Genomic DNA, 57,671 nt, shown 5'->3' on the forward strand with positions numbered 1-57,671 from the left:
AGTCGAAAGTAAAAAGCTATTAAACTACGGCTTCAGATTTTTTGAAACAATCACTCCTTACAAAGCCGGTGACAGCTTTGCAGACCAGCGAATCTGGATGGGTAATAAAGAGACTGTCTCTTTGGGTATCACACAAGATACTCCAATCACTATTCCACGCGGCCAGCGCAAAAACTTAAAAGCACACTTTGAGTTAGACCAAACACTAACTGCTCCTCTTGCGAAAGGCAGTACTGTAGGTACGCTATTCTTGCAACTAGACGGTGAAGATATTGCTGAATATCCACTCGTCACCCTTGAAGAAATTGAAGAAGGTAGTTTCTTCAGCCGCATTTACGACTACTTACGTTTACAGATCATGCAATAACCCTGTACCAAGTACGTATATAAAGCAACAGCGCCTCTATTTGAGGCGTTTTTTTTTGCCATAAAAATGATAGAATGCCGCCATTATTGAGGTAATGATGCCTAAGTGAAAACAATTCACATTACACAATCATTGCTTAGTATCTGTAGTGAGGAAACCGTCGTGGTAACACCTGTAAAAAACACTAAGTTTGATGAGTACTTAGAATTTCCCTGCCCGTTTACTTTTAAGGTCATGGGCTTGGCTAATGTTGATCTAACCGATCAGATTCTTACCAAAATGCAAGCCATTGCGCCTGGTGATTATGCGCCAAAAGTTAAGCCAAGTAGCAAAGGCACATATGAATCTGTCACTTTGGTTGCAACAGTGACGTCAAAAGAGCACATTGAGCAGATATACACTGAGCTAGGTAGTATCGAAGCTGTTCGTTACGTACTGTAGTGAAGGAAGTCCATGAGCAACCATAACGTCATCATTCGCCACCTTGGGCGACAAAGTTACGAGCCTATTTGGCAAAAAATGCAGCACTTTACTGATCAGCGTGATGACTCAGCGGCCGACGAAATTTGGTTAGTTGAACATAGCCCTGTCTTTACTCAAGGTCAAGCAGGTAAAGCTGAGCACGTACTTGCACCAGGTGATATTCCTGTTGTTAAAGTTGACAGAGGCGGTCAGGTGACTTATCACGGACCCGGCCAACAAATGATGTATGTTTTGTTCAATTTGCGCCGATTGAAAATTGGCGTAAGAGAACTGGTTACTTGGCTTGAAGAAACCATTATTGAATCATTGCAAGAGTACAATATCGATGCCTATGCTAAAGCTGATGCGCCAGGTGTTTATGTCAACAATTGCAAAATTGCTTCTTTAGGCTTAAGAGTTAGACGAGGCTGCTCATTCCACGGACTTGCGCTCAATGTCAACATGGACCTTAGTCCATTTTTGCGTATTAACCCATGCGGCTATGCAGGCATGGAGATGATACAAACTAGCGATTTAAATGGGCCTGCTACGCTTGAAGAAGCAGGTAACGGGCTTATTAAGCATATGCTTAAGCGCATTAACGCTGAGCATGTTGTTCACACTGAAGGGTTTGAGAACGAATGAGTAAACCAGTCAAAATGGAGCCGGGTGTAAAATTACGCGATGCCGAAAAAATGGCATTAATTCCGGTCAAAGTACTACCAACTGAGCGAGAGCAAATGCTCCGCAAGCCTGAGTGGCTTAAAATCCGCTTACCAAAATCAAGTGAGCGAATTGAAGGCATTAAAAGCGCAATGCGTAAGCATGGCTTACACTCAGTTTGTGAAGAGGCATCTTGTCCTAATTTATCTGAGTGCTTTAACCACGGTACAGCGACATTCATGATTTTAGGCGCTATTTGTACTCGTCGTTGCCCATTCTGTGATGTCGCACACGGTCGCCCGTTAAAGCCTGATGCAGCTGAGCCAGAAAAGCTTGCACTGACAATTAAAGACATGAAACTTAAGTACGTGGTGATTACCTCAGTAGACCGCGACGACTTACGTGATGGCGGCGCACAGCATTTTGCAGACTGTATCAGAGAGATCCGCAAGCATAATCCGGGGATCACCATTGAAATCCTAGTCCCTGATTTTCGTGGCCGTATGGATAGAGCACTTGAGATCCTAACCGAAACGCCACCTGATGTATTTAATCACAACTTGGAAACTGCGCCTAGACTATACAAATTAGCGCGTCCAGGTGCTGATTATAAATGGTCTCTAGAGTTACTTCGCCGCTTCAAAGAAGCACACCCAGAAGTTAAGACCAAATCAGGTTTGATGGTAGGATTAGGTGAAGAGATCTCTGAAATTGAAGAAGTCTTAAGAGACCTACGTGAACATAACGTAGACATGTTAACAGTTGGACAGTACTTGGCGCCTTCGAAGCACCACTTGCCCGTTAAGCGCTACGTGCCACCAGCAGAGTTTGACGCTCTGAAAGACTACGCTGATGAAATTGGCTTTTCACATGCAGCATGTGGCCCGTTTGTTCGTTCAAGTTACCACGCAGACCAACAAGCGGCAGGTAAAGAAGTAAAATAACTTTACGTAACGCATAAAAAAGCAAGCTCCTGAGCTTGCTTTTTTTGTGGCTATTCTTCTATTTTACAATCACTTGGTCTTCCCATAGGTGAATGATATTAGGGTTTGTTAGGTTAAATACTTTAACAACCATGGTTTTACCCGCCGCATTTTCACATTCAATAATTTGATACAAAACCTGATGCGCAGGATTTGTTAACACGTCATTTTTAATAAACACATCTGAGTGAAATGGCCCTTTGCGATCTTCCCCATGGAACAGACCTAATGATACGCCTCGATTCGCTACTGTTGAGCAATAAGATTGTGTGTTTTGATTATTCACACTTAAGCTGCTGCGAATACGATATGCGGAATGGTAGCCGTATGAATATGGCTGATAAATAAACTTACCTTCGGGCTCTAGTGTTACCTGCCAATCCACAATTGGAGCACCCGGTACATTAACCAACACATTGTAATCGATGCCATCGCCATCAAGGCAGTTTATATGAACCGTTTTGGAAGCCTGCAATGCATTTTCATCATTCAAATCTGCCTCTAATGTCAAACTCTGCGTAGAATCCACATCCACAGATAGACTCAAATTAGCGAGGTTATTATGGGTTTCGTTAGAATAAACATTGGCGTTGTAACAGCGGCTGAACTCATCTCTAAGCTGCACATTGAGCGTTAATTTATGGGCATGTTCACTGGTGATCAGAACATGGCTCACAGGCCCATCAATATAGTGTGTTAAACGTTCAAAGCCATCTTCGTCAGCAATATTTTGCGCAAGTGCAGCCGCATTCAAGCTTGTCAATAACGTACAAAATACAATCGAAAGTTTAGATAAAGACATGACAATTTCCTTTTCATTGAGAGAAACCCGCATAGTCTGTACTACATACTCAGCTACCTGATGACTAAAAGCTATCAGTCAATTTATTCCAATACAAATAGCACAATGGTCATTACAAGAATCATAAAAACTGAAAATTTATCTAAATTTTTTAACCTATTAAGTGAGTACCCTTTTAAGATAATTAGTTAATAAAAAGCATCTCATAATCACACACAAGCATTCCTATGTAATCCACAAGTAATCATCATCAATATTTTAAAAATCACCAATGCATCCGTTTCATTTAACTGCAAAGTACAACCCTGTTTATAACTTATTATTACGCACTTCCCTTGAGTGCGTAATAAATGAAGAGATTGAAATTCGTTTTTGAACGCGTCATATCTTACGCAGTTAACTCAGGGTCGTTTCGTACCCCTTCAATTACTTGAGTAATGTCCATCAGATAAACATCTTCAATCAATGAAATCACATCATTCCATCGAGGATTATATTCATTGTTTTCCCATCGCCTTAAAGTTCGTTCTTCAATACCGTAGCAGGCCGCGGATTCAGCCTGCGTATATCCCCTGCACTTTCTTGCATACTTTAACAGTTGCGCACCTTTTGGGGTACGAATTAACTTAGTTGCTTGAGGGCTCATATCAGCACTAGTTTGAGCAGATACTAAGTGTTGAGATAAGCGAGTTTTCATTTGAGTATTGAATGTAAGGTGTTTGGCCATGTTCACTTTCCTTATTTTTTTACGCAAGTGAGTACGTCTGCACCCGCAGGTGCCCTACTAACTGTTATAACTTACCGTAATTAATGCATACTGAACCTGTAAAAAGCTCGAATGCGTAATTTTTTAATAAGTATAATTCAAAATATTACGCACCACAACCACTAATGAATTTATTCCTGCGTAAAAAATTGCATTGAGTTTATTTTTAAAGCTCCTTATAATGCCTGACATGACGCTTAAACAGATGTGATATAGGAAATATAACCCATTATGGACGGAGTAAATTACCTCAATACCTTAGCTGACAGAGTCGAGGAAGCGATTAAACCACATAGTATCAGGGCGTTTGCGTCAAAAATTGATGTTTCTGAAGGCACATTGCGTCGCATTTTAAAAGGCGAAGACCCAAAACTGAGCATCATTGAACGAATAGCTAATGAAGCACAAGTAAATCTATTGTGGCTTATCACTGGCACAGAAAGTAATGTCGATGATGTGGAGTCATTACACCCAGTCGTAAAATTAGATGAATTTAATGATGCATTTGTTTTGGTTCCCGGCTACCACGTATCTGTAAGCACAGGGTACGGTGCATTTAATGACCAAACTCAAGTTTCAAGACATCTCGCATTTCGAAAAAAATGGCTTGAATACAAAAACCTTGAAAAGAGTAAATTAGCCGTTGTTTTTGCTAAAGGCGATTCTATGGAACCGACCATTCATAATAACAATACGATTTTAGTCGATTTAAGTGACAAAAAGCTCAGTGAAGGCTTAATTTATGTGGTTAGACTCGGAGAAGAGCTATACGCGAAACGTCTGCAACAATACCTAGATGGCTCTGTAAGGCTCATCAGTGACAATAAAGAATATGTTGAGCAGGTCGTAAAGCCTGATGAGATGGAGCAACTTGAGATCATTGGAAAGGTAGTATGGATAGGAAAAGATCTCACTTAAATCTTTTCCTATGGGTCAGAGTGTGGACAGTCAGCCCACACAAAATTCAATTAGAGTTTTTGCCACGCACTGCTTTTACCTGGTTCATCACCTTTGGTCCACCACAATGCTTTATAACGTGCACATAGGTTAGCGGCATCACAATGATTCACTTCTGAACCTGCATTGTAAGCAACATCAACATGCCATGGAAATTCAGCTTGACTAATCAAGGTCCATGCATCAGCAAAACGCGTTGGCTCAACACCAGAAACCCAATATTTAGCTTCCCAAACAAGTGTTTGTTGCACTTCTTGATCAAAATGACTAACTCGATCGCCGGTGTTGTAAACCGCTTGAGCATCATAAGCTGGATGACCACCGGCGCCTTTTGGTGTAACTGTAACGATTACTGTATCAGTATAGTTATCAACACCATTGTCAGATACACTTAACTGGAATACTAATTGCTCTGCTTGCGATACTTGAGGCGCTGCAAAACTAGCTTGATTAGTATCTGCACCAGCCAACACAACTGCGGTGCCAGAAACCTGAGACCATGTATATGTTAAAACATCACCATCAGCATCTGATGTTGCGCTACCATCTAACACTACACTCGCTGTTTCTGATTCAACTTGTTGGTCTGCGCCTGCATTTACCACCGGAGGCGTGTTTACAATACTGTCTCGGACCGTGATCACAACTTCGTCACTAGTATTTCCGCCTTTGCCATCGTTAGCACTAAAGCGCAAAGTTACTGTTGCTTCGCCTACAACATCAGGCGCGACAAATTCTAGGTTCAATGCACTAGTGACACCTAAAGTAACCGCAGGACCAGATACTTGCTGCCATTGATAAGAAAGTGCATCGTTATCTGCGTCACTCGCCGTCGCTGCCAGTTTAACCACAGACCCTGATAACACACTTTGATCCGCGCCAGCATTGACCACAGGGGCACGGTTAGAACCATCTACAAGTGGGTGACCAAGCGACTCGTGCATCCAGTTTAAAATGTCGCCATTGTCTGTGTCGATCTCCCAACCAAACATACCTGCTAAACCTTCTTGGAATACAAGTTCACCTTTTGCCTTAATCGACTTTTGATCATCGTAAGAAATCAGATCGCCCGTACTAGGTCGATAGATGTAAGGTGCTTGTGCAACCGTATCATAGTGATACTCCCAGTCAGGGTGTTTCGCCCACTGTGCAATGTTGGCATACATCAAGGTACCAGGCTCTAGCTTAAATGCATCAGCCGGTGCTGAAGGGCCGGTCGCTTTACCTTGCATATGGTGTGTACCAGGCGTATGTTCAACACCAGTCCAACCACGACCATACATAGCAATACCTGCGATCAATTTATTGCCCGGTACGCCTTGCGCTTTGAGTAAATCAATACCCGTCTTCAGGTTATATTGTGTGGTACGCACATCTGAAGGTTTGAAATCTGAAGGATATACTGCAGTTTGGTGACCTAGGCCTTCTAAATCCCATGCGCCGAAATAGTCGTAGGACATCATTAAGATATAGTCCATATACTTAATCGCTTCACCGTAATTTACTTTCTCAAGCTTATCAAAGCCGACATTAATCGCCGAAGTAAGTTCATATTTCCGACCAGTGCGCGCTTCCTCTTCATCAAGCATCGCTCGAAGCTCTTTCATCAACTTAATGTATGTCGCACCATCACTTGGAGAACCTAAGTTCGGATTTGCTGCTGCGACGCCTGGGAATTCCCAATCGATATCAATACCATCCCAAAACTGCCATGTTCTTAAATACTGACGGCAAGACTCAACAAATGTTTTACGCTTAGCGTCGTCTGCCATGAAATAAAATGGATCAGATAGCGTCCAACCACCGATAGATGGGATAATTTTGAGATCAGGATAACGCTGCTTGAGTGCCATCATCTGACCATAATTGCCTTTGATTGCATCTTGATTTACTTGATCACCAACAGGCTTCATGTAAGCCGCCCAAGGATCAGGTGGCGCAAGCTCAAAATCACTCAGACCGGCTGTAACGCGTTGAAAGGTGTCATAGCCTGTCGGATTTTCCTTTTTGAACGACTCGTTAGGGCCAGCAATCGCAACAAATCCATAAAAAATATGGGTCAGGTTTTCCGCAGGAATATTATCAATGTAGTAATCCATCCCTTCAACACGATAAACAGACCACTCTGCAGCGTATGCCGCTACGACTTTACCCGTTGTATTAACGTAAGATCGGTTAGTCATCTCGATTGGAAAACGCGGGTCGTTCACTTTCATTGGCAAAGGATCTAAATGGCTACCCGCAGTGTCTGCAACTACAAGAACTTTACTATTAGTGCTGTCACTACAGCCATCAATATTACACAGTTGTACCGTTAAGTTGAATTTACCACCTTTGGTAAATGTTAACGTTTCTACACCCGATTGCGAGCTGCCTACTTCTGTTAACACACGACTGTGGACTACCTGCCCATCAAGTAATACTTTAACTGTTTCACCAGCTTCCCCAGTCCACTTTGACCAAGGCACAGAAACATCAACACTTGGCGCAACTAAAACGTCTTTATATGCAAGTGAATCTGTGATTGTAACTAAACTATGTTTTTCAACCATCCATTCTACTTTTGGCGCACCTGGAGCTGCTGCAAGTGTAGAAAGAGAGGTGAAAAAACCTGAGAGAAGCAACGCCTGCTTAACCCGGTTTAATGCCCTTTTGTTTGATGTTTTCATTTTATATCCTTCAACATGTTTTTATTGCTACGCAGGTTTATCTACCTGCTTTTTTAAACTTCAGCGGACCCTTACTTCCCCCTGAAGCATATTCCCCTATCAAATACTGTCCGTCCTCGGACAGCGTCAACGTATGGACACCTTCAGTTGTCCATCCCGGAATTTGTTGCGTTACCTGAACCTTCACCGTGATAGTGTCTTTTTCACGTACACCATTGCCATGCTCTACAAACGGCGCCCCTTTAAACTCCAAATAATGTGCAGTAAACACCTCATTCCCTTGCTGTGACACTATTAAATGACCATTCGCGAAATTGCTGTTGTTAACGTCATGCCACAGACCTGCAATACGTCGCTCAGTCACCTGTTCACTAAGGCTTGCTTGTGAAGAGACAGCGCTGTCATCAGCGTGAGAAAAAAAAGCGCAATTTATTGTCAAAAGCACGCATATTGAACGAAAAGCTTTGTACATTGCTATAGGCCCTCAAATAAGTTAACAAAATCAAAAATGTTATTAACACCAATGTACCTAATATAAAGTAAAACACAACCCGCTTTAGGAACTAGAAAATACTAACTACGCACAATTAAAGGTATAACCCACCCAACTTTCTCTTTTTATAAGCGCTATTAGTCTGAATTTATTACTTTTAAAAAAATCACATGAATTACACTCAATGTAATGAAATAGTAAAAATAATGGACTAAAGCATTTTAGCTATCTGTATTATCTTCAAAATACCTGCCGGATGAGCGATTAACTGGCTCCATAAACATAACAAAGTCAACTAAAGTTATTGTGTTCTGTGCATGTGACTCAACACTAATATTGAGCAACTGAATTAAAAACGCGCTGACCACGGTCCACATTAGAAGATTAAAACCAACGAATAAAAGGAAAGGTGATGACAAAAACTACTTATACACCAGAACGAGTTTGGCAATGGCAAGAAGGTAACGGCGGAAAATTTGCCAATATAAATCGCCCAACAGCAGGACACAGATTCGAAACAACTTTGCCCACTGGCAAGCACCCGCTCCAACTTTATTCTTTAGCGACCCCTAATGGCGTTAAGGTCACCATTTTACTCGAAGAGCTACTCGAGAAAGGTATCGCAGGAGCAGAATACGATGCCTTTTTAATTGATATTATGGAAGGAGATCAGTTCTCCTCTGGGTTTTGCGACATTAATCCCAATTCAAAAATCCCTGCGCTAATTGATAACAGTCAAACGCCATCTATTCGAGTATTTGAATCTGGCGCAATCTTGCTATATCTGGCAGAAAAATTCTCTGAGTTTCTTCCTAAATCTCTCGCGCTTCGCACCGAGTGTCTTAACTGGTTATTCTGGCAAATGGGAGCAGCACCCATTTTAGGTGGTGGATTTGGACACTTTTATGCTTATGCACCGGAAAAATACCAATACCCCATCGACCGATACACCATGGAAGTAAAAAGACAACTAGATGTGTTAAATAATCACCTACAAAACAATGCCTATATGTGTGGCGATGAATACACCATCGCTGACATAGCTATTTGGCCTTGGTATGGGGTACTCGTTGAAGGCGGGCTGTATGAGGCGGCAGAGTTTTTAAATGTACAAGAATACACTCACGTTCAACGCTGGGCTAAATCAATTTCAAAACGCCCTGCAGTCAAGCGTGGGCGCATGGTCAATCGCACATGGGGTGAACCAAGCGAACAGCTTCACCAAAGACATGACAGTAGCGATTTCGAATTAAACACCCAAGACAAGATTAACCTCTAACACAGGCACTGTTAGCCCTCTTGTGGGGCTTAATTTAAGGGCATCACTGCGTTTGCTGTTTAGACATAAACTCGCTCATCCTTTCTTGCAACTCTGCTTCGGTTAACTCTTCGATATGAGTTGCAATTGTCCAAACATGTCCGAACGGGTCTTCTAATGTACCTGCTCTATCACCATAAAATTGATCTTCAACAGCTCTGAGCTCTTTTGCCCCCATTGCCAAAGCTTGTGAGAAAACAAAGTCGACATCCTCTACATAATGCATCAAAGAAACCGAAGTTCCCCCCAACTCCTTTGGTCCCTTGAAATGCATATCCGGGCATTCATCACTGATCATGATATGCGAGTCGCCAATTTTCAGTTCAGCATGCGCGATTAATCCATCTGGCATGTTGAGCTGCATAACCAATGACGCATTAAATACTTTTTGATAAAAATGAATGGCGTCAGCGCCGCCTTGTACAATTAAATAAGGCGTGATCGCATGATACCCTTGAGGAATTCCCTTAACCGCCATTATTGTTGCTCCAAAGCGATGTGTATGAAACTAAAACTAGCCTAATATTGGCAAAGCACAACTTTGCCCTAAACTTTCCCGAGACACGGATTGAAATATGACGCTTTTCTTCCGTCAAAAAAACGCTAAACTATGCGTTTTTATCGCATTTCGGGGTCATTATGCAGCGCAAAAAATTAGTTAACCAACTCACAGAATTACTCAAACCTTTTCAAATAAGTGACTTTTGCCCCAATGGTTTGCAGGTTGAAGGTAAGTCAGAGATCAAAAAGATAATTACCGGTGTCACTGCCAGCCAAGCGCTAATAGATGTTGCGATAGAAAAGCAAGCCGATGCAATCTTAGTGCACCATGGCTACTTTTGGAAAGGTGAAGACCAGCCAATTACTGGCATGAAAAAGCGTCGCATTCAAAGTTTACTTGCACATGATATTAATTTACTGGCTTATCACCTACCGCTTGATGTACACCCAGAGCTTGGCAACAATGCACAACTTGGTCAGCTCCTAGACCTGATTGTAGAGCGTCCACTGGAGCCGTGGAATAAGAGCAGTGTCGCTGTTAAAGGAAAACTAAAAACCCCGATGACAACCGATGAATTTGCGCAGCTAATAGAAAATAAATTAGATAGAGCACCACTAATGAATCAAGCTGGTGAGCACAAGATTGAAACGATTGCGTGGTGCACAGGCGGCGGTCAAAGCTTTATTGATCTAGCGGCTAGCCAAGGCATTGATGCCTACCTAACAGGTGAAGCATCCGAGCAAACCATCCATAGTTCTAATGAACAAGGCATTCACTTTTTTGCAGCTGGACACCATGCAACTGAGCGTTACGGTGTTAAAGCCTTAGGGGAATACTTGGCTGACAAATACGACCTTGATGTTGAGTTTGTCGATATTAATAACCCGGTTTAAGCCATCATGGCAAAAAAGCAACATAAACCTAGTCCTCAAGATCGTCACTTTTGTGATATTGCAGGTAAGTTTAAAAATAATATCTACGGTACAACCAAGGGCAAAATTCGTGAAGCCGTGCTCAAACGTGATTTAGACGAGCTATTGAGCCATCACTTTACAGACAAAGCGCTCAGAATACTTGATGTTGGTGGAGGCCAAGGCCAACTTGCGCTCTACCTTGCTAAGCGAGGCCATCACGTGACTTTACTAGATGTATCTGAGCCTATGTTAGATCTCGCCAAAGAACGTGCTCAAAGTGAAAACCTTATCAATAAGATGAGCTTCATTCATGCTCAGTTACAAGATATCCCAGCACTTGACCTTGGGCAGTTTGATTTAGTGCTCTGTCATGCAGTTTTAGAGTGGATAGTTGAGCAGCAACACGCATTAACCATATTAAAAAATTGCTTAAAGCCTAATAGCGTATTATCTCTTATGTACTTTAATAAAGCTGCGCAGCGTTTGGCAAACATGGTCTATGGTAACTTCGACTACGTAGCGAGCGGATTGAAAGTTAAACAAAAAGTGGGACTTAGTCCAAATCAGCCACTGGAAAGTGAGCAGGTTGAACTTTGGTTAGCCGAGCTATCTCTCAAAACGATTAGTAAAACGGGCGTGCGTTGTTTTCACGATTATTTACGCGAGCTGCAAAAAGCAGAAGACCAATTTGAGGCGCTTTTAGCCCTTGAACTGCAGTACAACAGAGCAGAGCCCTATGCATCAATAGGAAGATATACGCACTTGTTGTTGCAATCATAAAAGAAAACGGCCTTAACATCTACAGCACCCACCACGGTACTAATGTTAAGGCCAAGACATTTGCTGTAAGAGAGCAGCAATTAAACGTTGACATAGTTGCATGAATTTGTCCCTTGAATCGCTTTGAAATAAATTGAAAAGCAAACAAATCAATCAGTTAATGTTTTTCACTACATTTTTTCATCACTAAAATGCAGCAATACATAATTATAAAGCTCACGCTTTTTAGTCGCGACACCTTGACCACCTGCTGATAAAATCACTTCTGTTTGCTGATCTGAATCAACCCAAGTATATACATAAAATGGCGTATTATTTCCGACAGCACGCATCGCTCGGAGAAGCTTTAGCCCTGCTAAAGGCTCACCTTCACGGCCCATATCTGAAATAACGACCGTATATTCATACATACTCAACAGCAATAGCGCCTCTTGTGTTGATGTTGTGTTATAAACACCTATCTTTTTTTTAAGAAAATATCCCTGCTCCTTTGCATTGTTTTTAGGGTTATCATCAACCCACAGTATTCTCCCTTTGGCATCAACGGGTTCACTGGCCTTAAAGCTCATATTTTGCTCATGATCAAACCCATGGTTAACTACTAGCCATATGCATACACAGCACATCAGCAGAGTCACACCAATCCAAAATTTTAAATGCGCACCATCAGATCTTTGCTCTGCTCGCAGTATTGCTAACTCAAGCTGAGCAGTATCATTTGCACTGAGAATTGTGACTTCAGGATTAAACTTGTAACCCTGTCCACGCACAGTAAAAATAACATCTTGTTTTACACCTAATCGCCTTAATAGACTTCGTGTATCAGAGATCAAACGAGGTAGTGACCATGGGGAAACAACTGAATCAGGCCATAAGTAGGCTACCAGCTCTTCTTGAGAACAAACTTTAGGGTGGGTATCAATTAAATAAGCAAGTAGCTTAAAAGTGCGATCTTCAAGTACCGCCTTTTTCCCATCTACTTCGAAGCTTTGACTTCGAGTGTTTAACACTGCATTAGAAAACTGATATTCCATATCTTCATGATTTCCAATTAATTAACTAATAATCACAAGAATTCATAGACTATACCAAAGTCTTCAACAGAGCTAGTCTTTCAAGCTAGTAATAATGTCTAATGGAATGTACCTAAATACACACTTTCTTTCTCTGACTATCTGAACGTATTTAGCATTATTATCAAATATATACAGTGCATACAGAGGCTTCAAATACGGCTGTTAACGGCAAACATCACGTAATAATTGGTTAGCTAGAGTCGCAATTACATCAGCATCTTTTTGAGCTTGGGAAAATGTCCTAAGTCCATAAATACCAACTATTAAACTTTGTGCTCGCTGCTCAGGCAAGCGCTCTCCCTTTATCGCGCCTTCTTTTTCAGCTTGTATAAATATGTCTTTCATAAAACTTTGCCACATGATGCACTGTTGGCTTAAAACTGCCTGTGCCTGCTCATCTGTTTGAGCAATTTCATTAATGGCTTTTTGACTTAAACATGATTGGGTAGGGTCGCCACTGACACACTCAGCAACAATACTGTCTAAGTACGCTTGTAATCCACTTAATGCATCACTCTGATCACGAAAAATAGCGCGTAGCTCGTCGCTTCTGTCCAAGTTGTACTGTTCTAATGACGCAAGCAATAAACCTTTTTTATTCTCAAATGCACAGTAGATAGAACCTGGATGAAGCCCTGTAGCGCGCTTTAAATCTTGCATACTGGTTTTATTGTAGCCTTTTTCCATAAATGCATTCATAGCGGCTCTTAGAACAGCTTCTCTATCAAACTCTGCGCTTCTCATTAATAACTCCATGAGGGGATTTATAGGTATCTTAAACAATTTTGAACAAATGTTCAAAAACTCTCTTGAATGATCGTTCAAATAAAGCTATCTTGAATAAACATTCAAAATAAAGAGAACGACAACCCATGACAGACATCTTATTTCAACCCTATAAATTAAACGACATTATCTCATTAAAAAACCGCGTATTAATGGCGCCTCTTACACGCTGTATGGCAGACGATGCACTCGTCCCTACAGATGATATGGCCGCATATTATGCAAGACGAGCTGAAGCTGGATTAATTATTTCTGAAGCGACTATTATCCGACCTGATGGCCAGGGGTACCCAAATACTCCAGGGTTATTTACTCCTGAGCAAATCAATGGATGGCGAAAGGTCACTGATGCTGTGCACAATAACGGTGGTAAGATTTTTGCGCAGCTATGGCATACAGGCCGCACGGCACACCCCTACTTTTATGATGGAGACACTGTCATAGCGCCAAGTGCACGAGGACTTGAAGGAACAGTTCCGCGTATGAGAGAGCTCAGTTATCAAGTGCCAACTCCTGCTACCGTTGAGCAAATCAAGCAATTGGTTGAAGACTACGCTCAGGCAGCTGCCAATGCGATAGATGCTGGCTTTGACGGTGTTGAGATCCATGGCGCTAATGGATATCTCATCGACCAATTTTTGCATTATGACAGCAATACCCGAACCGACCAATACGGCGAGACTCCCGAAAATATGAGCCGATTTGCTTTGGAAGTCGTCGATGCCATTGCGACGCGTATCGGCCATGAAAAAACAGCCTTACGTCTATCTCCGGGTGCGTATTTCAACATGGCTGCGGATGTGCGAGACAAAGCCGTGTTTGACTACTTATTACCTGAACTGGAAAAACGCAACTTGGCCTTTTTACATATCGGGATATTCGACGACGAAATGACGTTCGAACACCTCGGTGGCAGAGCTTCTGACTATGTTAGAGCAAGATATCAAAAAACATTGGTTGGTGTCGGTGGGTTTACACCACAAACAGGGGCAACAGCAATAGAGTCCGACCGCTTTGATTTACTCGCAATTGGTAGACCATTTATTGCCAATCCAGATTACATTGCCAAAGTCAAAAATCAGCAACCTTTAACCGAATATAGTGAAGAGATGCTAGCATCTCTCATATAATGTATTGACTATCAGGGTTACTACTTTACCAGTGGTAGCCCTTGCGACTTCCAACCCAAAATATCTCCCTCTAAGTGGAGCAAATTAAACCCGCGTTTAAATAAAGCGGTTTCAAAAATTTGTGCCCGCCTTCCAGAGCGGCAATACACCACTAATGTTTGATCTTTTAATTCATTGAGTAGAAATGATTGCGCTTCAATTTGATCATAAGGAATATTTATCGCGCCTTTAATATGACCATCAGCGTACTCTTCCACAGTACGCACATCGATAATCGTATATGGAGCATCTGACATTTGATTAATTAACAACTCTTTTGCTTTAACAGCTTGAATATTTGCACTGACTACAGCACTAAAGCAAAGCGATGTGACCAAAATTACTTTTAAGAGAAATACCTCAAAAAACCGCCCAGAACTGAACATCAGCAAACTCCTAACTAAAACTATTGAAAAAACGCATTACCAAAATAGCCTATCTTAAAAATCATTAAAAGACGATATATCTGCAAATGAAGAAATCCTTTTTAAAAAAATCACCAACCTAATAAAACAATAAGCACTTAATTTTTAATAGAAAATAAAACCATGATTGAAATAATTAGCGTCTACTATCCTTTAGTCTAATACCGAAAATGCCAATACCTACTATTACTTACTGCACGCGAGATTGGACAATTGGTTAGACAACTCACCTTGTTAAATTTTGAGTTTTTAGTCTAATCTAAAATTGAATATTGAGCAGTATGGCAGCGGTTTAGGTAATACGTGCCTAAAACAAATACAAAATCATTAGTATTTGTCTTTTATATTAAACAAATTAGTTATTAATTCGTCACATTAGACATGAACAATAACGTTAGTTTTAACCCGTCGCTGAATACAACCACTTCAGCGATACGTGGCTTAGTTGTGCAGTTGTTTTGCCACTTAATGTTCGGAACAGCACATTATGGAAAATAAAAAAATAGCAGTAGTAACAGGCGCTTTAGGTGGTATCGGTACAGCCATTACCCAAAAGCTCGTAGAAAATAATTACTTTGTTATTGCAGTTGCAAGCCCTAGACGTAACGAAGCAGACTTTGATACTTGGTGCAATGAATCAAATATCAACCCGAAATATGTTTCACCATTATTTTTAGATGTGACTGACGCACAAGCGTGCACTGATAGCCTTGAGTCAGTTATTGATAATCACGGTAAAATTGACGTTTTGGTTAATAATGCTGGTATTACTCGTGATGCTTCATTTAAAAAAATGAATGCGCAGCAATGGCACGATGTCATTGATACAAATTTAAATTCTATGTTCAATATGACTCAACCTCTGTTTGCACACATGTGTAGCAATAAGTCAGGTCGTGTTATCAACATCTCTAGCGTTAATGGTCAAAAAGGACAGTTTGGCCAAGCAAACTACGCGGCAGCCAAAGCTGGTATGATTGGCTTTAGTAAATCCCTTGCCTATGAAGGCGCACGAGCAGGTGTAACAGTGAATGTTGTTGCACCTGGATATACAGAAACCCCTATGGTTGCAAAAATGCGTGAAGACGTATTAGAAAGCATCAAGGCACAAGTGCCGATGCAACGACTAGCGACACCATTAGAAGTTGCTGAAACAGTGAGCTTTTTAGCATCTGATGGCGCTGCATATATTACAGGTGAAACGCTTGCCTTAAACGGCGGCCTGTATATGAACTAAAAAACTCAACGATACCATTTAGAAAAGGCAACTTTTCTGTAGTAGATGGGTATTGCATTTTTAAACGGATTATCTCTCAATAGGAAGCAAGCCATGTACAACGACTTTTTTAAATCAATCACTGATCAAAGCGAAAAATTCTTTTCACCTGCAATTCAGTTCAACCAACTAGTTGCAAAAAATATCGAGCAACTAGCGAAAATTCAGCTAGATGCAGCGCATTCATTCACAGAGACATCTGTAGAACAACTAAAAACTGCCGCTGAAGTAAAAGACGTAAAGTCTTTCATTGACTTCAATGCAAGCCAGCTCAGTGCAGTTAATAAACTAAGCCAGCAGCTTATCGAAGACGGTCAAAAGTTAACTCAATTAGGTCAAGAGTTTAAAGACAACCTAGAGACCATCTCTAACGAGACTGTTAAAGCGGCAAAAGTATAATGCGTTAATATCAGCCTAGTGAAATCCAATTTTGCTAGGCTGATCTACCTAATTCAAATGCAATACCACTGACAAGCTTATATATGGTCATCGCGATCTGTGAGTATGAGTATTAGAGAATATATGTGCCAATAAACAACGTCGACTCACGCTCTCGTTAAAAAGTTTGTACAGCACATGCAGCGCATCTTTTAAAGCAATAACTCGTCTGTCACACCTCCGATTAGGAAGCATAAAATGGATACCGACAATAAAGATTTTACTCAGACCATGACCGCTTGGTGGCAGTATAATCAAGATCTCTACAGTATTTTTTCACAAAACCTTTTTAATAACAGTCCAGTTCAAAAAGCACTTAATGAACAAAGCGCTGAGGACTTTGGTCAATGGGCAAAAGAAATTACTAAGCAACCAGAGCTATTCGCAAAACAACAAATTAACTGGTGGCAAGAACAACTAAAAATTGTTCAACAAACATGGGAACAAAGTCTCAATGCATCAAGCGAAGAAGTCATTTCGACAGAACGCGGTGATAAAAGGTTTCTTGCCGATGAATGGCAAGATAACCCTTGGTTTAGTTATATAAAGCAAAGTTATTTACTATTTGGCCAGTCATTACTTGACTCAATTCGCCAAACGCCTGGCTTAGATGAAAAATTAAAAGAAAGACTCGAATTCTTTGCAAGGCAAGTTATAAACTCTATTTCTCCTAGTAATTTTATTACAACTAACCCAGAGCTTTTAAAGTTAACCATCGAGTCCGAAGGCCAAAACCTCATTAATGGACTTGAATTATTTAAAAAAGACATGGCAAAAAGTGGCGATATGCTGAGGATCAGCATGACCAATGAAAACGCCTATGAGCTGGGTAAAGACCTAGCTACAACACCTGGAAGAGTCATTTTTCAAAACCACTTGTTTGAATTAATTCAATATACTGCGACGACTAAGCAAGTACACAAAACGCCACTACTTTTTGTACCGCCGTACGTCAATAAATATTACATTCTAGATTTAAAAGAAGAAAACTCATACGTTAAATGGGCTGTCGATAACGGTCACACTGTATTTATGATTTCTTGGAAAAATCCAGACCCGAGTATGGCAGAAGTTGGCTTTGAAGATTATGTCGTCGATGGTGTGATTGCTGCTCTGGACGAAATAGAAAAGCAAACTGGTGAAGCGTATGTTAATGCCATAGGGTATTGCATCGCCGGTACGCTGGTGGCCACGGCCATGGCATACTTTACATCAAAGCGCATGAAGCAAAAAATTAAAAGCGCAACCTTACTCACGACACTTCTAGACTTTTCTCAACCAGGTGAGCTTGGTGTATTTGTCAACGAAGGAACTATATCTGCACTAGAAGCCTATAACTTACAAAATGGCGTCATGCACGGTCATCTTTTGGGCGTCTCTTTTAGCATGCTAAGAGAAAACAGCCTGTATTGGAATTATTATGTTAATAATTACCTCAAAGGCCAACCGCCAATGGACTTAGATCTCTTATATTGGAATGGAGACAGCACCAACCTCACGGCTAAATGTCACAACTTTATGCTCCGTGACCTTTACCTAGAAAATCGCTTAATCGCCACAAAAGAAGTTGAGGTCCGAGGAACGAAAATCGATTTAGCCAAGGTAAAGCAACCTATCTATGCGTTATCGACTAGAGATGATCACATCGCACTTTGGCAAGCAACATTTAAAGGCTTTCAATACACCAGTGCAAAAACAACTTTTGTACTGGGTGAGTCTGGCCACATCGCAGGTGTTATTAACCCACCAAAAGCCAACAAATACGGTTTTTGGTCAGGTCCAGCACCACAAGGTGACGCCAATACTTGGCTTGAAAAAGCAGACCATACTAAAGGTTCATGGTGGAATCATTGGGGTAAATGGATAACCCAGTTTACTGATGAAAAAGTCCCAGCACGTGCTGTTAAAACTAAGGCAAACCCTGGTATTTATGATGCCCCGGGTGAATATGTAAAAGCTAGGCTTTAGCCATATTAGTAGGTAAAGACGCATGTCTTTACCTGCTCCATTTCTCTCTACTTTGCATACCGCATCAATATCATGTTGATATGGCTTTTCGAAATAAAAGGGAAGTCTCGTCTCGCTTTATAGCGCTTATAAAGCGTCTCAAACAACTTACTCTCAATTAATTTATCAAAAGATGACAAGAATACAGTAGCATTTTGACTGGTATTTAATGTTAAATTGTCTCGGCAACAGAGCTGATAATGTGCTAGCAATTTTGCGATATTGCAATCAGCACACTCTGATTGCAATTTAAGTTCTGCTTCGATAAAAAAAGCAACACCACTCCAATATACACGCTGGTGTGCTTTTAACTGCCACATTTGACTGGATATTTGAGATAATTGACCGGAAAACTGCCGAGTCGCACGCTCACCGCGACTAAGCCCAGCCTGTATTCTCGCGACAAATTCGCTCTGTGAAATAATTCCTCCTTGAAGCATGATTACATTCTGAAAGTAAGTTGCAAGCCCCTCGGCCAACCAGCTATCTTGATTATCAAGAAACGGGTGATATAAATGCGCTAACTCATGATATAACGTCCAATCAGCTATCAAAGAGTCCAACGAAGCACCTTTGTCAATATACAGCTTAATACCATCAAGTTTTCCACGGGCAATTTCCCCCCAAGGAACTGGCTCCTTCGCATGCTTCATATAATAGAGAGATACAGGAATTAAATTGTTGGGAAGTTCCCCAAGCGCTGATACTGTCTTATTAATACCATGACGGATCCACTGCGGAACTTCTTCTTTATGAGCCGTTGTAGGCGTAGCATTATGCCATTCGATTTCAGCCGAATTACCCAAAGCAAAAAGGCTTGAACTAAAAAAGCATGCTAACCACGCAATAAAGTGTCTCATACAGACTCATTGGAAATATTGAAATTTAGGCTCCAATTATAGTGCGAGTTGTAATCCTGCGTAAGATGCCTCAGTGTGTGAACCTTTTTTAATCGTAAAATGCTTTCCACCAAAACGTACTCGACCGCGTTTGCGTTCAATGATCTGCTCAGCAAGGCTTTTATCATTTACTAGATCTACAAACTGCTTGCGTGCACGGTGGATTTGAATATTAATATGGCTTTCACTGATCCCCAAATCCTTTGACAACTGTGAAACACTGACCCAGCCGCGTTGATTTTCTTCTTCGACAGCAGCTTCATCTCCTGCTTTGTAACGGGCTAATAAGGCGGTTAAATAGTGATGAGTTCTGACATCAAAATCTAGTAATGTCCCATTATGATTGACTTTCAGCTCTGTAATTTCTTCATCTAAGCTGATATCAAATACAAACTCTAAGCTAGACTGATGCGCCTTATCAATTGGCATAGTCGCTTCTTGAGAAGCAGCTTCAACTTGGAATAGATACCAAAGCTCATTGGCAACACACAGATTATCACTGTCAGTCAAAGGCACAATTTTACCTGTAGCCAACTGCTCGTAACACCAACATAACTTTTCATTGTCATAAAAAACAACCAGCTCAGGGTCAGTTTCTGATGGCAAGAAATGGTATTTCTCCAGCGGGATCACTTCATCTGGTTGCTCATTACATGATGGAATTAACAAATCTTTTGGTGGTGCAATAGAGTCAACAATAAAAGTTTGAGGATGCATCTCAGAAAACGTAATTTCATCATCCACTTTAAGGTGTATCGCTTGGTTGTAGGCAATCCGCTGGCCATTTAACCAAACACCATTTTTGCTCAGATCTCTAAGCTCCCAAGCTTCCCCGTTATGCTCTATCACAGCATGTATACGAGAGATTTCTACACCACTAACATGAGTATCCACAGAATAAGTCAACCTACCAAAGCGATGGAACGCCTTTAAGTAGATCACATCCGAACAATCCTTTACTTTAAGCTTAGCCATGGGGTCACCTATTCCTCTCTTAATACTCAATTTTCTAAGGACAAGTAAGCGCTATATCACAGCGCTTTTCCTTGCCTATAGTGTAACCCTAAAGCACATACAAATAAATTACGCTTCATTACAGCGTTGTAGCTGTGTGTAAAATCAGGCTTTTCCTTATAATCAGCCAACTATTCCCACTGGTAATATCGAACATAGTTGCCTAAAGTTATCAATGACAGCCTTCAATTTAATTATTACACTATTTATGATGCGTCCCATGCTTTTCTTGCTTGTTGTTATGCTTTTGGCCTATGGTGCGCTTTGGCCCTTAGATGCAGGTGCCGATATAAAACCGCGCGTAACAATCTTAGTTGATGATAGCTACCCACCCTATTCTTATGAAAGCAACGGTTATTTATATGGCATTTATATTGAGCAGGTGAGACTTGCGGCGAGGCGATTATCCAACCATTATCAGGTGATATTAGAGCCTATTCCTTGGAAGCGTGGTGTTGCGGCTATGGAAAATGGTGAAGCTTTTGCACTCTTACCGCCCTATATTCACAAAGATAAGAGACCTTATATATGGCCCTACTCAGTACCTCTTGGTGAGGAAGCTGTTGTTGCTTTTTGCAACCCTGGAGTAACACTCAATAATATACTGAACAGATCCACTCAAAAAGCCCCCATCAATATTGGCATCAATGCAGGCTTTTTGATTCTAGATAAAGAGCTCGCCTTAGCAAGAGAAAAAGGGGTAATTAAAATATGGGAAAACAAAGACACTCTCACTAATATAAAAAAGTTATCTAAGTTTCGTTTAGATTGCTATGTCAATGACAGGCTATCAACATTAATGGGATTCGAATCAGTCAAAAAAGAACGAGACGACATTAATGTACGGCAGTTTCGCGAGGACAGAGTCGTTTTAAGCAGAACGGCACATATTGGTTATACCAAAGACAATGGTGATAAGTACCCATTTAAATATGACTTTATAAAAAAGATGGATAAAGCGCTGCTCCATGTCCAGAAACAAATGCGAGAATGAAAAAAGATGAGTGCCAAGAGTTACACTTGTTCAGCTTGGCACTATTCATTTTTGCTTGATAACTTTAGCGCATCCACACTTTAATTTCAGCTAAGCCATTAGATTGAAGTAATTGTAACTGAGATTCTACATTCTGACTTTGCTCAAATTCAAACGCATCCAACTCGTCATCAAAAGCTACTGTTCCTGCGCCGTCACCACCGCTGCGCTTAACTTGATGCAACGCGATATCAGCAAGATTGACCGATGCTTCCCATCCAATAACGTGCCCACCTAACATTTGTAGTGGGTAGAACGACCAACCGACAGACACAGTCATTTTTGTCGATTTGCCATTGGGCAAAGTAAAATCAAATTCACCAATTGCCTTGCACAGGTCTTTAACATACTGATCCACATCAGAACATTGAAAATCACGCAGTAAAAGTAGAAACTCATCACCACTCCAGCGTGCAACATAATCAGAGCCTTGAGTACGAGTGTTTAATAAAGTAGCCAATTGCTGTAAGCAACTATCCCCACCTATCGGCCCATTAGCGTCGTTAATTTTACTGAACTTATCAATGTTTAAAATCATTAATACGAGACTTTTTCCCTGCTCTTTTAATGAATGCGCATTGCGCTGATAGTGTTCAATATCTTTAGGCAACTGATCAAATAAAAACCGTCTACTTTTCAAGCCTGTAAGTTCATCAGAATGACTCACTAACTTTAATTGTGTATTCACTTTATTGAGCTTTTCATTGGCTTTTCTGAGCTCTGTAGTACGCTCTGTGACCAGTTCCTCTAACGCAGCTTGTTTGCGCCTTTCCTGTGCTCTAAACACCCAAAACACAAGATAGAATAAAAAGATAAATCCACAAGTGATAATAAGCCTAAAAAAGACGGTTTCATCAAAGCGACGTGGCAGTGTCAATTTGACAGCTTTAGAGTGTGCTTCTTGCCAATCTTCTCCCCGACGTTTTACTTCTAACTTAAATGTGAACTCACCCGGTGGTAAATTCGTGTAAATGGCTTCACGTCTCGCAAGCGCATCTCGCCATTGATCATCATGGCCTTCGAGCTTATATCTAAATTCAATACTTTGTGGAGCATAAAAATCAATTGCGGTATAGCGAATTGTTAAGTCTCGCTCATTGGTATCCAAAACAATACTTTCTACAATTTTGTTTGGTGTCAGCTCCCTAACCGGTGTCGTGATCCCTTCGAAACGAGGTTCAAGCTCACTATCACTAAAAAGCTTAACACTTTTTGGAATTCTGACTACTCCCTGCAAGCTTGGATACAATAATACATCATCTACCTCAACCACTGAGTCATGGCCAAGACCAGTACAACATTGACTCGGCATTCCGTCTAACTGTCTATCAAACGGGTTGATGACCTGTTCAACTTTCAGGTTTTCAATCTCTTGTGTAAATTGCTCTATGGACATACGGTAAACACCTTTCATAGAGCTTACCCAGATAAAGTTTTGCTCTTTATCATAGTGTAAAGACAGAATAGGACCGTAAGGCAAACCGTGAGAGGCATCTAACTGAAACCAGTCTCCTGACTCAGTACGATAATATAAACCATCATAAAATGACCCCACCAGAGTTGTATAGTTTTCAACATGTAAAATGCTGGTCACGTAAGCTGTTTCTAGTGAAGTTTGGCCACCTATTTTTTCAATGCCACGTTCATTATATTTATACGCACCTTTATCAGTACCTATGAAACCATAGCGTGGAAAATCAACGATATAAGTGACGAATTGGCTTCCTAAGAATGCATTATAAGTAAACGGCGTTAGACCATTGTAATCAAGTCGGTATAAACCACGCCCTGTACCTATCCATAGACCGCCTTGATTGGAAGGGCTTATAGTAAAAACTTGAGTTTGGCGAAATTCACGATTTGGAATGGCTAGTAATTGGCCATTGTCATATATCACAACACCACGACCAGTCCCTAAATACAAACGTCCATCCAAGAACTCCATATCATGTACTTCTACACCCTTTAACTGGGCTGGTGTAATTATAGGCTGGTAGTTATCATCCTGATCCAGCATGCCAACGCCTTCTCGAGTAGCTACCCAAACGTTTCCTCTTGGCCCCATAGTCATAGCTGAAATGGCCTGCTTGCCTCGAAGCCCAGCTTGAAAACGCTCAACTCGTCCAGAATGAGCAAGCCACAAGCCTTCATTGATGCTCGCAAGCCAAACGTTATTACTCTTATCTATAAATAGATCAGTAAACCATATACCCTGATCAAGTTGCACTAAATCAACGGATTGCCATTCGCCGCCACTTTCTTTATATAACAAACGGCCATAGGTAGAGACCCACATCCCTCCTTGTTCATCACTTAAAAACTTATAAACGGCACTATTCCCAATTTCATCAAAACGTCTTAAAACTTCATCAAAATCTAAGAAAAATGCACCTAGTTGCGATGCAAGAAAGAGCTTGCCATCAACCCAAGCTAAATCATGAATATTAGTCTGAGCCAGCTGACGGGGCAAAGAGATTTTGCTCGACAATTCTAATCTCATGCCGCTAGAGCCAACAAACTGTGCTTCACCTATACGTAGTAGATGACGTTCATTGACGACCCAAATACCATCTGGTGATGGTGCCATCTTTGTCACTGCGCCGACAATCTGGCTAATATGGGTAAGTGATAATTTACTATCGTCTAAATTGTTTTTATCCAACATTAAACGTTTTGCGGAAATATAATAAAGTCCGTTTGCAGCAACCCAAATATTACCGTTATTATCTTCAATAATATCTTTGACATCTGCTTGGATCTTGAACTTTTGCGCCTTCATAGTTTGGGGGTCTATGCGCAACACACCTCGGCGAGTCCCTACCCAAAGCATGCCAAAGCGATCAACAACAAGTTTATTGATCGCATTACTAACTAAAAAGTTGGTGTTTTGAGTGTTAAAATTGACGAACTGATGTCCATCAAATCGACTAAGTCCAAATTGCGTGCCTAGCCAAATATAGCCTTGCTGATCTTGCACCACACTTTTAATGCTTTGTGATGGTAAGTCATTTTGCATGTTCCACTGTTTTACAACGTAATCGTTAATAGCAGCATTTACATTGAATGTCACCAACATGATTAACAGTAGAAAAAATGTGTGCATAGATTCCCTCTTTTTCAACTTTAGGTTAGCCGACTAGGACCCCTGTTTTAAACAAAGCTTGGATACAAATCAATGAAAAAATACCAGCCAAAACATCATCAGCCATAATTCCACGCCCGCCGTGTAGCTTTTTATCTAGCATTCTAATGGGGCCTGGTTTAGCAATATCGAAAAAGCGAAACAAAACAAAACCCACAACTAACGATTGCCAACTAATAGCGGCACCAATCATGGTAATATAAAAACCAACCACTTCATCCCAAACAATTGCAGGGTGGTCATGTACCTTCACGTCTCTCGCTGTTTTTCCACATACCCAAACTCCGAATATCGTCATTAAAACAGCAAGGCTAACTTGAAACCAAATTGGCAATGTCATTGTGGCAAAAATAAACGGCAATGCGGCTAATGTTCCAACTGTGCCAGGTGCTTTGGGCGCAAGGCCCGTACCAAACCCCAACGCAAACAATTGGTGTGGGCGTTTGAGATTGAATTTTAACGACTTATCCAAGCTCGCTCCTAATTAAAGTGTTCATAGCCAGCTTGCTCTGAGATAGAGTATTTCTCGCCATCTTTGTAAAGCTCAACAGTGCCCGCTGTATTTGTGATCTGTCCAATGCAAATTGCCTGAACACCATATTGAACTAACCTCGCCTCAACAGCACTTCTGTTGTTGTCATTGACAGTGAACAGTAGTTGGTAGTCATCACCATAAGACAAACTCAACATTTCTCGTAGATTTTCATCATCTAAGGCACGTAAATCATCAGAAATGGGGACTTTATTTATATCCACCTCAGCACCTACCATAGAACGGTCAACAATATGTTGGAGATCTGCAAGTAGGCCATCAGAAATATCGATACATGAAGTCGCAAGACCTCTTAATACCTGACCCGCAGCAACATGCGGCTTTGGATAATGTAACTTTTCGGTTACACGTTTTACTTGGTCTGGATTTAATGTAATACCACGCTTACGAGATTCAATCGCCAAAGCAGCATCACCAACTGGACCTGTAATATAAATCCAATCACCCACGTTTGCGCCCGATCGTGTTAAAGCCTTGCCCTTAGGCACAATGCCTTTAGCACAAATGGTAATTGTAAGCGGCCCTTGTGTTGTGTCGCCACCAATCAACTGTACATTATAATATTCAGCGATTTCGTGCAGACCCTCGGTAAATTCCTCAAGCCATGTCATATCAACTGCAGGCAAGGTCAGACCGATTGATATCCAAGTGGGTTCAGCACCCATGGCTGCCAAATCACTTAAGTTAACAGCTAGGACACGATGTCCTAATGCCCTTGCGGGAATATCGGGAAAGAAGTGCACACCTTCAACTAAGGTGTCTGTGGTGACTGCAAGTTGACAATTTTCAGGAATATCAACTACAGCACAATCATCACCAATTCCAACGGCAACATCACGGCGAGTTATGCCTCTGCCTTTGAAGTAATGATTAATTAACTCAAATTCCTTCATACATTAAAAAAGCCGGCCAATGCCGGCTCTCCTCATGATTCTGATTACTTGCGGATTTTCTTAACTGCTTTGTCCAACACGCCATTTACAAATTTATGGCTGTCTTCTGCACCAAACATTTTGGCCAGTTCAATCCCTTCGTTGATAGCCACTTTATATGGCACATCTTCACGGAACTTAAGCTCATACGCGCTTACGCGTAAAGTCGCTAATTCAACCATGTCTAGATCGTCAAATGGACGAGACAGGTGAGGCTGAATCGCTTCATCCAACTGTTTATAGTTTACTGCAACACCACGTGCTAAATCTTTGAAGTATTCCACATCCACTTTTGATACGTCGTTCTCAATTAGCATTTGCTGCTCAATATCAGCAATTGGGTTGCCACTTAACTGCCATGAGTAGACAGCTTGCAATGCAAGCACACGCGCTTTACGTCTAGCTGCTGGTTTCACTTAGATTCCTCTTAAATTTGCTCAAGTACGTTAACCATTTCTAGTGCACCAAGTGCAGCTTCGCCACCCTTGTTACCCATTTTAGTTCCCGCACGTTCAATAGCTTGCTCAATACTTTCTGTCGTCAATACACCAAAAGCTACTGGAATATCGTAGTCTAATGAAACGCATGCTAGTCCTTTATTTGATTCGTTAGCCACCAAATCAAAGTGTGGCGTACCGCCACGAATAATAACGCCTAGCGCGATAATAGCATCATGCTCTTTTTTCATTGCAACACGTTTAGCTGCAAGAGGTAACTCAACTGCACCTGGTACATAAACCACAGTGATGTCTTCATCTTTCACGCCACCTGTGCGCTTAAGCTCATCTACTGCACCTTCTAATAAGCTGCTGCCGATGAAATCGTTAAAACGAGAAATGACAATGGCAAATTTTTTACCTGGTGCGAACTTGTTACCTTCAATTATTTTCATTAGATGATTCCTGATCAGTATTAGCAATAGCCAAATTGACGCGCATAATAGCACATCTTAAAGAAAAACACCTACTGTCCAGCCAGACAGTAGGTGTAAAAAGTGAAGAGCGCGACTATTTCGGCTCTACGTAATCGACAACTTCTAAATGGAAGCCAGAAAGAGCATGATATTTCTTCGGCAAACTCATCAGACGCATTTTCTGAATACCCAAGTCTGCCAAAATTTGTGAGCCTACCCCGACAGTGCGAGATGTACCTTGAAACTTACGATAGCTGATTTTCTCGCCTTCGTCTTCAGCAGCAAAGGCTTTAACCAATTGCTCTAAATCTTCAGTCTGTTCGTTTTTACCTAGAATGACTAATGCGCCTTCATGCTCTGCGATGTATTCCATTGCACCATGCAAAGTCCAGCTTCGGTCGGCACTTCTATCAGATAGGAGAATATCATTGAATGTGCTTTGTAAATGAACTCGTACAAGTGTCGGCTCATCTTCTTTAACTTCACCTTTAAGCAACACGTAGTGTAGTTGATTATCAATGGAATCTTTGTAGGTAACTAGGTCAAATTCACCGTACTCAGTTGGTAACTTACATTGGGCAACTTTTTCGATTGTGGTTTCATTCAGGTTGCGGTATTCGATTAAATCAGCAATGGTGCCAATTTTAATATCATGCTCTTTTGCAAACACTTCCAGCTCTGGACGCCTTGCCATAGTACCGTCTGGGTTTAGGATTTCCACAATCACTGACGACGGCTCAAGTCCAGCCAAACGCGCTAAATCACAACCGGCTTCCGTGTGCCCTGCACGAGTCAACACACCACCAGGTTGCGCCATAATAGGGAAAATATGACCTGGCTGAACAATATCCTCTGGAACAGCGCCTTTAGCAACAGCCGCTTGTACTGTGCGGGCCCTATCCGCAGCAGAAATACCTGTTGTTACCCCTTTAGCCGCTTCGATTGACATCGTAAAATTAGTAGAAAACTGCGCGCCGTTATTTCGCACCATAAGTGGCAGGTCGAGTTGTTGACATCTTTCTTGTGTCATCGTTAGGCAAATCAAACCTCGGCCATAGGTCGCCATAAAGTTAATCGCTTCAGGCGTAATATGTTCTGCCGCGATGATCAGGTCACCTTCATTTTCTCGATCTTCATCGTCCATCAAAATGACCATTTTACCGGCTTTAATGTCTTCGATGATTTCTTTTGCGCTGTTTAAGCTCATAGTTTTCCCATTAATTACTTTGTTTGAATGGCCAATTACTTAATAAAGCCAGCTTGTGCCAACAAACTGGTTGTGAGAGTCGATTCACTTGAAGTCGTTTGAGTACCTTGTATTAAACGCTCCAAATATCTAGCAATTTGATCAACTTCTAGATTCACCACAGTACCGACTTTAAAATCCGCTATTGTTGTTTCTTGTGCTGTATGTGGCACTATGGTGAGTTTAAATTTATTTCCTTCAACAGCATTGACGGTTAGGCTTATCCCGTCGATAGCAACAGAGCCTTTATAAGGAATATATTTTATAAGGCTATCAGGAGCAGATAGCCAATAGTCAGTTGCACGAGCATTTGCTTCAACTGCCACAACGGTTGCAATGCCATCAACATGGCCGGACACTAAATGCCCACCAAGACGTGAAATCGGCTGCAGCGCTTTTTCCAAATTGACCTTTTGTCCAACTTGATAATCGCCAAACCTTGTCAGCGATAAAGTTTCGTTTGATACGTCCGCTTTAAAGCCATTGCTGTATTTTTCAACTACGGTCAGGCAAACGCCATTAGTGGCGATGCTATCGCCGAGCGCCACATCTGTCATATCTAAATTGTGAGATTGCACTTTTACACTCAAATCACCTTGCTTCAAGGTAAGTTCAGTGAGTGTGCCCGTTGCTTCAATGATACCTGTAAACATATGTACTCTTATTTGGTGGTCGCACTTATGCGAATGTCTGTGCCAACTTGGACACACTCCGTAATTTTAAATTCTGGTATTTGGGCCATCTCTGTCAAAACAGAACTTTTAAATAGGCCCCTGCCACCTTCACCGATAATTTTTGGCGCCATGTAGATGATATATTCATCAATTAATTTTTGCTCATGCATTGCCCCGCATAAAGTCGCGCCGGCTTCCAACCATACCTGATTAATATTTTGTGTCGCTAGGTATTCAATTGCAGCATGTAAATCTAGCTTACCTTTGAATTCAGGTAAGCACACTTGCTCTACAAAATGAGGCCATTGATGCTGTTTATCAAGCTTGGTACGTAAAATAATAATCTTAGATTCTTGGCTAAATAAGCTCAGATTAGGATGTAAGCGATTTTGAGTATCTATGATCACACGAATTGGTTGACGTAATTGCGCCAGGTTATCCACCAATTCAAAGTCTTTAAATTCGCTGGCGCGCACATTAAGTTTGGCATCATCAACCAATACCGTGTCAGCACCAGACAAAACAGCACAGCTTTGCGCTCTAAAGCTCTGCACATCTTGTCTTGCGATAGGTCCAGTGATCCACTTACTTTGGCCATTTTGTAGCGCCGTTTTTCCATCTAAACTTGCGGCGAGTTTTGCGATCACATAGGGCTTTCCAGTTTCCATTTTTTTTAGAAAACCTTTATTTAAGGCACGTGCCTCGTGCTCTAGCAAGCCATATGCGGTTTCAATACCTGCTTGCTCTAACATTTTTATGCCATTGCCAGCCACTTGTGGGTTTGGGTCAACCATGGCGCAAATCACTTTTTTCACGCCCGCATCAATTAACCCTTTAGCACAAGGCGGAGTTCGACCATAGTGACTGCAAGGTTCTAGAGTCACATACGCTGTAGCGCCTTGTGTCTTCCCTTGTGCTTCTCTTAAAGCATGTACTTCGGCATGAGGACCACCTGCCTGAATATGAAAGCCTTGGCCTATTATTTTTTCGTTTTTAACGAGGACACAGCCAACATTTGGGTTAGGCGTTGTGGTGTACTGACCCTGCTTAGCAAGTTCAATGGCCAATGCCATATACTCATGATCAGCTTGTGTAAAATGCATCAGTCTCCCAACCTCGCGATTTCCTCACCGAACTCTTTGATGTCTTCAAAACTGCGATACACTGAAGCAAAGCGAACATAAGCGACTTTGTCGAGCTTTTTAAGGGCTTCCATAATGCATTCGCCGATCATTTTGCTGTTAACCTCTCTCTCTCCGGTTGCGCGGATCTGAGATTTTATTTGATGTACGACTTCTTCAATTTGCTCAGTACTAACTGGACGCTTTTCTAATGCGCGATGTAAACCATTTAGCAATTTATCTTCATTGAAAGGCTCCCGTGTGCCATCTTGCTTAATCACTCGGGGCATTAATAATTCCGCCCCTTCAAACGTCGTAAAGCGCTCATGACAAACTATACATTCACGGCGGCGTCTTACTTGGTGTCCAGACGCCACCAAGCGCGAATCAATCACTTTAGTATCTTTTGCCGTACAAAAAGGACAATGCATAAATTCTCACTGTTGGGTAATATTTTTAATGCGGCGTATAAATATGATCTGTTTAAGCTTAACAAGTGCCTTTGTTTAGCACACAAAGCAAATAGATAATAAAAAGGCCGCATAAATGCGGCCTTTATAATATCAAAAATAACGCAAATTGTGAGTCTAATTATGCGTAAACAGGTAATTTAGCACAGATGGCTTTTACCTTTTCTTTTACTTCTGCCTGCACTGATTCATCATTGATGTTATCTAATACATCACAGATCCAGCCTGCTAGTTCACCCGCTTCAGCTTCTTTGAAGCCGCGACGAGTGATCGCTGGAGAACCAATACGAAGACCAGATGTCACGAATGGTGAGCGAGGGTCATTTGGTACAGAGTTTTTATTTACAGTAATGTTTGCACGGCCCAGTGCAGCATCAGCATCTTTACCAGTGATGTCTTTATCGATAAGGTCAAGTAGGAATAGGTGGTTATCTGTTTTACCAGAAACAACTTTATAACCACGCTCTTGAAGAACGGCTACCATCGCTTGTGCATTCTTAACAACTTGTGTTTGATAAGTTTTGAATTCAGGCTCCAGTGCTTCTTTGAATGCAACCGCTTTTGCTGCGATCACGTGACATAAAGGACCACCTTGACCACCAGGGAATACTGCACTATTCAGCTTTTTGTAAACATCTTCATCACCACATGCAGAAACAATCAAACCACCACGAGGGCCAGCCAGTGTTTTGTGCGTCGTAGTAGTAACAACATGTGCATGAGGTACTGGGTTAGGGTAAACACCAGCTGCAACTAGACCAGCAACGTGTGCCATGTCTACAAGTAAATATGCGCCAACTTTGTCTGCAATTTCGCGGAATTTAGCCCAATCAACAATACCGGAGTAAGCAGAGAAACCGCCAATGATCATTTTTGGTTTGTGCTCAAGTGCTAAAGCTTCTACTTGTGCGTAGTCAATTTCGCCAGTTTCTTCATTAAGGCCATACTGAATTGCATTGTATGTTTTACCTGAGAAGTTTACGTGAGAACCGTGCGTTAAGTGACCACCGTGAGCAAGGCTCATACCTAATACAGTATCATGTGGCTGAAGTAGCGCTTGAAAAACAGCAGCATTTGCTTGAGAACCAGCGTGCGGCTGAACGTTTGCGTAGTCTGCACCAAATAATTCACATGCGCGGTCAATTGCCAGTTGCTCAACTACATCTACGTGCTCACAACCGCCGTAATAACGCTTACCAGGGTAACCTTCTGCGTACTTATTTGTAAGTTGTGACCCTTGAGCCTCTAAAACACGCGGGCTACAGTAGTTTTCAGATGCGATAAGCTCAATGTGCTCTTCTTGACGAGTCGTTTCAGACTGGATCGCGTTAAATAATTCAGGGTCAAAATCTGCAATATTCATGTTACGTTCTAACATGGTTTCTCCTAGGTGCACGTATGATTAAATTTACCGAATGCAATTGTACGCAATTTACATCCAATTGCCTACGAAATCTGCGTAGCTCTATTTAAACAAGGATTGAATTTATTTCACAGTGTTTCGGGGATGATATTTTTTTATTTAAACATAAAAAATATTTATATGGATTAGTTCATTCATTAAAAAATAAAATGTGCATACATTCACCCATTATTGATTTATGTATGCACAGACCAATGAAGTAAGTGTGGTTACGACCCTAACTTTTCAAACAAACGTGACTTAAGCTCACCATAATCAGCGTGGATAACCTCTGCTAAACACGGCTTAGCTAAAGCCTCTGCAAGCACTTGTGGCATATCAAGTTGTTGTTCTAACACATCTTCAACAGAGTCTTTAAATTTAGCCGGATGTGCTGTCGCCAAAAATATCCCCGTTTCATTATCGGATTTATTAATTTGCAAACCTTCATAAGCGATCGCAGTGTGTGGCTCTGCAACATAGCCAAGCTTGTTGATGTGCCTCATTACTTCTTGAGTACGAGACTCACCCACAGAACATGAATAAAAATCATCTTTGTTAAATATTGCCGTGTTAAGCATGCTTTCAACGCGTGGCCAGTTATTAGGTTTACTCACATCCATTGCATTAGATAACGACTCTAAAGTCGCATTGGGAGACCAATTACCCGTTTTAATATAACGCGGTACAGTGTCATTTTGATTTGTCGTCGCACTGAGTTTACTAACAGGCAGCCCAATCGCCGCCGCTATCATCGCAGCACACACATTACCGAAATTTCCACTGGGCACAGAGATGTGCACTTGCTGACGTTGAGGCTCAGGTAATTGTGCAACTGCTTCAAAGTAATAACATACTTGAGCTAACAAACGGCTGATATTGATTGAGTTTGCCGAATTTAGTCCGAGCTTAGACTTTACTTCCTCATCCAAAAACGCCTGCTTTACCAGTGCTTGACAGTCATCAAAGCTCCCTTCTACCGCATAGCAATGAATGTTTTTACCTAGCGTTGTGAATAACTTTTGTTGTGCCAGCGAAATTTTGCCTTGCGGGTATAGAATAACTACGTCTACGTTTTCTTTGCCGTAAAATGCATGGGCAACCGCTGCGCCAGTATCTCCACTGGTCGCTGTTAAAATCGTAACTCGCTCGCCTTGATTAAATAAGCCGATGCACTCAGACATAAAGCGCCCACCGAAATCTTTAAATGCTAGTGTAGGACCATGAAATAGCTCTAAGCAATACGTATTCTTTTCAACCTCAACAATGGGCGCAGGAAAATTAAAGGCGCTATTCACCATTTCATCAAGCGTATCACTTGGCAACTCATCACCGATTAAATGCTGTAAGATTTTGCTACTGCGGGCTTTAAATGGCATCGCTAACAACGCATCAACATTTTCAATTGCCGCTAATTTCTCAGGGAAAAAAACGCCTTGATTACGCCCTAGACCAATTTTAACTGCTTCTGTAAATGAAACCTGCTGCTGAGGATCCATAAGATTAACTAAATTCATTTTTAATTCCTTAAACCAATTCTCTGGTGCCCATACTGTCTATTTTACAGATGTGACTAAACCCTTGTTCGTTCAGATAGTTTGACTTCAGCCAATTTTGACACTTTTGAGCAATCTCTAATGAATCGCACAGCGCAAATAGTGTTGGCCCAGCGCCAGATATACTCACTACACTGGCGCCCAGCTCAGGTAAACTCAACTTTGCTTCTTTGAACCCTTCGATAAGTGGCGAACGACTGGGCTCTGCCACATTGTCTTGCATAAGCACAACGGCCTCATCAAATCGATTTAACTGCAGCAAAGTACAAAATGAGGACATTCTTTGGGCAAACTCAACACTTTCACTTAATGTGAGCGTCGCAGGTAATACCGATCTCGCTTTAGATGTATTCAATGCAAATCCAGGATATGCCACAACAATATACCAGTTCGGGTCGACAGGTAATGCCAGTGCCCTGTCTGGTACTAGCTCCGCGGTAAGCTGTAACCCACCCAGATAACATGGCGTAATATTGTCATAATGACGTGCGCCACTCACTTTTGCCTCAAAGTCCGCCATTAGTTCAATCATTTGGGATTGTGACAGCTCAGTGCCAGCAAACGCATTCAATGCCGCAAAAGTTGCAACAACAGAGCAAGCGCTCGACCCTAAACCTGAACCAACCGGTAATTTTTTCTCAAGTGTCAAAGAGACACTTGGCATATCAGATTTCACCTGCGCTCTAAAATGAGTCAAACATTGAAATGCCAAATTCTCTTTTGGATCTGTTGGGAGCTTATGTGCATACTCACCAATACACTCAAACCTATCATCATTGGCCTGCTCAATATAAACAACGTCGCCCAAGAGCTGCCCATCTATCGGTGCGAGTGACGCACCGAGAGAATCAAATCCAACGCAAAAGTTACCGATAGAAGCAGGTGCATAAAATTTTCTCATCGTGCACTCCTAGCGAGACAGTGTTTTTAAAATATCGGCAAAAACACCCGCAGCGGTAACTTCTGCGCCTGCACCGTACCCTCTAATCACAAAAGGCTTCGGCTGATAATACTGGCTTAAAATTGCCAATGCGTTCTCACCGTCACGAATATCATATAGCGCATGTTCTGAATCGACCGCTTCAATGCCAACGCGACAAATACCCTCTTTTATACTACCAACATAACGTAACTTCTTACCCTCACTCGCCGCACTTTGCACGCGATCTGCAAAAGCTGCGTCCAGTTCAGGTAACTGCGACATAAAATCATCAACACAAGTACCAGCTGCAAATTGCTCAGGCACAACAGGCTCGACTTTAATATCACTTAGTTCAAGTTCCAAACCTGATTCACGCGCAATAATTAATAGCTTTCTGGCCACATCGGTGCCAGATAAATCATCTCTTGGATCTGGCTCTGTAAAGCCATTTCGCTTCGCTTGTGCAGTTGCTTCAGATAAACTCAACCCATCTTCAATGGCACCAAACATATATGATAAAGAACCAGATAAGATCCCACTAAAGGACAGTAGCTCATCCCCTGCGCCAAATAAAAGCTGTAAATTATCGAGTACCGGTAAGCCCGCACCGACGTTTGTTTCATATAAAAACTTGCGTCCTGATGACTGGGCAGCTTGTTGCAATGCTCGATAATAGGCCATGTCACCTGTATTGGCTTTTTTGTTAGCAGCCACCACATGAAAGCCCGCTTTGAGAAAGTCTGTGTATTGATCAGCCAATTGTTCAGACGAGCTACAATCCACAATAACTGGGTTGATCAGATGATTGCGCTTTACAAATTGCTCAAGTTCATTCAGCTCAAAGCCGTCATTAGCCTGCTTTAATTGGCTTTCCCATTGTTCAAAAGCTACGCCTTCATGACTCAGCAAGCATTGCCTTGAATTTGCCACGCCGTATAGGTTTAATTTGATATTGCGATTTGCAAGCCAAGCCTGTTGTTTTTCTAGCTGCTTAATTAACTCTTTGCCCACTAAGCCGCAACCAAGCAAAAAGACATCTATTGAAGGGACATGGGTGAAAAAGTTTTCATGGCACACCTTCATCGCATCTTTACATAAATCGCCCGACACAACCGCAGATATTGCACTTTCTGTAGAATCTTGCGCAATGGCCACGACATTAACTTGAGCTTGAGACAAAGAAGCAAAAAACTTAGCTGCTAAGCCTTTATGTGACTTCATGTTGTCACCAACAAGGGTCACAATTGCAAGATCTTTACGAACTTCAACAGGTTCAATTAAACCGGCTTGCGTTTCTAACTCAAATGCCGACTCTAAAGCGTTTAAAGCCAGAGATAAGTCATGTTCATAAACGCAAAAGCTAATACTAAATTCACACGAAGACTGTGTGATAAGGACAATTGAAACCTTGTCATTAGCTAGCGCACCAAATACCCTCGCAGCCATACCTACTTTGCCTTTCATGCCTGGCCCTGAAACTGTCAACATGGCCAGTTTATCCAAGCTTGATAAGGCCTTTACGGGTTCATCACCACCGCCTTGGGAAGAAATGAGCGAGCCCGGCACATCTGGATCATGCGTATTTTTAATCTCACAAGGTACATTTGTTTTCGCACACGGTAAGATGGTTTTAGGATGCAACACTTTAGCGCCAAAATAGGCGAGCTCCATGGCTTCTTTATAAGATAAGCGTTCAACTTTTGTCGCTTTTTTTATGAGTCTTGGATCTGCACTATATACGCCGTCGACATCAGTCCATATCTGACAAATATCTGCATTTAAACTCGCGGCCATAACTGCTGCCGAGTAATCAGAACCATTTCGGCCTAGGGTTGTTAACTCGCCTTCGGCATTGCTGCCAGTAAAGCCTGTCATAACGAAGATGCCATCATCTTTTTCATTAATGTGTTGGCGAACTTCAGCCTTTGTTCTATCTAAATCAACTTCTGAGTCAAGATGCTCTAGGTTTGTTTTTATACATGCCGCAGCGTCCAACGCTTTAGCATTATGTGTTTTTAACATAGAGACCATCAAGGCAACGCTAATTCGCTCACCAAAGCTAATTACATATGCATTAACCGCCGCAGGGCACTGCTTAAGTAACTTAACACCCTCTAACTTTTCACGAAGCTGACCCAACTGAGGCCAATCTAATACTTCTCCATACTCAGATTCAACTTCCTGCCTCAGACCTTCACTGCGAGAGACAAAAGCATCCCATTGAGTGATATAGTCATCACCTTTTTCAGCAATTTGTACCAAAGACACTAAACTGTCGGTCATGCCGCCAGGTGCTGATAAGACAACGACAGCCTTATCACCACCGTAATTTAGAATTAAAGATCTGACCCGCTTCAAACAAGCCATATCGGCAAGTGATGAGCCTCCGAATTTTAAAACTCGCATAATCAATTTTCCTCATTCCAAAACCAAAAAAGGCCTGTGCTCTCAGTGAGCACAGGCCTTTTTCAAATATGCACGGACCTATGCCACTATCCAGTGTGGATGGTGGTCGTAATAATAATTGTCTCGTTACATAAAATTGGGTTCATGGTTTTTTGTTAACCTAACTAAAGTTTGTCTAAAAAATATCTACGTCAATTAGATTGCCCGATTTACAGCCAACCTGTCAAGACGATAAAAGAAAATTAAATATGCAAAATGTTCAAGATACGTACAGAAAATTGAAAAGCTTATCTAACGGATACCGAATTCGCTAAGTAAAGAAAGCAATTGCTCCGACTTTACTGGCTTTTCAAGAAATTTAAGTGCGCCTAATTGAGCAACTCTCACTTTCATCTGATCTTGAATATCAGCAGATATAACCACGACATAAGTTTCTATTTTATTCGCTTTAATCGCTTCGAGGACACCAATACCGTCAAGGATCGGCATAGTCAGATCTAAACACAGCAAATCTATTTGCGAATTTTGCAATATTTCAACAGCCTCTTGGCCGTTTTTTGCCTGGCTGATCTCAACATCAAGGTTGGAGCTCAAGCAACGCATAACTTGCTTACGTGCAACAGTAGAATCGTCACACACTAACACGGAGTAGCTCATAAGAAGGTAAATCTTTATTGTTCTAGTAACAAATAAACGTTATTGTTGTCCTAATCTTATAACACAATAATCAACATCCAGTAAGTTTTTTATATACACTAATATGTTGTGAAGATAGCAAGATAAACATTTATTTTTAGCCATTTATTGGCTAACTTTAAGTTTAACACGTGTGCTATAACATGGTCGTCAGGAGCTAAGAACTCTCCATGCTACAGAAAAGTCTGTCCAAAAAACTACTAACAAACGTTCTGTCAGTTTACTTTCTACTAACGTTCGTCGTCACTTGTGGACAAGTGGTTGCAGAATATGTCAATACCAAAGACTACATTCGTAACGAACTGACTATGTTACAGAAAACGTTCAGTCGTAGCCTTACACGTGCTATTTGGGAATTAAACACAAAGCAAACGGTCACCACAGCAGAAGGCCTGCTGGCGATACCCATGATTGAAGGTATTATCGTTCGCGATGACAGTGGTGAAATTATCTCGCAACTTGGCCGCTCTTTAAACATTCATGAGCTCTACAGCCAACAACTTGTGCAAGAAGAAGCCTTAATTGAAGATACCCCTTCAGGGCTGTTTGGCTACACCTTTCCACTCATTTTCGAATTCTCTGGCCGTGCCACACAAGTCGGCGACGTCACGCTATTTTCAAGCCGGGAAGTGGTCTTTAGCCGGATCATGATCTCTATCTATTTTTTGATAGGGAACGCCATGGTCAAAACAACCTTCTTAATCATTCTATTTTTGTTGGCATTTAGAAAACTGCTCACCGAGCCGTTGACGGATTTGACTGAACAAATTGAAGATTTTGAGGTAGATAATGTAGACGGCCACAAAATTGACATTGATACAACCGAGCGAAATGAGCTGAAAGTCATGGAAGAGGCATTCAACAAGCTCATAGATAAAGTCGCTGAATATCGAAAGCAATTGGACCAAACCCAAAAAGAGCTCATCATTAGCAATGAAAAGTTAGATCAACATAATATTCAGCTTGAACAAGAAGTAGCAAGGAAAACCTCCAATCTCAGCCAAGCAATGATGGACCTACAACAACAAAAATATGAATTAGAAAAACAAAAACTGACATTAACTGAGGAAATTGACCTCAGACGTCAAACAGAAGAAGAGTTACTGACTAAGCAAAATGAATTAGAGAAATATGTCGAAGAGCTCAATATGGCGCAAGAGCGCTTAGTTGGCTCTGAAAAAATGGCAGCATTGGGCGGCCTTGTTGCGGGTATAACACATGATATAAATACACCCGTCGGTATTGGCGTGACTGCAACTTCTTTTTTGCAAGAACGGTTAGACCAACTAGAAGCAGCTTACAAGGAAAAAACTCTATCTCCTAAAGCGTTAGAAGAATTTATGCATGAAGCGAAGCAAAGTGCGAGCCTACTCACCAACAACTTAGCACGCGCTTCTGAGCTGGTGGCCAGCTTCAAACAAATTGCAGTAGACCAAGCGAGTGAAGCCGTTCGAACCATTAATTTTCAGCAATATTTAGAAGAGGTGCTGCGCTCATTGCACCCCAAACTGAAAAAAACAGCACACGAAGTTAACATAGACTGCCCTGCTGATCTCACCCTCAACTTACCTGCAGGTGCTATCAGCCAAATATTTACCAACCTGATAATGAACTCTTTGATACATGGATTTGAAGGCGTCAATAAAGGCACCATAGATATTCAGATCACAGACGACAACGATGATGTGAAAATCGTTTATAAGGACAATGGTAAAGGCGTATCAGCTGCACAACTAGAAAAACTGTTTGACCCATTCTTCACCACCAAACGTGATCAAGGCGGTAGCGGCTTGGGAACGCACATCACATTCAATCTTGTGAAGCAAACTCTCAATGGCGATATTGAAGTCAGTTCTGAAGAAGGTCAAGGGCTCACTTACCACATTCGTTTTCCAAAAGAAATGAAAGCACAACAGGCTATGTTCAGCTAGCCTCACTCTCTGGGATGTGAATAAACCACTTTTTTCACGCCCCAGAAACCCATCGCCTTTTAAAATAACAAGCTCGACAATTTTAGTTTTGCCCAGCCCACTAGGTTTGCTATGATGCAAGTCGATTTTTAACTTGGATATTTGAATATATGTGGTTCAGCAACCTGATCTGTTACCGTTTTAAACAAGATGTTTCGTACACACAAGAAGACTTTGAAAAAGCACTAGAGCAAGACATATTTCGCGCTTGTGGTAGCCAAGATATGAGCACCTTTGGTTGGGTAAACGCATTAGGGAAACACGGTCAAACCCTGTCTCACTTTTCACAAAATAGTATTCTTTTATGTGCTAAACGCGAAGAAAAAGTACTTCCGGCTGCCGTTATCAATGACATGGTTGCAGAAAAAGTAGAGCAAATTGAGCGTGAAGAAAACCGCCCAGTTAAGAAAAAAGAAAAAGACGAACTCAAAGAAAATATCTTAGCAACACTACTCCCTCAAGCATTTAAAAAGTCGAGCTTACAATTTGCTTTTATCGATCAAGAAAGCGGTTGGGTGATTGTAAATAGCGCGAGCTTTAATAAGGCTGAAGAGATGATGGCCTTGTTGCGTAAATCTTTGGGTACCTTGCCTATCGTGCCAGCATTTGCAAACTACGACCTAGATGTATTCTTGACAGACTGGTTGACAAAATTTGAGGCACCTGAAGGGTTTGCCATTGGCAATGACGCTGAATTGCAAGATGCTGCCGATGAAGGCGCACAGGTTAAACTAAAACAACATGACCTAGCTAGCGACGAAATTAAGCTTCACTTAGAAAATGGTAAGCGTGTCACAAAGCTTGCATTGGATTGGAAAGAACGCGTTCAATTCTTATTACAAAATGATGGCTCAATCAAACGAGTTAGCTACAACGATGCACTAAAAGAGCAAAACGCCGATATTCCAAAAGAAGATTTAGCAATCAAACTAGATGCTGACTTTATCCTCGTTTCTGAAGAGATCAAAGAGTTGCTCGAAGACCTAACCAAAGAACTTGGTGAAAAAGACGACCTATAATATCAAAAAGGGCCAACTGGCCCTTTTCACTTTAATTAACCCATCTTAGGCAAACATCGACTTCACATCTGTTAGCAAGTCTAAATACGCATCGTCCGTAAACATATCAATAGATCGAAGCACACCTTTTTCTTCATAAACCCCAAGTGCAGCAGCTTTATCTGACACTTGTAAAATGCCCTCTACAATAGCCCCTGCACGAATAAAATCAACGTAACAAACGTGTTCTGGCTTATAATTCGGATTCGCCCAGCTCTCTGCCACTTCAACAAAATCATCAGTAAAGCCCCACTCACGCATAATCGCTCCACCAATGCGCCCTGCTAACTTTTGGATTGCATGAGCTAAGAAGCTAGGGTTGGCGAACACTTCAGGGTGCTTTTCTGCCTCAGTTAAAATCGGCAAGACTCCAATGTTGAACACCAAAGATGCCAGCGTAATAGTATCTTTATTCAGTGAGGTATGCTTGTTTAAGCGTAGATAAAACTCCATGGTAGAAATAGCCTGACAAGCGACTTTTAGCGTTTTTTGCCATGCCTTGTCCATGTAGGTTTTGATCAACTTATTGTTGGAGACAAACAACTGCTCCATCGCCATTGCCGTTGCGATGTTTTTAATTTGCCGCAAGCCAATTCGGGTCACTGCCTGGTTGAGCGTATTGACTTTAATAGAGCGCCCCATAAAGCCACTGTTTGCGACCTTAATCATACGTGCTGCCAATGCTGGATCATGAGAAATGACATCCGCCATTTGCAACAAGTTTACTTCAGGGTCGTCGGCAGCCTGACGGACTCGAACAGCAACTTCGGGGAGTGTAGGTAAGACAAGTGTGTCATTATTGATTTTATCGACAAGAATGGTAAGTAATGCGTTTTCTGTAGACATATGGTCAAGTCCTTTAAATTCGCCACTTAACTATGGCCTTATAATTTTTACTGCTTTAAGTATTGTCTAACTTCTCGATAAAGTTAAGAAAAGTATAAAAATTATTCTTAGTATTTAAGCACGAATAAATACTTTGTTTGAACTGTTTGCTCAATTGCTATTTTTTACGCATCATAGATGCCTCACAATCATAATAACTAACACCTCAAGGGTAAATGATGAAACTTTCTAAACTATCCAGTGCTATTTTGGTCGCATCAGGTTTGCTAGTAAGCGCATGCTCTCAACAACCATCAGACAAAGTAGAAGCTAAGCAAACAGAAAAGCAATCATCTGCAACATATTCACTGATAAATATTGATCAGCAACGACTCAATATTTATACCGAGGTCACCTTAACAAGTGATTTGAGTCACCTTAATGACAACCAGAAAAAGATGATTTCACTGCTTATTGATGCATCAAAAATAATGGATGATTTATTTTGGAAACAAGCTTTCGGCCATAATAAAGCCGCATTCTTAGCAGGCATCAAGGATGACAAAGTACGCCAATTTGCCGACATAAATTATGGTCCTTGGGACCGTTTAGATGGTGACAAAGTATTTCTGAGCGGATTTGAAGAAAAAACACCCGGCGCACAGTTTTACCCAAGTGATATGACTAAAGCGGAGTTAAACCAAGCTGAATTTAAAGACAAGCAAGGTCTTTACTCCATGGTAAAAAGAGATGAGCAAGGAAACCTATATTCCGTACCCTACGCCACTGAATATAGAGCTGAGCTAGAACAAGCTGCAAACCTGCTCAGACAAGCAAGCTCATTGGCTGTAGATAAGCAGTTTTCTAACTACTTAAACCTTCGCGCAGATGCCTTATTAAATAACAGCTATCAACCTTCTGATTTTGCATGGATGGAGATGAAAAATAATCCCATCGATGTCGTCATCGGCCCTATTGAAACATACGAGGACCAATTATTTGGCTATCGCAGTGCATTTGAGTCTTATGTATTAATTAAGGACTTAGCATGGAGTGAGCGCCTAGCTAAATTTGCAGCCTTTTTACCAGAACTTCAAACAGGTCTACCAGTTGCGCAAAAATACAAGCAAGAAGTACCGGGATCAGATGCAGATCTCAACGCCTATGATGTCGTGTACTATGCAGGTCACTCAAACGCAGGCAGTAAAACAATTGCCATCAACCTCCCTAACGATGAGCGAGTACAATTAGAAAAGGGTACCCGTCGACTTCAGCTTAAAAATGCAATGCGTGCTAAATTTGATAAAATTTTAGTCCCTATCGCAGAAGAACTGATTGTGCCCGAACAGCGCAAGCACATTACCTTTAACGCATTTTTTGCCAACACCATGTTTCATGAGGTAGCCCATGGCCTAGGCATTAAAAATACCATCACAGGCAAGGGCACGGTTCGACAATCATTGCAAGAGCACGCCAGTGCAATCGAAGAAGGCAAAGCCGATATCCTAGGTCTATATATGGTTGAGCAGCTTTTGAAAAAAGGCGAAATTACTGAAGGTACATTGGAGGATTATTACGTCACTTTTATGGCCGGTATATTCCGCTCAGTGCGCTTTGGTGCATCCAGTGCACACGGCAAAGCCAATATGATCCGCTTTAATTTCTTTAAACAAGAGGGCGCGTTTTCTAAAAATGCACAAGGCCTTTATCAGGTAGATATGAATAAAATGGGCGCTGCCATGGAGAAATTATCAAACTTGATCCTCACATTACAAGGAGATGGTGATTACCATAAAGTCGACCAGCTCATCGCAACCCACGGTGATATAAAAGCTGAGCTGCAAGCTGACTTAGATAAGCTAGCAAATGCGAATATCCCAGTAGATGTGACATTTAAACAAGGTAAAGCAGTATTGGGCCTTTAACCATTAAAGGCGCTACAGTGCGAGCGCCTTTTTCAATCCTATAAGCTGCTCATCCGTGTACGGTATTGCAGGATGCAGACCCCATACTGGTTTTGGCCATGCCACATCATGCGTAAAACGCGCGATATGATGTATATGTAATTGCGGCACCATATTACCAAGAGCGGCGACATTGAGCTTTTCAGGCGTAAAAACTGCCATTAACAATTCACTCAACTGCTTTGACTCCTGCCAAAACTGCTGTTGTTGCTGCTCATTTAAATCAATGATCTCACGCGCGCCATCAACTTTAGGGACCAGAATAAACCAAGGGTATTGGCTATCATTCATTAAAAGCACCGTACTCAAAGGCCACTGCGCTAATTCAATACAATCTCTTTGTAATTCTGGGGCAAGTTCAAATGCCATTTTGTCTACTCCGATAAAAAAGCAGATAACGAGTATCTGCTTTAAGGTAATTTTACTTAGTTAGAGCACAAAAGACTCTATCAATCCTTACAGGCAATAACGTGCAAACAAACTGCTTACAGTTGCAGCCGTTGGCTTACCATGCTGCCAATCACCGCCTTCAACACCGCTACCTGCAATGTCCATATGAACGTAAGGTAAAGGTAGTTCAGAATCACAACCATGTTTATCCAAGCCACCCACAATCGCCAAAAATGCCATTGGGAACTGATGACCACGTGCTGTCACAGCTGATGGCGCATTGTTACTTGAAAGCACATCATCCGCCAACGTGCGAGGCTGAACAAAATCGTAATCTTCACGTCGGCTGCGAGACACCTCTGCACAATCAGCCCAAATATCGCCTTGATCTGCAATTTGGCGTGAAACCGCATTAGCTCGTGCCGGACCGTTTTCAACAAACGCACTGTATGGGCCCATCGCGCGCGCTGCGTGACCTGTCAATGTTGCCACAGTGAATAGCTCAGGGTTAACTTCTGACTTAGCTAAATCTTTCATTTCACTTAGCAGATCGCCCATCGCTAAACGCCCTTCTGCGTCGGTATTACCAATACGGACACGCACGCCTTCGCGGGTTTCAATGATTTCATCAGGCACAAAGCAATCAGAGCCAATTGAATTTCGAACAACCGCCAAGTAAGCAATCACTTTCACACCTTTAGGCTGATACTCTGCTACTGATTTCATGAAGCCTGCCACAGATGCTGCACCACCTTTATCGCGGCTCATGCCTGCCATAAAACCACCCACTTTCAGATCTGCACCACCCGTATCATAAACAAGGCCTTTACCGACAAACATCAATGTGCGTTCAATATCGCCTTCTGGTACATATTCCATCTTAACTACGCGTGGGTGGTGACGCTCAACGGCATACGATGCACGCGCAACAGTGCCAAGCATAGGGTAATCTTTATCAATGGCATTAATGTCTGAGATCACTTCAACTTTGACTGAGGTGTTTTCAAACAGTGAGACACAGTAGTCAGCAAAGCGCGGCGGTGCCATGCGCTCTGGCTCAGTACCACATAAGTCACGTGCCGCATACTGACCCGCGGCAATGGCATTGATCTGCGCACACATAGCGTCATCAGCATCAACCAAGAAAATCTGCTCAACCGGTTCAATATGCTCGCCGCGATACTCACGTGCTTCTAGCGGTTGCCACAATGTTTGACAAGCACCTAAATAAGCAACTTGTAACGCATTTTTATAACGTTCGTCACTTGGTACGCCCGCTAACACGATCACTGGTTTCACAGCACCTGATGCTTTTGCTTGTGCAATGGCAGCTTGGCCCGCGGCAAAAAAGCGACGCACATCATCATAATCACGGTTAAGTTGACCTGTTGGTGCGATAATTAAACGCTGCCCCGGCACTTGAGGTGCTAACAAAACATTTGCTTGAGTGGCCAAACGCGCATCAACGGCTAAATGCGGTGCGGCTATGTCATTAAGTTGCTGATCGCCTAAATCGTTTACATCAGATGTGATAACGATCACTGCATCGGCATCGCTTTGCTGCCAGTTAGAAGCTGGCAATGAGAGAGGAAAAGACATAAAAATGGCCCTTGTTCTTGTAATTTAAGGGCCAATTATCGGTTATTTAGACGCAAGAGCCAAGCTAGCTGCTCGATTCTTCACTGTCCGGAGCAGCTTCCGCTGTACTTTTGAGTTTACTGACAACACTCCATGCTTCGAGCATAACAAGGACACTCACCACCAAAACCACAATATCTAGGCCAACCAATAGCCAGTTACCTTTCTCATAGTATTCGCCCAATTTAATAAGACCGGCAAAAAAGGCCATTAAAATAACAAATATCATAGGGATTAATGTAAATTTTGCGGGTCTGCCAAGTTTGATAAGGTACACAGAAATGACCAACAAGGTTAAGCTTGCCAGAATTTGGTTGGTCGAACCAAATAAAGGCCAAATGATCATGCCACCGCTTCCTGAAGCGCCACCAGCCCCAAAAGCCAATAACAAACAACACCCTACTGCGACTAAGGTAGCAATAATGCCATTTTTCAAAATAGGGAGTTTATAAATATCACCCCACTCTTGAATAATGTAGCGCTGCAATCGAACACCTGAGTCCATCGTAGTACCTGCAAACAACACCACCATCACAGCCAGTAATGTAGAAGCTATCTCAGCAGACAGTCCCCAGCCAGTACTGATCAAGTTTGAGCCACCTTGAATGAATGCCCCCACTGAGCCCGCACCTAAATGGCTATAAATTTCATGCCACTCTTCTGGGGAAACAGCCAGCATCACACCACTGACGGCCACCAGCGTGATCAGCGCCAAAGAGCCTTCACCAATTGCGCCTAAATACCCAACAAACCGCCCGTCGGTTTCTTTATTTAATTGTTTGGAACTTGTGCCTGAAGACACGATACCATGAAAGCCAGATACGGCACCGCATGCAATCGTAACAAATAGCAGCGGAATAATACTGGGGGTATCTATTGCAGTTTGTGTGTTAAAGGCAGGTGCTGTGATGTCTGGCATGACGACAAATACCGCACCGTATAAAAGAACAAGACCAACCAGCAATTGCATGCCATTAATAAAATCACGGGGTTGAAGTAACATCCAAACTGGTAGTAGAGAAGCAACCGCCGCATAGACGAATAAAATTAAGATCCAACTGGCTTTATCTGTCAGCCCAAACACTTCACTTGGCAGTGCTATCGGCATTCCACTACCTGCATAAATCGTTGCATACAGCACTACAACACCAACCAAACAGAGCGGAATTAAAGGCACTTTACGCTTTAACAGCTGGCCGATGATAAGCGCCACAACAATAGCAGCCCAAGCTGGGAAAACAGCATTTGGATTAGCAACAAAAGAATTTGCGATCACCACACCAAATACAGCATTGACCATCAGCAGTACCAAAAATACCACAATCATAAAAAGTGAACGTGTACGTTTACCTATGACTGACTCAGACAGCGCCCCCATAGACTTGCCTTTGTGGCGCGCACTGGCCCATAAAGCGCCCATGTCATGCACACCGGCAAAAAAGATAGTACCAAAGACCACCCATAAAACAGCTGGTACCCAACCCCAGTATACAGCAATCGCAGGGCCGACAATGGGAGCTGCGCCTGCAACAGATGTGAAATGGTGTCCCCAAAGTACCACTTTATTGGTTGGGACATAGTCAATACCATCGTTAAATTCATGGGCAGGGGTGACGAAATTATCGTCCATTTTAAAAATTTTAGTTGCGATAAACTTGGAGTACACAAACCAGCCAAATAGCATCCCCAAGATACCAAACAATACTATCATGATAGATTGCATGGGTTGTCCTCAGTGTTATTGTTGTATTAACACTACTTTAACACGGAAAACCGCAAATTCAGTTATATTTTAGTCGCACAGATAAGCTGAGATAAAACGACGCCATAGCGTCAATTAAATAATCCCATTTGAACTTGATTGCTCGGCGAATCGCCCAAACCAATTTGCACTCCAACTAAACGAACCGGTTTATTGCCATGACGAGCAATTGCTTGCTCTAATAAAGTGCACAAAATATCTGGATCAATATGGCTACACTGGCATTCTTTTGTGGTTAGAGAAAAGTCATAAAACTTTACTTTAACACCCAACTTAGTGAAGGCTCGCTCAGTTTGATACCCTTCACTTCGGCGAGTCAATTCAGGTATGAGTTTGTCACATAAAATCGACTTTAATTGCGTCAGATCTTGGATATCTTTTTCAAACGTAGTTTCAACTCCCACTGATTTACGCACACGCTCCGTTTCAACACCCCGCTCGTCTATTCCCTGGCACCGTCGCCAAAGCACCCTACCAAACTTGCCAAAACGATGTGCCATTTCATCCAAACTTAAGCCTTTCACATCCTTGCCATGCACTAAGCCACAAGCCAATAATTTTTCATGTGTGACCTTACCCACACCTGGAATTTTGCGAAGTGGTAGCTCATCGATAAACGCATCTACACGCTCTGGCGTGATCACGCACTGCCCATTGGGTTTGTTTTCATCACTGGCTATTTTTGCCAAAAACTTAATTGGCGCAATACCTGCTGATGCAGTGAGCCCAGTTTCATTAAAAATATCTTTGCGGATTTGTTCTGCGATTAATGTGGCACTGCCATGAAATGCAGTGCAATCAGTCACGTCAAGATAAGCCTCATCTAATGATAAAGGTTCTATCAATGATGTATACCTTGCGAAAATAGCACGAATTTGATGGGATATTTGTTTATAGACATGCATACGCCCAGGTACAATGACTAAATGTGGACAGAGTTGCTTGGCCTTATAATTAGACATAGCTGAGCGCACACCGTATTGGCGTGCAATGTAATTGGATGTTGAGAGCACGCCTCGATGGCTTCTGCCTCCTATCGCCATGGGCACATTAGCCAAAGAAGGGTCATCGCGCATTTCTACCGCAGCATAAAAACAATCCATATCAATGTGAATGAACTTTTTCACGAACGCACACCAAACACTGTTTACTTATACAGTATATTGGCATTTTTTTTCACGCTTGTCTAACGATGCACTTTTTTATCTGAGATTTAGAAATAAACGTATAAAAAGAATAAGAATACATAGCTGCCAGTGTCACTAAATGTACAGACACCATGTAGTAATCTCTGAAGTGAAACTTGATATAAACGTAATCAATAATCCAATATTTATAACAAATCACCTCAATCCATGTAATGAAATTGACAACTGCCGTTGAAGCCATTAACCAAAGTATTATCACTTCATATTTAGAAAGACCCTTCCTATTACCAACAATAGCAAAATACTCTCTCCCAGTTTTTCGGAAAATGAAAAGTGCCATCGGACGTCTTAACAGGATAGGAAACATAAACACAATAATGATCAGGGAGTTCATAATATAAAAGTGCGTTAACCAACTTCGGATCTCAAGATGTATGAGGTGGTCAAGGGTTTCTAAAACTCCATAACTAATCAGTAACCATCTAGCATAGTGGCCATGCCAGGCAATCATTAGGCCCAAAATGATGATAATAAAGGGAGCATGATCTACTGCTTTTATTAAATATTGATACTCCAATCGAAAATCCCAATTCCCCTTGCTTCAATTCGCATCAATATACAAAAATTATCGTTACAAATATATCTATTGAAAAGCTTTCATTACAGCACACTAAACCAACACTATAAAATTTAAGTAAACTACAGCAAGCCTCTATGAGCATGACTTATCATCTTTGTTTATCGACAACAACAAACACCTGCACAATAAGAAGAAATGCTCTACACTGCTGGTAGTCGATATAAATCTTTGCGCTGCAATTTAGCAGTGTGAAATTGTCAGATTTTGCAAGGAGTATCTATGAAGTACAGCCAATTAGGCCACTCACCATTAAAGGTTTCGCGAGTTTGTTTAGGAAGTATGACTTGGGGTTTGCAAAACAATCAGCATGATGCGGATGAACAGATTAATTATGCCTTAAGTCAAGGTATTAACTTCATTGATACTGCTGAAATGTATGCAGTCCCCCCTTCGCCCGATACCTATGGAAAAACCGAACAAATAATAGGTAATTGGTTAAAACGTCATGAAGAAAAAAGACAAGAAATTGTTTTAGCTACAAAAATAGCAGGAGCTGGGCTAAGTTGGGTGCGAGATGGTAAGCCCATAAACAAACAAGCGGTGATCGAAGCTGTAGAACACTCCCTCAAGCGATTAAATACAGATTATATTGATGTATACCAATTGCATTGGCCAAACAGAACGTCTCCCCACTTTGGTAAACACTGGCATGGTATGTTAGACCTGCATGCAGTGAGTAAAAAACAACAGTTAGACGAAATGAGTGATATTTTAGAAGGTCTCAAAGCATGCTTCAGCCAAGGCAAAATTCGCCATTGGGGGCTGTCTAACGAAACCCCTTGGGGTATCAATACCTACCTCAACTTATGCGAGCAACACCATATTGAAAAGCCCGTTTCAATTCAAAATGAGTTTAATTTACTACACGAAAAAGACTGGCCTTATTTACTAGAGAATTGTGTTAACGAAGACATTGCCTACCTGCCATGGTCGCCTTTAGCTGGTGGTCTGCTAACAGGTAAATATTTGGGCGGTGCAAGACCAGAAGGCAGTCGCTGGACACTGATGCAGCGCCATGGCTTATTCAGAGATACGCAGTATTCGCAACAAGCAACAGCCGCATATCAAGAAATTGCTCATGAGCACCACTTAACAACAGCGCAATTGGCGTTAGCTTGGTGTGATCAAGTCGATGGTGTGACCTCTACCATTATTGGTGCAACATCAATGGCGCAATTAAAAGAGAATATCAGCGCGTTTGATAAACCACTACCTCCTGAGGCGCTTGCTGAAATTGATACCATCTTAAAAACTTACCCAGTGCCTTTCTAGTCACCGCACACAACGAGAATGTAAATATGGTACACTCACCAATTTGCATTCTCTAACAACAAAGTCATTATGAAACAACTCAATACCAAACCCGCTGAGGCATTGCCTGGCAGTCATTTTATTAGGCACGCAGCACGTGCAATCGTCACCAAAGATCAAGAAATCTTACTACTCTACACCGCAAGATATGATGATTACACTTTACCCGGAGGTGGCGTTGATGAAGGTGAGGATATGGAAGCTGCGCTTAGCAGAGAGTTGCTAGAAGAAACAGGTGCAAAATCCGTTACACAGATAAAGCCCTATGGTATTTATGAAGAGTTTCAGCGCTGGCACAAACCTGAATTTGATAACGTACATATTATCTCACACTGCTTCATCGTAGAAATTTGCGGGCACTTCACAGCCCCCCAAATGGAAGCTTATGAACAAGCCAATGGTATGCGACCTGTGTGGATGCCAATTCAAGATGCCATCGCACACAATCGTGATACTTTGGCTAACAGTGATAAAAAAGGTCAATCTGTACAAAGAGAATTAACCATCTTGGAAAACATCGCTAAAGATATCATGAAGTTAAACCTAGGCTAAACCTAATAGCAGCGCGAACTGGTCAGTTCGCTACAGGAAAACCTAGACATCGGCTCGCAATGTGCCCGAGGCTATCACAAATAATGTATCGTCTCAGTTCATGCCAGTGACGAACTCTTTGATGAGAGCTCGTCAAACAAAGAAGTAACATAAAACCAACACCTCATGCCCCACTCAATTATGAATAACCACCAAGCTCTCCTTTATTTGCATTGCACCCAGAAGGTAGATTGTTGAAATAAATAAAAGGCGTTATCTCTGTATCATTTCTCTCATTTTGGGGCCACATGTGCATTTTTTGTAACATAAATGTAATAAAAACAACTTGTGACGACATAATGAATAAGTGGTTAGACAAATAATCTCAATAAATTTCACTGCTAATTGGTAATTTCAAAATTCTGTTCTAACTTTTGTGATGGGAGTATCGAAGCTAAGGAGTAGACTATGACCATACGTCAAACTTTCATTTTACTTTCTTCTCTTGTCATGATCGCACTGTTTTGCATGGTGGGTGTATTGTGGTATGAAACAAGCCATATAGCGAATTTAGGACAGCGACTCGCAACCAGTAAAGAGATTAGTAATGATCTATTGATGCTCAGACGTCATGAAAAAGACTTTTTGCTTCGCAAACAACAAAAGTATGTCGATAAGTTTGACGCCCGTATCAAATTGATGAGACAAAATATGTCAGTCCTTAGTGGGCAGCTTCCTACTCACTTACAACAAGCCCTGATTGTCGCCGAAAAAGACTTGAGCAATTATGAATCTAACTTGCGTAACTTGGTTGCACTGGATACAAAGATTGGGCTCACTCCTAACCAAGGCCTACGAGGAGAGTTTAATCAAGCAGAAATCGCACTGCACGAATCGCTCACCAATATCGGTGATATCACAGCAATGAGTAAAGCGCTTCGGCTAGTGCTATTGGAAAATGATTTTCAAACTAACCTCAATATGTCGACTAAAAATGAAGTTACCCAGCAATTGGCTGTGATGAAAGTCTATTTCAATGATCAGTTTAGCGGTGGACAAAATGACCTTACTTTATTTGAAAATACGGCGCGTGCGCTCACTACTGCCTTGGTTGAGCGAGGGCTAGATGCAAGCTCTGGGCTCAGAGGAGAGCTTAGAGGTAGTATCCATAAAGTTGAGAGTACAATGAATCAACTGTCTGGCGATATAGATCAAGGGATCCAGCACGAATTGATTGCCGCGAAAAATCAAGGCTTGATGCTAGCAGGTATCCTAACCGTCATCATCGCAGGGTTATTACTGTGGAAAGGTGCGCATATTGTGCAACGACTCAAAATTGCCAATGCCAATATGGCCACCATTAGCCATGGTGAAGGCGACCTGACCCATCATATCGAGTTGAGCGGCCGCGATGAAGTCACAGAGTTTGCGGGTTCAGTCAATCAATTTATCGATACAACCGCCGATATTGTCAGGGAAATAAAGCATACGGGCGAAACAGTAGAGAGTGGCGCGCATCAATCGGTTGAGGTAACGAAACGCTCACAACAAGCCATCGAAGAGCAAAAAAATAATACCCATGCCGTGAAGGTAGCGGTCAGTGAGTTAGTGCAAGCCGTTTCTCTGATTGCAGAAAACAGTGTTGCGGTGCAAAACAATGTCAATGAAGCTGATGAAAATATGGCCCGCGGCTCAGAAATCATGCACAAAGCCCACCACAATATGTCTGAGTTGACTGGGCACATCAACGAAAACAGTAAACTAATGCAGCAATTATCCTCAGCCAGTGGCGAAATTGAAAGTGTGACTTCAGTCATACGTGGGATCACGGAACAAACCAATCTACTCGCACTTAATGCCGCTATAGAAGCTGCGCGCGCCGGTGAAAGCGGTCGAGGCTTTGCTGTCGTCGCTGACGAAGTGCGCACACTGGCAAAGCGCACTCAAAGTTCTACCGTTGAAATCGAACGAATGATCCATGGTCTGCAAAGCTTGGTCCATGATTCAGAGCAAGCAATGCAAACAAGCTTATCTTTAAGTGAGCAAATGTACGAGGGGATCACAGATGCCCAGCAAAGTATGGATGATAACAAAAATGCGATGGACAAAATACGCGATATGGTGATCCAAATCGCAGGCGCAACCGAAGAGCAAATGGCAACCGTTCAAGGTGTAGAAAATGCGGCTGCCAATATCTCTGTATCAGCAGAACAGCTCTATGTTGACTCTTGCCAAAACTGCAAAAATTGTGAAGCACTTGAATTTGACGCCCATAAAATGCAGGAGGACGTATCCAAATTCAAAGTCTAAATCATCAAACGCCTTACATAGCGGCACTTTTGCACCTCAAAAGTGCCCGCGAGATCAAAGTAATTCTCTTATCTTCTCGAAATATGATGTAAACATGTTACAGTCTTGAGTAAGCACTTCGCTTAATATAGGCAATTCAAAGGAGTAGGCATGAGTGTAAAGCGCATCGGTCAGTTTTTTAATCCCAATTCGGTTGCAGTCATCGGCGCCTCCAATAACCCAAATAGGGCTGGCAATGTCGTCATGAAAAACTTGCTACAAGGTGGGTTTAAAGGGCCTATTATGCCAGTCACACCAAAATATACCGCTGTCAATGGTGTACTTGCCTATTCTGATATAGAGCAACTGCCCTGCACCCCAGATCTTGCCATTATATGCACCAACAAAGCCACCCTTTGCCAACTCATAAAAGCACTCGGTACACTTGGCTGCAAACACGCTATTATCGTCGCTGCTGGATTAAACAATGAAGAAAAAAATACCTTAGGACACTGTGCACAACAAGCCGAGGTCACCCTCCTTGGAAGTAACAGTTTAGGGCTCATCTTACCGCATATTGGTCTGAATGCCAGCTTTTCACACACAGTGGCAAAACCTGGTAAACTCGCTTTTTTATCGCAATCGGCTGCAGTCTGCTCTACCATTTTAGACTGGGCAAAAAACAAGCACATTGGCTTTTCTCATTTTGTCTCTGTCGGGGATTGCCTTGATATCGACTTCGATGAGCTACTTGATTATTTAGCACGAGACAGTAAAACATCCGCCATTTTGCTCTATATAGATAACATCAAAGACGTAAGACGCTTTATCTCTGCAGCGCGAGCTGCAGCGTTCAATAAACCAGTTATTGCAATAAAAACAGGAAGAACCATTGCAGGTGCGCGTGCAGCATACAATCACACAGGTGGTAAAACTTCAGATGACGCAGTCTACGATGCCATGTTTCAACGTGCAGGGATGTTGCGTGTAAACGATTTACGCGAGCTGTTTGCAGCCACGCAAACACTTGCACTCCACCCCAAATTACTCAAAGTCGAACACCTTACAATTTTAACCAATGGTGGCGGTCCGGGTATTATGGCTGTTGATACCCTATTGATGCGCTCTGGCAAGCTCGCAAAGCTCAGAGAAAATACCATCGAAGCGCTTAACAACATTGTGCCTCAATCATCACAAACTGATAATCCGGTCGATATTTTTGGCGACTCATCACCTGAGCGCTACCAGAAAGCTTTAGAAGTTTTATTAAAAGCTGATGAAGTTAAAAATTTGCTGATCATACACACACCTTCTGCACTGGCACCCAGTTCAGCATATGCCAAGATCATCGCGCAAACGCTAGAAAAACTGCCCAAAATGGCCAGGCCTTTTGTCATGACTAACTTTATGGGGGAAGAGGCTGCACGTTCCGCTAGAGATATTTGCGTACTGAGTAACATACCAACATATCGAACGCCTGAAGGGGCAGTCAGTGCTTTTATGCACCTGATCACTTACCGCCGTAATCAAAAGCACCTGACACAAACTCCTGAGTCCATCATTCAAGACGAGTTAATCGATAGTCTTGCTGCAAAACAGCAAATCAATCATTACTTACGTACAGGACATCAATATTTATCAACCCACTCAGCGAGCCAAATCCTTAAAAGTTATGGGATTGATTGTATTCAAACCGAAGTCGCCCTCACCCCAAGTGAAGCCAAAGAGCAAGCAGAAGCCATTGGCTTTCCTGTCGCACTAAAATTACTAAGTGCCGCAATTCCGTCTAAATCAGAAGTCGGCGGCGTAGTACTCAACCTAAACGATGGAAATGAAGTGGAGCAAACCGCTTTTTCTATGCTGCTACGAATTAAAAAATCATATCCCGATGCAGAAATAGAAGGCTTTTCTCTACAAAAAATGGCATCTAGAGCGGGTACACAAGAGCTGCGCATTGCGATAAAAACAGAGCCTGATGTTGGACCTGTGATTTTACTAGGGGAAGCCGGTACAGGCTTGAACTTCTCCCAAGCTGCCGTTGCACTTCCCCCTTTAAATATGAACTTGGCTAAATACCTAATCGCAGCAGCCCATGATAAAGGCGTTTTGAAAGAGCGTGCTCTGCCAGATAAAGTCGATAAATATCGACTGTGTGCGCTACTCACTCGGGTATCTCAAATGATCATTGAGCAGCCTGATATACATAGCCTTGAGCTCAACCCTATATTGGCAAGCTCTGGACAGTTTTTAGTGCTAGATGCACAGATAGGCTTATCACCATATCAGCCTACCGCTCATCGTAAGCGCTTAGCCATTAAGCCCTACCCTAAAGAACTGGAGCGTCAAATTACCCTCAAAAATGGTCAGCAAGTTACGTTAAGGCCGATTAAGCCTGAAGATGAGCGTCACCATCAAGAATTTGACCAGTCACTTACAAAAGAAGATAGGTATAAACGATTTTTTGGTCAGTTACCACAGTTTACCCACGACCAATTAGCTAAGATGACGCAAATTGATTATGATCGCGAAATGGCATTTATCATTAGTGAACGACATAAAAGTACATTTCGTACACTGGGTGTTTCGCGAGTATTAATGGATCCAGATAACACCCAAGCTGAGTTTTCCGTCATAGTGCGCTCGGATTCTCAAGGCCTAGGCTTGGGGAAAATACTTATGAGCGCAGCCATTGATTACTGTAAAGAGAAAGGTGTCGACACGATTGAAGGGATCACCTTGTTTGAAAACACGGGTATGATAAATTTAGCAAAACACCTAGGTTTTAATGTCAGAAGAGACTTTGAAGAAGGGGCTGCTATTATGACGATGCCGCTGCAAACTACTAATCCATAGCTAAAACATTATGAGCTTAACGCTAAGACAAAAAACGGCAGCCATATTAGAAGGCAGCGGCAAATACCGTAAAATAGCCCACAGCTTAGATATATTTCTAATCGCTTTAATTATTTTTAATGTTGTCGCGATTGTATTAGAGTCCGTGCCTGACTTAGCAAGTCAATATTATCGCGCCTTCTTCTATATTGAAGTGATATCCGTCGGTATTTTTTGCATCGAATATTTACTGAGATTATGGTGTTGTGTCGATAAACTCAACTTTAAAGACGATAGCAAAAGTCATTTTGCTATTCGATTGAAGTATATCCGCTCCCCCCTTGCAGCAATTGATTTAATCGCCATTTTACCTACCTTATTGATGGTGTTTTTTACGTTCGATCTCCGGTTTTTGCGCGTCGTCAGGTTAATGCGTATTTTTAAGCTCACACGATACTCCCGAGCAATGCAGTTGCTTTTGGCAGCATTTAAGGAAGAAGCCAGCTCATTAATGGCGGCTTTTTTTATTATGTCACTCGTATTAATCGTTGCATCATGCGGCATTTATCTTATTGAGCACGATGTTCAACCTGAAAAATTTGGTTCGATCCCCGCAGCTATGTGGTGGGCAATGGCAACACTGACAACCGTAGGGTATGGAGATGTAGTACCAATTACGCCATTAGGGCGCTTTTTTGGCGGTGTAATCACACTACTCAGTATGGGCATGGTGGCCATTCCGACTGGATTATTGGCATCGAGCTTTGCCGATCAATTGCGTAAACGCCGAGATGCCTTTCATGAAGCGGTTTTACACGCCTTGGTTGATGGTAAGTTAGACGATGCTGAAGCTGAGCATCTAGAAGCGCTCAGGCTAGAATTGGGACTCAGTGCTTCCGAGGCCAATCAGGCAATTAAGCTGATGGCCTCAGAGCGAGCACAGAGCCTTTACTGTCGTCACTGTGGCGAGAAGCTCTAGTTTTCAAACATCTCTTGCCACGAGCTCACCATTAAATGTGTAATCATGTCACCTGGTAGCGCTGGACTAAACAAATAGCCTTGGAAGCGCTCACAGCCAAGCATACGTAAAAACTTAAGCTGATCGATATTCTCAACTCCCTGAGCAATACAATCTTTACCCAAGCTATGAGCAAGGGATAACGTAGAATGAATAATGCTTTCATGATCCTTGTTATTACCAATGTCGGTAATAAAGCCCTCATCAATTTTTATCGTACTAACTGGGAACTGAGTCAAATACATCAAAGATGTGTACCCAGTACCAAAATCATCCATAAATACACGACACCCTAACGCTTTCAATGCCAGCATTCGTTCTATAGATTGCGAGACATTTTTCATCATAACTGACTCAGATATCTCAAATACCAAACACCTTTCGGGTAAATGAGTTTTCTCCAGTACTGTCCTTATGCCCTCAACAAACCCACTGGAGTGTAAAAACTGTGCAGATATATTGA

General features: G+C 41.9%; 51 protein-coding genes (2 of these 51 running past the window's edge). 21 read left to right on the forward strand and 30 right to left on the reverse strand.

Annotated elements, in window-relative coordinates; translation table 11 throughout:
- The 4 genes from QNM16_RS07690 to lipA all read left to right on the forward strand — a co-directional run.
- A protein-coding gene (locus QNM16_RS07690; protein WP_237137197.1) for a serine hydrolase crosses the window boundary here: on the forward strand, positions 1-367 show its end. 797 nt of this gene lie to the left of the window's left edge; only the last 367 of its 1,164 coding nucleotides appear in the window; the start codon falls outside the window, past its left edge; its stop codon occupies positions 365-367.
- Positions 368-529: 162 nt separating this feature from the next.
- Positions 530-808, forward strand: coding sequence for a DUF493 family protein YbeD (gene ybeD, locus QNM16_RS07695; RefSeq protein WP_039611602.1), 279 nt, complete (start codon positions 530-532; stop codon positions 806-808).
- 12 nt (positions 809-820) lie between these two features.
- Complete coding sequence (gene lipB, locus QNM16_RS07700; protein WP_237137130.1) at positions 821-1,474, forward strand: lipoyl(octanoyl) transferase LipB; 654 nt, start codon at positions 821-823, stop codon at positions 1,472-1,474.
- The gene (lipA, locus tag QNM16_RS07705; RefSeq protein WP_063355361.1) at positions 1,471-2,436 is read left to right on the forward strand and encodes a lipoyl synthase; all 966 of its coding nucleotides are present in this window, start codon (positions 1,471-1,473) and stop codon (positions 2,434-2,436) included. Before lipB ends, lipA begins: the two co-directional genes overlap by 4 nt.
- Positions 2,437-2,494: 58 nt before the next feature.
- Here the strand turns inward: lipA and QNM16_RS07710 are convergent, their stop codons facing one another.
- Complete coding sequence (locus QNM16_RS07710) at positions 2,495-3,277, reverse strand: hypothetical protein (RefSeq protein WP_284019972.1); 783 nt, start codon at positions 3,275-3,277, stop codon at positions 2,495-2,497.
- 388 nt (positions 3,278-3,665) lie between these two features.
- Positions 3,666-4,004, reverse strand: a complete 339-nt coding sequence (locus tag QNM16_RS07715; protein ID WP_284019973.1) for a helix-turn-helix transcriptional regulator — start codon at positions 4,002-4,004, stop codon at positions 3,666-3,668.
- Between the two features lie 270 nt (positions 4,005-4,274).
- Between QNM16_RS07715 and QNM16_RS07720 the strand changes: the two genes are divergently transcribed.
- Entirely contained in the window at positions 4,275-4,961 is a 687-nt protein-coding gene (locus tag QNM16_RS07720; protein ID WP_284019974.1) for an XRE family transcriptional regulator, read from the forward strand.
- Between the two features lie 50 nt (positions 4,962-5,011).
- On the opposite strand, the gene QNM16_RS07725 is transcribed toward QNM16_RS07720, so the two are convergent.
- Together QNM16_RS07725 and QNM16_RS07730 are read right to left on the reverse strand one after the other, a co-directional pair.
- On the reverse strand, positions 5,012-7,669 hold the full coding sequence (locus QNM16_RS07725) for a glycosyl hydrolase family 18 protein (protein WP_284019975.1): 2,658 nt from the start codon (positions 7,667-7,669) through the stop codon (positions 5,012-5,014).
- A gap of 37 nt (positions 7,670-7,706) precedes the next feature.
- On the reverse strand, positions 7,707-8,108 hold the full coding sequence (locus tag QNM16_RS07730) for a hypothetical protein (RefSeq protein ID WP_284019976.1): 402 nt from the start codon (positions 8,106-8,108) through the stop codon (positions 7,707-7,709).
- 466 nt (positions 8,109-8,574) lie between these two features.
- On the opposite strand from QNM16_RS07730, the gene yghU reads away from it, so the two are divergent.
- Complete coding sequence (gene yghU / locus QNM16_RS07735; RefSeq protein ID WP_284019977.1) at positions 8,575-9,441, forward strand: glutathione-dependent disulfide-bond oxidoreductase; 867 nt, start codon at positions 8,575-8,577, stop codon at positions 9,439-9,441.
- A 43-nt stretch (positions 9,442-9,484) separates the two neighbouring features.
- On the opposite strand, the gene QNM16_RS07740 is transcribed toward yghU, so the two are convergent.
- On the reverse strand, positions 9,485-9,958 hold the full coding sequence (locus QNM16_RS07740; RefSeq protein ID WP_284019978.1) for a VOC family protein: 474 nt from the start codon (positions 9,956-9,958) through the stop codon (positions 9,485-9,487).
- A 161-nt stretch (positions 9,959-10,119) separates the two neighbouring features.
- Between QNM16_RS07740 and QNM16_RS07745 the strand changes: the two genes are divergently transcribed.
- Entirely contained in the window at positions 10,120-10,875 is a 756-nt protein-coding gene (locus tag QNM16_RS07745) for a Nif3-like dinuclear metal center hexameric protein (protein WP_284019979.1), read from the forward strand.
- 6 nt (positions 10,876-10,881) lie between these two features.
- On the forward strand, positions 10,882-11,676 hold the full coding sequence (locus tag QNM16_RS07750; protein ID WP_284019980.1) for a methyltransferase domain-containing protein: 795 nt from the start codon (positions 10,882-10,884) through the stop codon (positions 11,674-11,676).
- 170 nt (positions 11,677-11,846) lie between these two features.
- On the opposite strand, the gene QNM16_RS07755 is transcribed toward QNM16_RS07750, so the two are convergent.
- Together QNM16_RS07755 and QNM16_RS07760 are read right to left on the reverse strand one after the other, a co-directional pair.
- Positions 11,847-12,710 (reverse strand): winged helix-turn-helix domain-containing protein, encoded by an 864-nt coding sequence (locus QNM16_RS07755; protein ID WP_284019981.1) that lies wholly within the window; start codon positions 12,708-12,710, stop codon positions 11,847-11,849.
- Between the two features lie 204 nt (positions 12,711-12,914).
- Positions 12,915-13,496, reverse strand: coding sequence for a TetR/AcrR family transcriptional regulator (locus QNM16_RS07760; protein ID WP_284019982.1), 582 nt, complete (start codon positions 13,494-13,496; stop codon positions 12,915-12,917).
- A gap of 128 nt (positions 13,497-13,624) precedes the next feature.
- On the opposite strand from QNM16_RS07760, the gene QNM16_RS07765 reads away from it, so the two are divergent.
- The gene (locus QNM16_RS07765; protein ID WP_284019983.1) at positions 13,625-14,668 is read left to right on the forward strand and encodes an alkene reductase; all 1,044 of its coding nucleotides are present in this window, start codon (positions 13,625-13,627) and stop codon (positions 14,666-14,668) included.
- A 20-nt stretch (positions 14,669-14,688) separates the two neighbouring features.
- On the opposite strand, the gene QNM16_RS07770 is transcribed toward QNM16_RS07765, so the two are convergent.
- Positions 14,689-15,093: a rhodanese-like domain-containing protein gene (locus QNM16_RS07770; RefSeq protein WP_284019984.1), complete on the reverse strand. Its 405-nt coding sequence runs from the start codon at positions 15,091-15,093 to the stop codon at positions 14,689-14,691.
- Between the two features lie 526 nt (positions 15,094-15,619).
- Here QNM16_RS07770 and QNM16_RS07775 point away from each other — a divergent pair.
- The 3 genes from QNM16_RS07775 (at position 15,620) to phaC (ending at position 18,814) form a co-directional block, all read left to right on the forward strand.
- A complete protein-coding gene (locus tag QNM16_RS07775) occupies positions 15,620-16,369 on the forward strand; it encodes an SDR family oxidoreductase (protein WP_284019985.1) in 750 nt (249 codons plus the stop codon).
- A gap of 93 nt (positions 16,370-16,462) precedes the next feature.
- Entirely contained in the window at positions 16,463-16,807 is a 345-nt protein-coding gene (locus QNM16_RS07780; RefSeq protein ID WP_063361852.1) for a phasin family protein, read from the forward strand.
- Between the two features lie 237 nt (positions 16,808-17,044).
- The gene (phaC, locus tag QNM16_RS07785; protein WP_284019986.1) at positions 17,045-18,814 is read left to right on the forward strand and encodes a class I poly(R)-hydroxyalkanoic acid synthase; all 1,770 of its coding nucleotides are present in this window, start codon (positions 17,045-17,047) and stop codon (positions 18,812-18,814) included.
- A gap of 47 nt (positions 18,815-18,861) precedes the next feature.
- Here phaC and QNM16_RS07790 read toward each other — a convergent pair whose 3' ends face one another.
- Complete coding sequence (locus tag QNM16_RS07790) at positions 18,862-19,713, reverse strand: M61 family metallopeptidase (protein WP_284019987.1); 852 nt, start codon at positions 19,711-19,713, stop codon at positions 18,862-18,864.
- Positions 19,714-19,749: 36 nt separating this feature from the next.
- The gene (locus QNM16_RS07795; protein ID WP_284019988.1) at positions 19,750-20,727 is read right to left on the reverse strand and encodes an FHA domain-containing protein; all 978 of its coding nucleotides are present in this window, start codon (positions 20,725-20,727) and stop codon (positions 19,750-19,752) included.
- A 259-nt stretch (positions 20,728-20,986) separates the two neighbouring features.
- Between QNM16_RS07795 and QNM16_RS07800 the strand changes: the two genes are divergently transcribed.
- Positions 20,987-21,760 (forward strand): transporter substrate-binding domain-containing protein, encoded by a 774-nt coding sequence (locus QNM16_RS07800; protein WP_284019989.1) that lies wholly within the window; start codon positions 20,987-20,989, stop codon positions 21,758-21,760.
- 64 nt (positions 21,761-21,824) lie between these two features.
- Here the strand turns inward: QNM16_RS07800 and QNM16_RS07805 are convergent, their stop codons facing one another.
- The 14 genes from QNM16_RS07805 to QNM16_RS07870 all read right to left on the reverse strand — a co-directional run bounded on the left by QNM16_RS07805 (position 21,825) and on the right by QNM16_RS07870 (position 37,793).
- Positions 21,825-24,902: a diguanylate cyclase domain-containing protein gene (locus QNM16_RS07805; protein ID WP_284019990.1), complete on the reverse strand. Its 3,078-nt coding sequence runs from the start codon at positions 24,900-24,902 to the stop codon at positions 21,825-21,827.
- 25 nt (positions 24,903-24,927) lie between these two features.
- A complete protein-coding gene (locus QNM16_RS07810; protein ID WP_284019991.1) occupies positions 24,928-25,413 on the reverse strand; it encodes a phosphatidylglycerophosphatase A family protein in 486 nt (161 codons plus the stop codon).
- Positions 25,414-25,421: 8 nt separating this feature from the next.
- Positions 25,422-26,387 (reverse strand): thiamine-phosphate kinase, encoded by a 966-nt coding sequence (gene thiL, locus QNM16_RS07815; RefSeq protein ID WP_284019992.1) that lies wholly within the window; start codon positions 26,385-26,387, stop codon positions 25,422-25,424.
- A gap of 44 nt (positions 26,388-26,431) precedes the next feature.
- Positions 26,432-26,842, reverse strand: coding sequence for a transcription antitermination factor NusB (gene nusB, locus QNM16_RS07820; RefSeq protein ID WP_284019993.1), 411 nt, complete (start codon positions 26,840-26,842; stop codon positions 26,432-26,434).
- Between the two features lie 11 nt (positions 26,843-26,853).
- Entirely contained in the window at positions 26,854-27,318 is a 465-nt protein-coding gene (gene ribH / locus QNM16_RS07825; protein ID WP_039611622.1) for a 6,7-dimethyl-8-ribityllumazine synthase, read from the reverse strand.
- Between the two features lie 115 nt (positions 27,319-27,433).
- Positions 27,434-28,546, reverse strand: coding sequence for a bifunctional 3,4-dihydroxy-2-butanone-4-phosphate synthase/GTP cyclohydrolase II (ribBA, locus tag QNM16_RS07830; RefSeq protein ID WP_284019994.1), 1,113 nt, complete (start codon positions 28,544-28,546; stop codon positions 27,434-27,436).
- Positions 28,547-28,581: 35 nt separating this feature from the next.
- Positions 28,582-29,238 (reverse strand): riboflavin synthase, encoded by a 657-nt coding sequence (locus QNM16_RS07835; protein ID WP_284019995.1) that lies wholly within the window; start codon positions 29,236-29,238, stop codon positions 28,582-28,584.
- Positions 29,239-29,246: 8 nt separating this feature from the next.
- Positions 29,247-30,362, reverse strand: a complete 1,116-nt coding sequence (gene ribD, locus QNM16_RS07840) for a bifunctional diaminohydroxyphosphoribosylaminopyrimidine deaminase/5-amino-6-(5-phosphoribosylamino)uracil reductase RibD (protein ID WP_284019996.1) — start codon at positions 30,360-30,362, stop codon at positions 29,247-29,249.
- Positions 30,362-30,811: a transcriptional regulator NrdR gene (gene nrdR, locus QNM16_RS07845; RefSeq protein WP_023398519.1), complete on the reverse strand. Its 450-nt coding sequence runs from the start codon at positions 30,809-30,811 to the stop codon at positions 30,362-30,364. The genes ribD and nrdR overlap by 1 nt, the downstream gene beginning before the upstream one ends.
- A gap of 160 nt (positions 30,812-30,971) precedes the next feature.
- On the reverse strand, positions 30,972-32,228 hold the full coding sequence (glyA, locus tag QNM16_RS07850; protein ID WP_023398518.1) for a serine hydroxymethyltransferase: 1,257 nt from the start codon (positions 32,226-32,228) through the stop codon (positions 30,972-30,974).
- Positions 32,229-32,482: 254 nt separating this feature from the next.
- On the reverse strand, positions 32,483-33,769 hold the full coding sequence (thrC, locus tag QNM16_RS07855; protein WP_284019997.1) for a threonine synthase: 1,287 nt from the start codon (positions 33,767-33,769) through the stop codon (positions 32,483-32,485).
- A gap of 10 nt (positions 33,770-33,779) precedes the next feature.
- Complete coding sequence (gene thrB / locus QNM16_RS07860; protein WP_284019998.1) at positions 33,780-34,709, reverse strand: homoserine kinase; 930 nt, start codon at positions 34,707-34,709, stop codon at positions 33,780-33,782.
- 9 nt (positions 34,710-34,718) lie between these two features.
- Positions 34,719-37,136 carry a bifunctional aspartate kinase/homoserine dehydrogenase I gene (gene thrA, locus QNM16_RS07865; RefSeq protein ID WP_284019999.1) on the reverse strand — a complete coding sequence of 806 codons (2,418 nt, stop codon included), beginning with the start codon at positions 37,134-37,136 and terminating at the stop codon, positions 34,719-34,721.
- A gap of 291 nt (positions 37,137-37,427) precedes the next feature.
- A complete protein-coding gene (locus QNM16_RS07870; protein ID WP_284020000.1) occupies positions 37,428-37,793 on the reverse strand; it encodes a response regulator in 366 nt (121 codons plus the stop codon).
- 209 nt (positions 37,794-38,002) lie between these two features.
- On the opposite strand from QNM16_RS07870, the gene QNM16_RS07875 reads away from it, so the two are divergent.
- Together QNM16_RS07875 and rdgC are read left to right on the forward strand one after the other, a co-directional pair.
- The gene (locus QNM16_RS07875) at positions 38,003-39,763 is read left to right on the forward strand and encodes a sensor histidine kinase (RefSeq protein ID WP_039611631.1); all 1,761 of its coding nucleotides are present in this window, start codon (positions 38,003-38,005) and stop codon (positions 39,761-39,763) included.
- 149 nt (positions 39,764-39,912) lie between these two features.
- The gene (gene rdgC, locus QNM16_RS07880; RefSeq protein WP_237137159.1) at positions 39,913-40,821 is read left to right on the forward strand and encodes a recombination-associated protein RdgC; all 909 of its coding nucleotides are present in this window, start codon (positions 39,913-39,915) and stop codon (positions 40,819-40,821) included.
- Positions 40,822-40,866: 45 nt separating this feature from the next.
- Here rdgC and QNM16_RS07885 read toward each other — a convergent pair whose 3' ends face one another.
- Positions 40,867-41,706, reverse strand: coding sequence for an HDOD domain-containing protein (locus QNM16_RS07885; protein ID WP_039611633.1), 840 nt, complete (start codon positions 41,704-41,706; stop codon positions 40,867-40,869).
- Positions 41,707-41,924: 218 nt separating this feature from the next.
- On the opposite strand from QNM16_RS07885, the gene QNM16_RS07890 reads away from it, so the two are divergent.
- Positions 41,925-43,610, forward strand: a complete 1,686-nt coding sequence (locus tag QNM16_RS07890) for a dipeptidyl-peptidase 3 family protein (RefSeq protein WP_284020365.1) — start codon at positions 41,925-41,927, stop codon at positions 43,608-43,610.
- Between the two features lie 12 nt (positions 43,611-43,622).
- Here QNM16_RS07890 and QNM16_RS07895 read toward each other — a convergent pair whose 3' ends face one another.
- The 4 genes from QNM16_RS07895 to dinB all read right to left on the reverse strand — a co-directional run bounded on the left by QNM16_RS07895 (position 43,623) and on the right by dinB (position 48,566).
- On the reverse strand, positions 43,623-44,018 hold the full coding sequence (locus QNM16_RS07895) for an HIT domain-containing protein (protein ID WP_284020001.1): 396 nt from the start codon (positions 44,016-44,018) through the stop codon (positions 43,623-43,625).
- Positions 44,019-44,105: 87 nt separating this feature from the next.
- Positions 44,106-45,638 (reverse strand): M17 family metallopeptidase, encoded by a 1,533-nt coding sequence (locus QNM16_RS07900; RefSeq protein ID WP_284020002.1) that lies wholly within the window; start codon positions 45,636-45,638, stop codon positions 44,106-44,108.
- A gap of 64 nt (positions 45,639-45,702) precedes the next feature.
- Positions 45,703-47,400, reverse strand: coding sequence for a carbon starvation CstA family protein (locus tag QNM16_RS07905; RefSeq protein WP_284020003.1), 1,698 nt, complete (start codon positions 47,398-47,400; stop codon positions 45,703-45,705).
- A 110-nt stretch (positions 47,401-47,510) separates the two neighbouring features.
- Positions 47,511-48,566: a DNA polymerase IV gene (gene dinB, locus QNM16_RS07910; protein WP_284020004.1), complete on the reverse strand. Its 1,056-nt coding sequence runs from the start codon at positions 48,564-48,566 to the stop codon at positions 47,511-47,513.
- A gap of 880 nt (positions 48,567-49,446) precedes the next feature.
- Between dinB and QNM16_RS07915 the strand changes: the two genes are divergently transcribed.
- From QNM16_RS07915 to QNM16_RS07935, 5 genes are all read left to right on the forward strand, one after another.
- Positions 49,447-50,499: an aldo/keto reductase gene (locus QNM16_RS07915; protein WP_284020005.1), complete on the forward strand. Its 1,053-nt coding sequence runs from the start codon at positions 49,447-49,449 to the stop codon at positions 50,497-50,499.
- 69 nt (positions 50,500-50,568) lie between these two features.
- A complete protein-coding gene (locus QNM16_RS07920) occupies positions 50,569-51,090 on the forward strand; it encodes an NUDIX hydrolase (RefSeq protein WP_284020006.1) in 522 nt (173 codons plus the stop codon).
- Positions 51,091-51,537: 447 nt separating this feature from the next.
- Positions 51,538-53,379 carry a methyl-accepting chemotaxis protein gene (locus QNM16_RS07925; protein WP_284020007.1) on the forward strand — a complete coding sequence of 614 codons (1,842 nt, stop codon included), beginning with the start codon at positions 51,538-51,540 and terminating at the stop codon, positions 53,377-53,379.
- A 150-nt stretch (positions 53,380-53,529) separates the two neighbouring features.
- Complete coding sequence (locus QNM16_RS07930) at positions 53,530-56,211, forward strand: bifunctional acetate--CoA ligase family protein/GNAT family N-acetyltransferase (protein ID WP_284020008.1); 2,682 nt, start codon at positions 53,530-53,532, stop codon at positions 56,209-56,211.
- Between the two features lie 10 nt (positions 56,212-56,221).
- Positions 56,222-57,169: an ion transporter gene (locus QNM16_RS07935; protein ID WP_284020009.1), complete on the forward strand. Its 948-nt coding sequence runs from the start codon at positions 56,222-56,224 to the stop codon at positions 57,167-57,169.
- On the opposite strand, the gene QNM16_RS07940 is transcribed toward QNM16_RS07935, so the two are convergent.
- Positions 57,166-57,671 carry the end of an EAL domain-containing protein gene (locus QNM16_RS07940; protein WP_284020010.1) on the reverse strand. It continues 3,949 nt past the right edge of the window, so 506 of the gene's 4,455 nt are visible here — the last part of the coding sequence; the start codon falls outside the window, past its right edge; the stop codon is at positions 57,166-57,168. The two genes, QNM16_RS07935 and QNM16_RS07940, sit on opposite strands and share 4 nt — an antisense overlap.

The sequence above is a fragment of the Pseudoalteromonas umbrosa genome, from assembly GCF_030125375.1.
Taxonomy (GTDB): domain Bacteria; phylum Pseudomonadota; class Gammaproteobacteria; order Enterobacterales; family Alteromonadaceae; genus Pseudoalteromonas; species Pseudoalteromonas umbrosa.

What these genes read in the sequence shown, in the direction of transcription:
- QNM16_RS07935 (WP_284020009.1), top strand. Translation starts at nt 56,222, where the DNA reads ATGAGCTTAACGCTAAGACAAAAAACGGCAGCCATATTAGAAGGCAGC.
- rdgC (WP_237137159.1), top strand. Translation starts at nt 39,913, where the DNA reads ATGTGGTTCAGCAACCTGATCTGTTACCGTTTTAAACAAGATGTTTCG.
- QNM16_RS07710 (WP_284019972.1), bottom strand. Translation starts at nt 3,277, where the DNA reads ATGTCTTTATCTAAACTTTCGATTGTATTTTGTACGTTATTGACAAGC.
- QNM16_RS07780 (WP_063361852.1), top strand. Translation starts at nt 16,463, where the DNA reads ATGTACAACGACTTTTTTAAATCAATCACTGATCAAAGCGAAAAATTC.
- QNM16_RS07795 (WP_284019988.1), bottom strand. Translation starts at nt 20,727, where the DNA reads ATGGCTAAGCTTAAAGTAAAGGATTGTTCGGATGTGATCTACTTAAAG.
- QNM16_RS07805 (WP_284019990.1), bottom strand. Translation starts at nt 24,902, where the DNA reads ATGCACACATTTTTTCTACTGTTAATCATGTTGGTGACATTCAATGTA.
- thrC (WP_284019997.1), bottom strand. Translation starts at nt 33,769, where the DNA reads ATGAATTTAGTTAATCTTATGGATCCTCAGCAGCAGGTTTCATTTACA.
- QNM16_RS07750 (WP_284019980.1), top strand. Translation starts at nt 10,882, where the DNA reads ATGGCAAAAAAGCAACATAAACCTAGTCCTCAAGATCGTCACTTTTGT.
- lipA (WP_063355361.1), top strand. Translation starts at nt 1,471, where the DNA reads ATGAGTAAACCAGTCAAAATGGAGCCGGGTGTAAAATTACGCGATGCC.
- QNM16_RS07760 (WP_284019982.1), bottom strand. Translation starts at nt 13,496, where the DNA reads ATGAGAAGCGCAGAGTTTGATAGAGAAGCTGTTCTAAGAGCCGCTATG.
- QNM16_RS07925 (WP_284020007.1), top strand. Translation starts at nt 51,538, where the DNA reads ATGACCATACGTCAAACTTTCATTTTACTTTCTTCTCTTGTCATGATC.
- QNM16_RS07870 (WP_284020000.1), bottom strand. Translation starts at nt 37,793, where the DNA reads ATGAGCTACTCCGTGTTAGTGTGTGACGATTCTACTGTTGCACGTAAG.
- QNM16_RS07895 (WP_284020001.1), bottom strand. Translation starts at nt 44,018, where the DNA reads ATGGCATTTGAACTTGCCCCAGAATTACAAAGAGATTGTATTGAATTA.
- lipB (WP_237137130.1), top strand. Translation starts at nt 821, where the DNA reads ATGAGCAACCATAACGTCATCATTCGCCACCTTGGGCGACAAAGTTAC.
- yghU (WP_284019977.1), top strand. Translation starts at nt 8,575, where the DNA reads ATGACAAAAACTACTTATACACCAGAACGAGTTTGGCAATGGCAAGAA.
- QNM16_RS07875 (WP_039611631.1), top strand. Translation starts at nt 38,003, where the DNA reads ATGCTACAGAAAAGTCTGTCCAAAAAACTACTAACAAACGTTCTGTCA.
- QNM16_RS07900 (WP_284020002.1), bottom strand. Translation starts at nt 45,638, where the DNA reads ATGTCTTTTCCTCTCTCATTGCCAGCTTCTAACTGGCAGCAAAGCGAT.
- QNM16_RS07765 (WP_284019983.1), top strand. Translation starts at nt 13,625, where the DNA reads ATGACAGACATCTTATTTCAACCCTATAAATTAAACGACATTATCTCA.
- QNM16_RS07885 (WP_039611633.1), bottom strand. Translation starts at nt 41,706, where the DNA reads ATGTCTACAGAAAACGCATTACTTACCATTCTTGTCGATAAAATCAAT.
- ribD (WP_284019996.1), bottom strand. Translation starts at nt 30,362, where the DNA reads ATGCATTTTACACAAGCTGATCATGAGTATATGGCATTGGCCATTGAA.
- QNM16_RS07715 (WP_284019973.1), bottom strand. Translation starts at nt 4,004, where the DNA reads ATGGCCAAACACCTTACATTCAATACTCAAATGAAAACTCGCTTATCT.
- QNM16_RS07740 (WP_284019978.1), bottom strand. Translation starts at nt 9,958, where the DNA reads ATGGCGGTTAAGGGAATTCCTCAAGGGTATCATGCGATCACGCCTTAT.
- glyA (WP_023398518.1), bottom strand. Translation starts at nt 32,228, where the DNA reads ATGTTAGAACGTAACATGAATATTGCAGATTTTGACCCTGAATTATTT.
- ribBA (WP_284019994.1), bottom strand. Translation starts at nt 28,546, where the DNA reads ATGAGCTTAAACAGCGCAAAAGAAATCATCGAAGACATTAAAGCCGGT.
- QNM16_RS07745 (WP_284019979.1), top strand. Translation starts at nt 10,120, where the DNA reads ATGCAGCGCAAAAAATTAGTTAACCAACTCACAGAATTACTCAAACCT.
- thrA (WP_284019999.1), bottom strand. Translation starts at nt 37,136, where the DNA reads ATGCGAGTTTTAAAATTCGGAGGCTCATCACTTGCCGATATGGCTTGT.
- QNM16_RS07790 (WP_284019987.1), bottom strand. Translation starts at nt 19,713, where the DNA reads ATGAGACACTTTATTGCGTGGTTAGCATGCTTTTTTAGTTCAAGCCTT.
- QNM16_RS07905 (WP_284020003.1), bottom strand. Translation starts at nt 47,400, where the DNA reads ATGCAATCTATCATGATAGTATTGTTTGGTATCTTGGGGATGCTATTT.
- QNM16_RS07720 (WP_284019974.1), top strand. Translation starts at nt 4,275, where the DNA reads ATGGACGGAGTAAATTACCTCAATACCTTAGCTGACAGAGTCGAGGAA.
- thiL (WP_284019992.1), bottom strand. Translation starts at nt 26,387, where the DNA reads ATGAAGGAATTTGAGTTAATTAATCATTACTTCAAAGGCAGAGGCATA.
- phaC (WP_284019986.1), top strand. Translation starts at nt 17,045, where the DNA reads ATGGATACCGACAATAAAGATTTTACTCAGACCATGACCGCTTGGTGG.
- QNM16_RS07725 (WP_284019975.1), bottom strand. Translation starts at nt 7,669, where the DNA reads ATGAAAACATCAAACAAAAGGGCATTAAACCGGGTTAAGCAGGCGTTG.
- QNM16_RS07890 (WP_284020365.1), top strand. Translation starts at nt 41,925, where the DNA reads ATGAAACTTTCTAAACTATCCAGTGCTATTTTGGTCGCATCAGGTTTG.
- QNM16_RS07915 (WP_284020005.1), top strand. Translation starts at nt 49,447, where the DNA reads ATGAAGTACAGCCAATTAGGCCACTCACCATTAAAGGTTTCGCGAGTT.
- QNM16_RS07930 (WP_284020008.1), top strand. Translation starts at nt 53,530, where the DNA reads ATGAGTGTAAAGCGCATCGGTCAGTTTTTTAATCCCAATTCGGTTGCA.
- QNM16_RS07800 (WP_284019989.1), top strand. Translation starts at nt 20,987, where the DNA reads ATGCTTTTCTTGCTTGTTGTTATGCTTTTGGCCTATGGTGCGCTTTGG.
- nrdR (WP_023398519.1), bottom strand. Translation starts at nt 30,811, where the DNA reads ATGCATTGTCCTTTTTGTACGGCAAAAGATACTAAAGTGATTGATTCG.
- thrB (WP_284019998.1), bottom strand. Translation starts at nt 34,709, where the DNA reads ATGAGAAAATTTTATGCACCTGCTTCTATCGGTAACTTTTGCGTTGGA.
- QNM16_RS07775 (WP_284019985.1), top strand. Translation starts at nt 15,620, where the DNA reads ATGGAAAATAAAAAAATAGCAGTAGTAACAGGCGCTTTAGGTGGTATC.
- QNM16_RS07770 (WP_284019984.1), bottom strand. Translation starts at nt 15,093, where the DNA reads ATGTTCAGTTCTGGGCGGTTTTTTGAGGTATTTCTCTTAAAAGTAATT.
- QNM16_RS07755 (WP_284019981.1), bottom strand. Translation starts at nt 12,710, where the DNA reads ATGGAATATCAGTTTTCTAATGCAGTGTTAAACACTCGAAGTCAAAGC.
- QNM16_RS07920 (WP_284020006.1), top strand. Translation starts at nt 50,569, where the DNA reads ATGAAACAACTCAATACCAAACCCGCTGAGGCATTGCCTGGCAGTCAT.
- QNM16_RS07835 (WP_284019995.1), bottom strand. Translation starts at nt 29,238, where the DNA reads ATGTTTACAGGTATCATTGAAGCAACGGGCACACTCACTGAACTTACC.
- ribH (WP_039611622.1), bottom strand. Translation starts at nt 27,318, where the DNA reads ATGAAAATAATTGAAGGTAACAAGTTCGCACCAGGTAAAAAATTTGCC.